The organism is Aureispira sp. CCB-E (assembly GCF_031326345.1).
Taxonomy (GTDB): Bacteria; Bacteroidota; Bacteroidia; order Chitinophagales; family Saprospiraceae; genus Aureispira.
The window spans coordinates 3341091-3398761 of sequence record NZ_CP133671.1 but is presented as its reverse complement, the minus strand read 5'-3'; the positions used below and the strand labels follow the sequence as shown (position 1 = coordinate 3398761).

Here is a 57671-nt window from a genome sequence, read left to right as displayed (position 1 = left end):
TTACATTAGCCTAATTATCAACAAGATACCTTTCAAGTATTCAAACAGTAAATTACTGATAATTAAATTCATACAAAGATATTTTTTTGTCTTTCTATCAAAAAAGCAAAAAAATCCATGAAGTACTATAATTAAAGATACAATAGTTTTAGAAAAATAGAAACAATCATTTAAATATCTCTCTCCTTGCTGTATTTAATGTTTAACGAAAAAAAAATTTTCTGCTAAAAAATAATTTAAATTTGGCTCCCAAGATGGTCTTTTTTGTTAATAGTATTTTCAATGTAAATAAATTGATAATTTTTTGTAAATTTAATCTTTAATCTTAACTTTTTATTTACTTAGTCGCTCTTTGATAATGAAGTACACAATTCTACTTTTCCTATTCTTTTGTCTTTCCCAATATTCTAATGCACAGGTTGTCAATCGCTATCCCAATGTGCAGCGTCCTTCTCAAACAACAGCAACTATTGCTTGGCGCCGTGCCACTCCTTCTACTGGAACACTATATTTAGGAACTACCTCAGGCGTATGGTTTGACTCTCTTTCTACGACAGGACTAGATCAAAAACATTTTTTTGATTTGGCTGGCTTGCAAGCTAATACGACTTATTATTACCAAGTAAAATCAATCGCTCCCAACGATACTTTTATTTCTGCCATCGAGCATTTTGAAACAGCACCTCTACCTTTAGCCGATGAATTTAGTTTTTTGGCCTATGGAGATTGCGGTTATAACAATACCATACAAAATCAAGTCGCAGGATTAATGGAATCAGAAAATGCAGATTTTGCAATAGTGACAGGAGATGTCGATCAAAATGTGGGCGATAATTACGACAATATTTTCTTTGGAGTATACAAAGATATGTTAAAACGAGAATGTCATTTTACATGCATTGGAAATCACGATACGTACGCAGATAATGCAGCAACTTATTTAGATGCTTTTTATCTTTTTAGTAATAATCCTGCGAATACAGAACGTTATTACTCCTTTGAATGGGGGGACGCTAAGTTTGTTTGTTTGGATGCCAACCTCGATTACACAACAGGATCCGCTCAATTCAATTGGATGGTTGATGAATTTAAGTGCAATGACAAAAAGTGGCTCTTTATTTTCTTTCACCAACCGCCATGGACCAATGCTTGAAGTTTAGATTATTATGTTCCTTTTTCTCCTTATTTTTTATACCAAGGAGACGAAGATATGCGTACGGACTTAGTACCCGAATTTGAGAAGTATAACGTCGATTTTGTGGTTAATGGACATTCTCATTGTTATCAAAGAGGAGAAATGAATGGCGTACAATATCTAGTAACGGGTGGTGCTGGTGCAAGTACACTAGATGCTAATACGAATAATAATGCTCCTAATTTAAGTGTAGAGATCTACGAAAACCATTATGTTCGGTTCGATATTAATGGCGATACGGCTAAATATGTCATGATTAATGATAATGGACAACGCAGAGATTCAGTTATTGTTATAAAACCTTATGTACATTACAACCAAGCTATTAGCAGTACTAATGTAAGCTGTTTTGGTGCCAATGATGGGCAAGCCGTTTTAAATGTTACAGGTCCTAAACCACCCTATACCTATCTTTGGAGTAATGGGCAAACTAGTGCCAATATCAACAATTTATCTTCTGGAACCTATCAAGTTGTCATTACAGACTTTGTAGGTTGTGAGCATTTGGATAGTGTTACCATTACAGAACCTGCTCCCACTACGACACAAATTACTTCTACTTCAGGACAATATGTTCTTTGTGACAATACGCCTTTAACCTTAACCGCAACAGGGAATTTTGCTACTTATTCTTGGTCGAACGCTGCCACAACAGCAAGTACTCAAATTAGCTCTCCAAACACATATAGTGTTACAGCTTACGATGCATTGGGTTGTGCTTCCATTCCTGATACGGTTATAATTACAGCAAACAGTAGTCCAACTATTAGTAATTTTCAACAAAACGTTTCTGGCTTGGATGTCAATTTTACAACCTCTAGTATTGGCGATTCTTATGCTTGGAACTTTGGAGACAACAATACTTCTACTCAACAAAATCCTTCCCATACTTACGCAAGTGCTGGTACGTATACCGTAGAGCTAATAGTCAGCAATGTTTGTGGAAGCGATACGATTAGTCAGTTGGTAACAGTTGGCGCCACTAATATTCAAAACACTCAAGCAATACAGGGACTCAACATTTCAGTAACCCCCAATCCTTTTGAAGAAGCAACAACATTGACGTTTAATAACGTTGAGCAAGAAAGTTTTGATTTAATCATTACCAACTTGCAAGGAAAAATCATTCATACTTATACCAATATAGCGTCCAATCAAATTACAATCAAGAGAGGTTCTCTTACTGCGGGAACTTACTGGTACCATCTAAAAAATGATAATATTCATGCTACTGGTCAACTGATTATTCGATAAGACACACATTACCAATACATAGAAAGCTCATCTGGGATATTCCCAGATGAGCTTTCTTGCTATCGGATGTTCTGAATAGAACGTCCCAATTTTTGTCTGTTTTATAGAAATGATGACTTTAGTTACCGATGGAGTTGATATAATCGTTTATCTCTCGCTTCGACTTGCCTAGCTTTTGCTGCAAATGCCCAAGCATTTCATCTTCCTTTCTCTCTCGATACATCAAATCATCTTCGGTTAACTCAGCATATTTTTGCTTCATTTTACCTTTGATTTCATTTCAGTTTCCTCTGATTTTATCACTCATTGCAATCATTTCTTTTTTATTTTTCGGGTGAACGAATTAATATAGTTTTTTTCATGCTGTACAAATCCATTTGAAATTGCACAACCTGTGTACAGGTTTTATTAGGAGTTTAAAAGAAATAAATTTAGTTTCCAATGGAATTAATCCAACGTTTTATTTCTTGCTTTGACTTTCCTAGCTTCTGCTGTAATCGTCCAAGCATTTCATCCTCTTTTCCCTTCTCATACATTAAATCGTTATCGGTTAATTGAGCATACCTTTGCTTCATTTTACCTTTAACTTGTTTCCAATTTCCCTTTACTTTATCGCTAAGCGCACTCATTTTCTTTCAATTTTTGAAAGTGAACAAATATTTTTTTCTTGTTGCACAGGTTCTTTTGAAGCTGTACAACCTAAATGCTTGTTCTTGTAGGGATTTTGAAAGTGACTATACTAATTACCAATTGAGTCGATGTAGTTTTTGATTTGTTCTTTAGATTTTCCCAGCTTTTGCTGTAGGCGACCTAACATTTCATCCTCTTTCCCTTCTTGGTACTTTAAATCATCTTCGGTTAACTCAGCATATTCTTGCTTTAACTTACCTTTGATTTCGTTCCAGTTTCCTTTAATCTTATCGCTAATCGCGCTCATTTCTTTTTAATTTTTTAAGGTGAATAAATATATTTTTCCTTTTTCCAACACCTAATGTGTTGTATGATACATAGAGAGTACCTTAGGATATACGTCTGGTATAATTAGCTACCAATTGAGTCAATCCAATTTTTAACTTCCTCTTTAGTCTTTCCTAATTTTGTCTGTAGGCGACCAAGCATTTCATCTTCTTTTCCCTCTTGGTACTTCAGATCATCGTCAGTCAATTGAGCATATTCCTGCTTCAACTTACCTTTGATTTCATTCCAGTTTCCTTTAACTTTATCGCTAAATGCACTCATAATTTGTATGTTTTAATTATTAATAGATTGATTATTGTGATAATATGCGTGTATTTGTTGGTTATTATTCATGGGTAATCAACACAGGAATCATTAACTACATCACTAAATAAAAGCGTGCATTCTGATTCTTCAATGTGTGCAGGACATTAAAATTGACTCCTACCGATTGATTAGCTGTATTGAAAAGTTAGTTTATTCCTCCTACTTAAGCCTAATAAATAAACTAGAAGTTGTAGAAGTATAAAAATATAGATTCTAAGGCTTAGACTGCTCGAACATGATATGAACTACGAACAGGTTTGGGGAATATTACTACTAACTATATGTGCTTGTATTGGGTCTTTGAAACGGGTGTTTTACAAAAACAGAATGGTTTAATTCTAGGAACGATTCACTCTGCTCATCAGCAGCAATGTATGCAAATTTTGATTTTTATCATTTGTTGTTTAACGTCTATATTATTATAACAAATATAATCAAAAAATGTTCATTTTAATTTCAACTTTCTTTTATTACGCCTTTCTTAATAGACTGAATAACAATGAAACGACTAATAATACAAGGAAAATGTAAAAAATAATTTTAGCAATACCTGTAGCCGCACCAGCAATTCCTCCAAATCCAAAAAGAGCAGCAATAAAAGCGATGATCAGTAACGTTATGATAATTCTAAGCATGATTTACGTTGTTTTTTATTAAATAATAAGTTTTCGAGATAAATAGCAAGGGGCAACAAGACCATTTATACCAATAAATAGTACTCTTACTCGATAGTTAGCTGCGCTGTTACTACGTGGTCGTTAAAATAGTTGCAAACTAAACTTACTCAAAAATAAGGGTGATTATTAATATTTGTATTGAAGGTCTCTTTTTTCAGAGTCAACTGATCTAGGGTAATCAGCTCATTTTCAAAACTTTTAAGTAAGTTAAAAATGTATGTTTCGTTGTCACTTGATACATAATTATAACATCCCACAGCACAGATTGTTCAAATAAAATCAAAAAAAAAATTGTTTTTACAAAAAAAACTAGCTGCACCCTACTATCTATCAGCACATTAGAACTGATACCTTTTTTTATCTTACTAACAAGACTTTTGCTCTTCTTCGAAATAAGACCAATAAGTACCACAGATAAGGAACCTCTTACTCATGAATATAGCTCCCCCCTCCTTAAGAGTTTCAAAAGATGAAGCTCAATGCAACTTTTTTTTATTCAAATTTGTATATTGGTTAGACAAGCAACAAAAGCTATTACGAATACAATTCCAAGTATCTATTATTTCGTAAGTGTCTATTAAATTAGTAATCATTAATCAACCTATTGATGGAGAATAAATTCATTAAAGCCGCAAAATTTGTACGAAAAATGAGTAATAAGAATAATAATGAGGATTTGAATCAGAGAGCAGAATCTGCTGTAAGAAATCATGTAATTTGGTCTATGGGAGCTGGTTTTATTCCAATTCCAATTGCTGATTTTGTTGCTGTTGCAGCTGTTCAGTTGGATATGATTCGCACCATTAGCAATATATATGGTGTTGATTTCAAGGAAACAGAAGGCAAGGCTTTAGTGACTTCTCTTACTGGTTCGGGGCTTTCTAGATTAGGTGCCAATGCTTTGCTCAAATTGGTTCCTGGCTTTGGTTCTGTCTTAGGAGGCGTATCTATGTCAATTGTTTCTGGTGCTTCAACTTATGCCTTAGGTCAGGTATTCAAAACACATTTTTCGGTCGGAGGAACATTCCTAGACTTTGATACAGATCGCTTTCAACGTTATTATGATGAGCAATTTGAAAAGGGGAAAACAGTTGCTGAGGACATTCAGAGGGAAAAAGAAGAAAAAGGAGCTGTTAAAGAAGATACCGTAGAGTACACCAACACTACTCCCCAAAAGGAGGCTTCGGAAGAAAATGCTAATTCTGAAATCGTTCGTAAATTAAAAGAACTCGCAGAATTAAAAGATATGGGGGTCATTGATGATGAAGAGTTTGCACAAATGAAAGCTCGGTTGATTGAGAATTATAAATAATTTTTAGTAGTCAATAGTTCGTTAAAACCACGCAGTAGCAGCGCAGCTAATCAACGAACTACTAAATAATGTAATATTATTAAACCGCTTCGCATAGGATTGCTAACTTAGAATATATATGGTTATCAACCCTATACGAAGCGGTTTTGTTTTTTAACTCCCAAGTACGTTTGCTTTAATTTGAGCTAAAAGTGTTTACTTTATTGTTTCAAAAAAGCTTTTCCATCTTTAATGCTTTCTAACATATCTATATGTACTTGTTCGATTTTTTGCTCTTCATCTTTTAGATAAGTCATAATGTCTGTCTCAGACATTTTTTTGTACTCCTCCTCGTTTAATTCCGTACTTTTAAATTCGTGCATCCAATTCATCATTCCATCGTCTGCTTTTTTGAGTGCCGTCAACAAGTTGAGTATCGTATCTTTTTTAAGGCTATCAATTTCTGCTGTTTTCATTCTTAACCTTAGTTGACTCCTTGTTGCTTCTATATCTGTCATTAAGAGCATTGCCGTGTCGTGCTTCTCTCCAACTACTTGATAGAGTGTTGCAGCATCTTCATTTAATTTCCAAGTTTCTTTTTCTATCTTTTTGGAAGGCTCAGGATTAGAACAAGAAACCAATAAAAAGCTGATTATCAGCAAAATTAAATACTTCATTTGTTACTTATTTTTTCTATTATAAAACATTTTATAGGTGAACATTGACTTTCTAAGAACTTAAAACCAATGTTTTTGTTACTTTTGTGGTGCAAAGATAAAGAATTCAGAATAGACATTTTATTCTATTCTATATTCTCCATAAAATTTATTAATAACTGTATAAGCACCTGTTAAAATCCAACAGATTATTCAATAACAAAAGAAGCATTCTATGGAATTAGCGCCTAAAAAAGTATCCGAGTCGAAAACGATTATGACGGAGATGATCATGCCCAATGATACCAACCCTATCAATAATTTAATGGGGGGAAATTTATTAAAATGGATGGATGTTGTTGCAGGAATTTGTGCAGGCAAGCATTGCGAAAGTTATGTTGTTACGGTTTCTGTAGACAATGTATCTTTTGATAAGCCGATTCCTCTTGGAGATGTCATTACACTAGAATGTGTGGTGACTAGAGCTTTTACAACGTCTGTAGAAGTATATGTAGAAGTTTTTTCTTCTGATATTAAAGGCAAAAATACCCGTCGATGCAACGATGCCTATTTTACATTTGTAGCTGTTGACGACAAAGAGAAACGTCCTGTAAAAGTTCCGCCATTATTACCTTTAACCGCCGAGGAGAAAAAACGTTACGATGAAGCATTGCAACGTCGCCAAATGCGATTGGTTTTCTCTGGAAGATTAGGGAAGGAAGAAACCCTGAAATTAAAATCAGAATTATTAAAAGATTAAATCATTATAAAATAAAATCAAACGATGAAAAATATTCTTCTTATCGCCTTATTACTATGCACTACGACTCTATTTACACAAGCTCAAGATGCTACTTATACCGTTGATGGCGCCCATTCTTCTTTGGTATTTGCTGTTGGGTATAAATTCAGCGATTTTCATGGTAGTTTTGGCGATATAGCTGGAAAAGTTGCGTTAAAAGATGAGAAAGATTTCAGCACGGCAGCAGTTGACTTTACAGTACAAATCGCCTCTATCAATACCAATTCTGAAACCAGAGATGGGCATTTGCAGGGAGAGCGTTATTTTAATGCTGAAAAAGCAGCAACCGCTACTTTCAAAAGCAATTACATCAAGCCAACAGGACACAATACTTATGAAATGACTGGCGATTTATCTATTGCTGGTACTACTCTTTCTCAAACGGTGACTGTAGTGATAAAAGGGCAAGGAGAAGTAGAGGGAAAAGATGGCAAAAAATCAAGTATTATGGGAGCTGAAGCTACCTTTGATTTTAATAGAAGTAATTTTGGTATCAAAGGTGGATTGCCAACAATTGCTGACAATGTAAAAGTTACCGTGGCTCTTACCTTGGTTAAAGAATAAGTTGCCTAGTACAATAGTGTTAGCGTTGTGATTCCCTCTAGTCATGAGTTCACTGCTACTAGTACTGTATAAAAGATTTAAAACAAAATGGCAGTTCTGATCCATGGGTCAAAACTGCCATTTTTTTAATTACTACTTACGAAAACGCATCTAAAGCATATCGCCCACTTCGTATCAAACTTTCCATCCAAGCCTCAGCTTCTTTAAGAACAACGTTATTTTTCTCCATATACATATCTATCAACACACGTTTGACAGCAGGTGCCATATAATTGCCATCTCCACAAACATAAATTATAGCCCCCTGTTCTAAAACAGCCCATATCTTTTCTCTTTCTTTCCATACCCTATCTTGCACGTATTTCACTTCTTCTACTATTTGATAGGTAAACGCGGGAAATACTTCTAAATTGGCTGCCTTGCCCCAGTTCTTCAACTCATTTTGATACAAAAAGTCTACCTCAGAGTGATCACAACCAAAAAACAAGAGCATTTTCCCACTATTTTCCAACGCTGCTCGTTCTTCAATAAATCCTCTAAAGGGTGCAATTCCTGATCCTGCCCCTATCATCACAATAGGAGTTGTAACATCTTTCGGCAAATGAAACGCTTCTTTGGATGGAACAACTTCTAACCAAATGCTATCTCCTTCCTTTCTTGAAGCCAAATAATTAGAAGCAACACCTTCGTAATTCCCTTGCCCAGACCACGCAGGAGCATCAACCACAGCTATCGTCAAGGTACAAGTACCTTTATTCGTAATAGGCGAAGAGGAAATGGAATACTGCCGTGTTTGCATAGGAGGCAATTGGCTTAGAAATTCTTCAAAAGTTATGGAACAAGACCCCATTCGTAATAAAACATCAATAAGACTCATTCTTTTTTCATACACTTCCCTGTTGTAAACTTCCTTTTGACACCATTGTTCTAATTGAATTCGTTCTGGTGGACAAGGTGTTTTTTTTGCTAATATTTCTAATTGGCGACGCTGTACAGGCTGCCCAAGTTCGACGTATTCTCTAAGAATTTCTCCAACCGAGATCGGATAATTTAAAGGCAATAGAGAAGTTCCCGAATCATCTTTTAAGATTAATTGAGTATCTTCTGTTAAAGAAAAATAGCGCAGTACTTTTTCTACGTTATTTGTTGTATTCGTAGGCAATAGCGTCAAATAATCTCCTGCACGATAGTTCATACCTGTAGGCAACGTAATTTCTATATGCTTCTTGGAACGCCCCAATGCATGAGCTACATCAACCAACTCTTTATTAACAACTATAGTCCCCTTTTGTAATTGAGTTTGTTTGAGTTGTTGCAATTTTAGTGGTTTATTGATCACTTGAATAGCCAATTGGCTTGTCTTCTCAACTGTTCCCTCGGTTGTTTCCAACTCTGTTTCTAGTTTTTGCCAAAGTTGGTGTTCCCAAGTCTCCCAAGCTCCTACAAAATCGCCTTTGGCATCTGCCTCTCCTCTCTCAAAAAATCGACTTGCCCCTAATGCTTCCAATTGATTATCAATAAAGATAGGAACGGCTTGATATGTATTGAACCAATCCCTATTCCCACAACCAAAAACACAGTATTGCAATCCATCTAAATCCTTATTTTTTGCTGTTTTTAACCATTGTACAAAATTCTTAGCATTATTAGTAGGTTGTCCCTCGTAAGATGCTGTCACAATAATCAATTTACTATCTTTAGGCAATGCACTTACATAATTATCCAATTCATCAACCTTCGCTTTAACACCTCTCTGGACAGCATCTTTAGCCAATTGCAGTGCAAAACTTCTAGAACTTCCACTATTAGAACCAAACAATACCAATAACTGAGGGTGTTCAACATCACTCAACGCATCTTCTTGTTGGGCAAATGCCTGTGTAGCGACCTCTACTTTTTCATCTTCTATAACAACCTGATTGCGCTTGGCTTTTAGATAAAACCCTTCTGGTTTTAAGGTCAAGGTTTCTTTGATTGTTAATTTATAATTTGGATCTGACAATTGAATATCAAATCGTTGTACAATCATTGCCAAAACCAAAATTGCTTCTTGCATAGCAAAAGGTCTTCCGATACAAGCTCTCGCTCCATTCCCAAATGGTTTCCAACAATTTGGAGGCAATTTACTAAAGTTTTCTTCTGAAAAACGATTGGGATCAAATTCATCTGCATTATTTCCCCAAACTACCTTATCTCGATGTAATCGAGGAATTAAAGCCAAAATCGTTTCTCCTTTACTGACACTATACTCCCCTGCAATAACAGTATCTTCCAAGGGTTCTACGGCAAAAGCAGGAGCGGTAGGCATCAATCGCAAAGTTTCTTTAAGAATTTGACTAATGTACGTCAATTCATTAATGTGTTCAATTCGAGGTTTTTTGTTGCCCAATACCATGCTCACTTCATCTTGAGCCTTTTTCAAAATATCTGGATGCGTACAAAGATAATAAAGTGCAAAAGATAACAAACCACTTGTGGTTTCATGCCCCGCAATTAAAAACGTAAGCATCTGATAACGAATATTTTCATCACTCAAGCCTTCTCCAGTAATAGGATCCTTGCCACTCAGCATTTTATTCAAAAGATCATCAGGGGCTTGTTCAATACCATTCTCCTTTCTTTTCTCTATGATTGCGTCAGCAACTCTATTCATATATTCGATGTTGCTTTCGTATTTTTTACGTGCCCAAAACATCACATTATCTTGAAGTGGCAATCGTCGCCCTTTGTCCCCTGCTTCTACCAGCCCCTCCACCATTGCATGTACAAAGGGGTGCATCTCATCTCTATAAAAACTATTGAATCGGTAATTAAATGCACACAACGCAATGGTGTCCAATGTTAATCTAGTCATATCATCGGGCACATCAAATGGCGTATCTTCTCCCATTCGTTCCCATTTCAAAATCAGTTGCTCCGCAATATCTAGCATTTGAGGGAACATACTGCGAATCGACATTGGGCCAAAAGCAGGTGTCAAAATACGGTGGGCTTTAATCCAATTGGGTTCATCTCCATAAGCAGTAAACAAACCATCTTTGGCAAAATCACGAATTACTTCAAGAGGAGGAAGTAATGATTTTTGAAAACGTGTCTCATCACACATTTCATCAATAATTCGATGAGAACAGGCTATTAGAAGTGATTTACTTGGCAAACTCAGGCGATAAATTTCACCATGTTTGGCAGCTAATTTTTCTAAATTGGCCACCATGCCTTCTTTTAAATTTAACTCTAGCAGATTGCCGATTAAAGGAAGCGGTCTATCTTGAGGGATAACATTCATTGGTATGATTTTTTGTTTTATCTTTATTCGTTAATAAAATAAATACAACAGCCAATCTGTCTGTTGGTGTTTGTATCTATTTTGGATTGATAAAACAAAGCTAATGCATACAGAAATAAATTTCCTTGAACAAGTTCAATAAACAAATATAAAAAATACAAATTATTTATGACTTAGTCGACGACGAATTTTGGATAGACCTTCGGGAGTAACATTCAAATAAGACGCTATTAAGTACAGTGGAACTCGTTGAAACAAATCAGGATATGTTTCTGCTAATTTTTGATAATGCGCTGCATTAGAGAGGGTTCCCATATCTTTTCTTTCATTCATTACTCGAATAAACGCATCTTGCATCAAAAGACGCATCAAACGTTCCCAGCGCATATCTTTGTCTAACAATTCTTCCAAATCCCTTTTTTCTAATATATAGATGACAGAGGTTTCTAAGGCCTTTAAATAAAAACCGGTGTCTGTCTCTGTTACATACGACTCTAAATCTGTAAACAAATCTCCTTCAAAAGCAAAATGAACCACACGCTCTTTTCCCTGTTGATCGACTTTGTAATAATAAACACCGCCCTCTTCCACAAAGACTACAAATGAAAAAATTTGGTTGGCTTGAAACAAGCATTCTCCTCCAAGTATTGTTTTTTTGATCAAAACTTTTCCTAGATCTACCTTCATTTGGTCATCTAGATGAACATATTCGTTGAGAATTTCCAATAAGCGCTCTGTCATAGTTTATTAACAATAAAGGGTTGGTGGGTATCAATTTACAATCTTGAGAGCAAGTCTAAACACATGCATGAGCTAACACTATGCTCTATCGCACATTTCAAAAGCGGAAATATTATCGATTAGTAAGTTACCTTTATAATAATCTAATGAAGGCTGCTTATAATAACATTCTATGATAATATATTTATAATCTTCTTCTGTTGAAAACAAGAATTCGTACGTTTTCCATTCATAATGGTCAATAACGGGTGACGTTGCGATTAATTGTGCGCGATCACAAGCCGAATTTCCAACCCATACTCTCAAGCAGGTTGGCTTGGAATATCCTGCATATGCTGGTGAGGAAGACAAATCTACCTTAAATTTGTAACAACGCTCTTTTTTGAATGGCTTAGGCATTTTTTGCCCCAAAGCTTCCCAAGTATTATCATCTCTAGTAATCAAGCCTAAAAATGTATTTCCATCTGTTGGTTTCTGATAGACTCCCCAAGGACCTGGCAAAATATCAGGCGAAGAATCTAAGCCACAAGCTTGCCAATTATCGGGTGTTTGTGCATCGTGTGGCACTCCTTCAAAAGAAGTATTGTCCAGTACAACTGGTTTAAATTGTGCCGATAATGAAAGGCAATTCAATGCTAAAACAAGCCCTAAAATTTGTCTAAAAATAGTCATATACCTATGTTTATCTTTCTCCAATAGTTCGTGGGTAAATCCTACAACCTCAGCTTCTATACATTATATAGAACACTATACCCTACTGCAACTGTACCTATTATAAAACAGTATATCGAAAAATAGACCAATTTTCCGTTTTTGACCAAATTTATCATCCATTGGCAAGCCAACAAGCCAACAAAAAAGGCTCCTAAGAATCCAACGCCCATCGGAAGCAAGGTATCTGTCCCTAAAGCAAACTCTCCTCCCAATAAATCTTTAGCCACTTTGGCAATAATTAAAGGCATGACCATCAAAAAAGAAAATCGAGCAGCGCGCTCTTTATCTATTTTTAACAAAACACAGGTTGAAATAGTCGCTCCAGAACGCGAAATACCAGGAGCCAAAGCAATTGCTTGTGCTACGCCTACCAAAATCGCTTCTTTAAAACCTACTTTTCCATCTGTTTGAGTAGCTTTATCAGCTAAGAATAGTAAAGCTCCTGTCAAAAATAGCATCAAGCCTACCAAAAGTGCCGAACCACTAAAAGCGGCATCAATTTGATCTTCGTACAACAACCCTACAATAGCCGCAGGAATCATTGATACCACTATTTTGGCAGCAAACCAAAATTCTTCATTGATTTTGAACTGAAATAAACCTTTTAATATTTCGGCAATTTCTTTGCGCAAAATAACCCAAGTGCTGAATACGGTTGCTAAGTGCAATACCACATTGAATGTAGTTCCAAATTCTGAAGGGTTAATCCCTAATAGAATTTTCCCCAACTCTAAATGTCCACTACTACTTACAGGCAAATATTCCGTCAATCCTTGTACAATGCCTAAAATCAAAGCCTCAAACCACTCCATAATTAATTATCTATATTAGTATTTTTTTAGTCGTTCTTGATTAGCTGCGCTGCTACTCCGTGGTACTTTATGAGCGCTTTGCTTTTAGTTAGCTGCGCTGCTACTGCGTGGTACTTCGTGAGGTTGCTATCGCTGAGTTAACTGTTACTCCCTCTTGTCGTGAGCTCGCACAGCTCAGCTCGCTGTTGCTACGTAGTTTCAACGGATTACAGTAAATAAATTAAGCCTCAATATTTTGAGGGGTTTCACTTGAAGATTTAAAAATGGCAACAATAACAACGCCCAAACCACTTAAAATAACTAGTGGAGCAACTGTAATTCGAACAAAGCTATATATTTCATCAGCGTTCCACTCATCTGGCTGGTTGTGTCCTCCAGACATCAAAAAGAAACCAACGATAACCATAATTAACCCTACACCTATAATAGTATAATTGGTTTTTGAAAAAAGCAGCTCTTTCTCTACTTTTTCTCTCCTACTCTCTCTTCTTTTTCTTGCAATAGCAGCATCCTTTTTGTCCATGTTTGGTCCTTCCAAAGTCGTTTCTTTTTGTTTATCTCCTTTTCCCATGATCTTTATTTAAATATTTTTTATTTTGAGTTTTTTCTTGTAATAATTTGTTAATATTCCGTTACTTTTTAATGTTTCTATGCACCTAAACCAAGCATATCAAGCTCATGTGATTAAAGGGAGCTAATTAAGCTTTTTGTGTAGGCTTTGCTGGTAGCACAAAAGCCACGAGCAAGTAATAAAGGTCCTCAAAGTAAAACATAAAAAAGCACCTTACATTAATTAAATTTCCAACGGAGTAATGAATTTATCTGAGCCACACAACAATGGCATAGTTCCCTAATTAATGAATCATTATTCCTATATATTCCATGCCTCTACAGGCGTTTTGAGATACTTGTGCACACTGTGTCTTGTACATATCCAAGATAGCAAAACGCCAACAAGAATGATAATAATAGATAAGATAGTTGTCCAAAAATCTAAGTCATACTGTTCAAAAGTTCCCAAACCATTTTCTAACATAATCCTTGTTAACCATAAAAAAGCGACTGCAATAATACCACTCAAAATACCATTTTTCAAACTTTGACGCATATATGGTCCTGCCATTTTTTCAAAAGTAGCTCCAACCATCTGCATGGTTTTTATTAAATCCTTGTTAGCCAAGAAGGTTAATTTTAATGTATTCTTGATTAAAGTAACCACGACAAAGATAAAAAAAAGCATTAAGACCAATAGTATTATTTCTAAACGATATACTTTGCCCGATAGACTCTCGGCAGGTGCTTTGGTATAAAAAACATGTTCTACGAAGTCATTATCTTGTATATTTTTAACAATTTCTCCATAATCTTCAAAATGCCCATCGTTTAGATAAAACCGAATCATATTGGGTAATAAATTCTCACCAAAAAGCAATACATCTTCTTTGGTCATTTTGTCATCGTCTTGAAACAGTTCCAAAGCCTGTTCTTTTGAGATGTATTCTACGGTCTTTTCTTTGACAAAAGTACTCGCCTCCAACTCTTTCTGAAAAGCAAATACTTGCGCTTCGCTTGCTTCGTCTTTTAATTCTATATAAAACGGTATGTTCTCTTTAGAATAATTAAGAAATTGATTGGTGTAAATCGCTAATAACCCCCAAACACCCAATAAATATAACATAATAATTAAACTAATAATTGTTGCTATATAATTGACAAATGTTTTTTGGGCACCAGCTATGGGGATTCTTGTTTTAGGCATAAATTAAATGGTATATTTTAACAGTAGTAGTTCTCTAATCGACTTATTCTTAGTTTGGTATTACTTTTCTAACTTAGGTAATTGTTCAAAAAAAGTATCGGAAAATAGTCTTACTTTTTTATGCCCAGTTACTTATCAACTTATTTTTTACTGTTATTAGATCTAATAGTTAATTCTACTACTGTAGATCGACATTTACATGCTAAAAAAGGCAACTGTAACGAACACGTATTTCAATGATTATTCCATTCTATATTATATCCTACCTAACAAGGTAATAGAAAGAAGGCTATAAATTATCATTTAGGAACTTGCTTAACAATTCTTTAGCGAAAGTACAGAGAAATCATAAGAATTAAATGCAAATTTAGCGGATTTCTAACAGAAATTTCTAAACACATATTTTGTATTTGTGTTATAGAGTAAAATATAAAAAATGTGGTCAATTGTTTATAGAAAATAACAAAAACAATCCTCACTTTTTATGCATGCTACCTTAGATTAGGTATTTGATTTTAGTCGTTTGTTCCGCTGTTGCTGCGTGATCTCAACGAACTGTTTTGATTTACTCAACCAAAATAAAAGAATGTTTGTACGTTATCCAAAGTTTATCATTTCCTTATTTGTTATTTTAAGTATCACGGGAACCTACCTTGCCACCCAACGCGTCCAATTTGAATTTGATTTTGAACAATTTTTTCCAGCAGGAGACGAAGATTTAAAGTTCTTTTTAGAATTCAAAGAACGTTTTGAACCTGATGATAATTTTCTTTTAGTAGGCATTCATCGCGAAGAAGGGGTCTTTGAGCAAGATTTTCTAGAGCGAGTCTTAGATTTTTCTTTAAAAGTCCGTCACATCGAATTTGAAGCGCCCAACCATCTAGATAGCATTGACCATAAAATATATCGACCTAGTATCAACGATCAAGGTGACTCTATTGTTATGATGCGCCCTATTTTAAGTGCTCAATCGTTGTTGCAAGTAGAATATCCTATCAAAAATCCATTTACAGGTTTCAGCACCATTCCCGCTATACACTTAGAAGATACTAGTCGCTACGAAAAGGATAGACAAAAAATATTAGCTGATGAACGCCTAGTCGATAATTTTATTTCTGAAGATGCTAAGACATTGGTTGTGGTTCTCAAAACAGTAGATAATATTGAACAACAAGCAGCTAGTTTGATGATAAGTCAAGTGAAAGCACTGCTTCAAGAATATCAATTTAACGATCATCATCTCTTAGGCAGATCCTTCTTTCAAACAGAGATTGTCAAACTACAAATTAAAGAATTCATTCTTTCTACCATCGTTTCTTTCTTTTTAGTGTTTGTGGTCATGCTCTTTCTTTTTCGACGACTTTGGGGAATTGTTGTTGCCTTAGTTTCGATTGTTGTTGGACTTCTTATGTTTGTTGGAATGTTAGGAGTATTTGCACGAACTTTAGATACGATGGCTTTGCTTTATCCCATTATTATGATTATTGTGGCAACATCCGATGTGATCCATGTCATGTCCAAATACATTGATGAATTACAAAAAGGGCAATCAAAATTTGATGCCATCCAGACGACTATTCGAGAAATAGGTATGTCTATTTTCTTAACCTCAACAACAACAGCCGTTGGTTTCTTATCCTTAGTCACAAGCCGACTGATTCCCATTCAACAGTTTGGAATCAATGCCGCTATAGGAGTTATGATTGCCTACATTTCTGTCGTTATTTTTACAACCACCATTTTAGCCCTTTTTCAAAAAGAACAAATTATCAAACTAAATGAGAAACCGAGCATTTGGGTGACTTGGATGGAATGGGTCTATCAAATTACACAAACACACACCCGTCCTATTTTGGCAGGTTTTGTTGTATTAGTTGTTGTTTGCTTGATTGGGGTAAGTAAAATCACCACCAACACACAATTTATCAAAATCCTTCCTAAAGGTGCGGAGGTAACAAAAGATTTTTTATTCTTCGAACGAGAATTTAGTGGTTTTAGACCCTTTGAAATCGCTGTTAGTATACAGGGAGATTATGATGCCAATGACTTTGAAGTTATTCAAGAAATTGACAAGATAGAGCAACATTTCAAACAATATCCTGCCGTCAAATCCATGAGCTCTATCACAGGCTTGTACAAAACTATTCATCAAGCTTATCATAGCAATAAAGCAACAGCGTTTAAACTTCCCGAAACAGAACAAGAGTTTAAAAAGTATCAGAAGTTAGCCAAACGAATGTCGAAGAATAGCAACTTTGGGATTCTGGTCAGCAAGGATAAAAAACACACGCGTATTTCTGCCAAGGTTTTAGATATTGGAGCCGACAACATTAATAAGATACGGGCAGAAAGCAAACAATGGATTAGTCAACATATTGATTCGACTATCATTCAAACACGCTCGACAGGAACAGGAATCATCATCGATAAGAATTCTTCGTACATTCGAGACTCTTTATTACAAGGGCTTTTATTCGCCATTTTAGTTATTAGTTGTCTAGTTGCTTTTATTTATAAAAACATAAAAATGTTGCTTATAACACTGATTCCAAACCTACTTCCTTTGCTTATCGCAGCAGCAATTCTTGGTTTTGCGGATATTCCATTAGAAGCAGGGGTCGCAATTGTATTTGCTATTATTTTTGGAATTGCCATTGATGATACCATCCACCTATTAAGCAAATTCAAACTTACCAAAGACAAAGGCTACGACACCGAAGCGGCCATTCGGATCACATTATTAGAAACGGGGAAAGCCATTTGCCTAACAACTGTTATTTTATTTTTCGGCTTTTTAAGCTTACTTATGTCTGTTAATCCACCAGCCATCACGATTGGGATTTTGATTAGTTCTACCCTAATTTCTGCCCTAGTTTGCGATTTATTGATCATTCCAATTATGCTTCGAAAGTGGATGGGCTAATCATGTTTTAAATGCCAATGCTTCATTTTTAGTGTTGAGATTGTTTTTTTCTGAACGATTACTTAACACTAAAAATGAAGCATACTAACACCCCAAAACGTTGTAATCAAAAAAGGCACAACAACCTATTTTAAATATGATTTATCTAATCATCTAACATACCTAGCTCTGCTTTCACTACATACACTGCTTCATTTTGCAAGGCAATTTCTATATCTACCCCTTCTTCTTTTGCTTTTTTCTGAATGTATTCAAACCATTCTTTGTTATTCCTCGCTTCTTCTATTTTACGAGTCACCAAAATATCAAAATCATCTGGTTGCGCTACAGTAGGCGCCATAGCTTTTGCATTTTCCTTGTCACCAAAGTAATAATCATACAATTTATCATCAAAACCAAAACCAAAACGCCACAAGTTGACAGAAGCCATCAAAATACAAATTACCTCTGCCTTTTCAATTTCTTTTCCAAAATCTAAGTTGGCCACTTGGCGATTACTAGGATGAGCATCTCGATTATAATACCAAAACTGACCATCCTTCCAAACCTTTTGTAAGCCTCCCCAATTGACAAAACGCCAATAAAAACTATCTCCTATTGTTAGAGAACGAGGCTTATATTTTCCTTCTTCATTAATGACAATCGTAGGATAAGGCAATTCGTAAGATGGAATATTAGTAATAATATTCAATGCTTGTTCTAAATCGTCGTCTTCCTCTCTAGGCTCCTTAGCCATTTCCATATTTGTCCATCCAAAATCAGGCAAATCCTTTCCTAGTGCATGTTCTACATGAGAGATGATCGAATCGGCAAACAAGGCTGCCCCATAGAAACTAAAGTGAATTCCTGTCTGTGGAAATAGCGGATAAGCTGTTTTGCCTTTCATTTCTAAAAACCAAGCATTGGCATCTACCAAATTGATGTTTCGCTTTCGCATTCCTCTTATATAATAATCATAATTTGTCTTTAAACCCTCACGAGGAATTTGATCTTCATCTGGTAAATATTCATGAAAATAATCTGCTTTGTTGGGACCAATAACAACCATTAAGTGTTTTCCCAACTTTTTTAGCGTATCTTGTAGTTGAACCAAACGATTCAAACGAGTGTTGATTTCAAATTCTTTGACTTCAAACTTTCCATTGTGTTCCAAGATATAGTCGTAATCAAACAAATAATTTTCTTTTCCAATAACAACAGCGTGTACCTTAGACTTATTATACAAAGAATAGGCAACTTGATGGTCCAAACGCAATGCCCAATTTCTAAATCCAAAATGTGTTTTTAAATATTTTTCTTTACCATCTTGATAAGAACCATCTACCCAAGCAGCCTTACTAAACGTTACATCACCAGGAATAGGCTCGTAGCCCCCTAGTTTACCGACCTTAACGAAACTAAACAGCACTTGTAGTATAGGCAAAAAAAGCATTGCTACAATAAGATAAAATAGACGTTTTTGCATCGTATTGCTTGTTTTTCTACTCATAATAATTGTTATTGTTTTTGCAATTTTTGTTTGATAACATAAGCCACATTGTCGTACAACATTTTTTCAAAAGGCACCCCAGCATTCGTAGCACGTTCTTCCAATAATGCCATCCATTTTTTATCTTTTCGAGCGGTTATCATTCGCTCTTGAATCAATATTTCCAACAATGCTTTGTCTTCTAGCACCTTTTTAGGAAAAAAATGCTTGTACAAATCCAAATCAAAACCAAAGCCCAAACGCCAAAGATTAAAGGCAGAATTGATAATAAAAATGACTTCCTTATCCTTTATTTCTTCTTCCAAATTAAGGCTACTAACGGCTTGTCTTGTTGGGTGGACTTCTCGGTTATAATACCAAAAATCGCCATTATCAAACACCTTAATCAACCCCTTCCAATGCACAAACGTCCAGTAAAAGCTATCTCCTATTGTCAACGATTTTGGTTTGTATTTATTGGTGTCATCGATGTGAATGCTTGGATAAGGCAAATCGTAATACGGCAGTTTGAATAGTAAATTTAAAGCTCGTTCTGCATCATTATCCGCATCTCTTGCTTCTCCGCTCAATTTCATATCTGACCATGAAAAATCAGGTAAATCTTTATCTAAAACACGCTCCACATATCCAATCAAAGTATCTGTAAACAAAATAGAACCATAATCCGTCAAATGAATTCCTGTTTGCGGAAACAAAGGATATTGAGCGGTTGGTTTTAAATCCAAAAACCACTGATTCATATCAATATGGTTGATACCATGTGTTTTAAAACCTTTGACATAATAATCATAATTTGTTTTTATCCCTACTCTATTCGTTTGATTTTCATTGGGCAAATATTCAGCAAAATAATCTGCTTTATTGGGTGTAACAATAATAAATAAATGTTTTCCCAACTCGCTCAAAGTATCTTGCAATTCTTTAAATCGCTGTAACTTTGCTTCAATCACATCTTCTCCAACAAAATCATTGCCCATATATGCTTCCACATAATCGACACCATACAAGTAGTTATTTTTACCTACAACGATATTGTCGGCTTCCGATCGTCTGTATAGACTATACTTGGCTTGATTGTTTATTCGTATTGCCCAATTTCTAAAACCAAAAAAACGCTCTCTATACTGTTCTTTTGCGACTTGGTAAGTTCCTGTCAACCAAGTACTAGCTGTTAGCGCACTATCTTGAGGCACATGAGGGTCATACCCATCCAGTTTACCTACTTTTACCCAATGATATTCTTCTTGTATCATTGGCACAAACAACAATACAAGAATGCTACAGAATAATACCTTCGATATGTCTTGCTTAAATTTCATACGATTGACAATACAAACCTTCGTTTCCTGTAAAATCATTTTTTTTATTTTACAGAGTAGTCAGGGGTATCAAAGAACAAATAGAATTAAAAACGGTAATAAATAAAAGGATTAAAACTGCTGGCAGCAATAGACGATACGGATAAAACAAATAAGCTAATTGCAACAACATACATAACCAGCGTTTGCCAAGTGTTGTATTCTCCCAAAAACACCAAATCGTGTACTCTTTTGATTGGGCGCAATAAGGTCGAAAAAGCAAAGGCAATAGCAATAAATAGGATGACAAAAAACTCTGTGCTGTAAGGAGATTCTACCACCGAAAAGTCAAAGCCAAATAGTTTTCGATAGAAGCGTCCAATGGCTCGAATATCTTCTATAAAAAACAAAACCCACCCCATCATGACCACAAAAAAGCAATAAAACAGGCTGATGACATTTCCTATTTTGCCCATTTTCTTAAACAGAGATAATAAGAACACTCGTTCTACAATCAAAAATATACCATGAAAAGCTCCCCACAACACAAAATTCCACGAAGCGCCATGCCATAATCCAGACATTAAAAATACAAACCAAAGGTTAAAATAAATCCTAGCCTTAGAATCTACTCTTGATCCACCCAATGGAATGTATAGGTATTCTCTCATAAAAGCTCCTAAGGTAATGTGCCAACGCCTCCAAAATTCGGTAATGCTTCTAGACGTATATGGATTGTCAAAATTTTCTGGGAAGGTAAATCCTAGCATTCTTCCAATTCCTATTGCCATATCTGAGTATCCAGAAAAATCAAAGTATATCTGAAAAGTATATGCAAGAATACACCACCAAGCGATAGGAGTATTAATCAAATTCCAATCAATTGCTAGCACTGCTTCTGGATTAGAACCAATGACTGATGCGACAGCTTCTCCTAGTACGTTTGCAATCAACACCTTCTTGCCCAAGCCAATACAAAATCTATAAAATCCCAACAAACGATCGTTGTAAGATTCTTCTCTATCCTCAATCTGATCTGCAATGCTGTTAAAACGCACAATAGGTCCTGCAATTAGTTGAGGGAACATCATGATATACAACATATAATCCCAGACCCGTTCCAATGGCTTGTGTACTTTCCGATAAACATCTACAGAATAGGTCAATGTCTGAAAAGTATAAAATGAAATTCCAATAGGCAATGCTATTTTTGTCCATTGTATTTCGGTTCCTCCAGTAGTTGAGATTAAGGCATTGACATTTTCTACAAAAAAATTGGCGTATTTAAAAAAGGCCAGAAGTCCTAAATTGAGGGTAATAGATAAGCCTAAAAGGATTTTTTTTCTTCGCTGTGCCTCTGTTTGATGCATGAAACGCACCAAATAAAAATCTATGAAAGTCGAAGCCAATAACAGGAAAACAAATTTAGGTGCCCCCCAACTATAGAAAAAAATACTAAATGCAAGAATAACCCAGTTCTTGTTCTTTTTACTACTCAAAAAGTAAAAAAATAGGAAAGTAGGCAAAAAATAAAGCAAAAAACTAATGCTGCTAAATACCATTTTGTGCTAGCCTTAATAAAAGATGAATGATTACTTATACCCATACTTCGTAAAAAATCATATCATTTTGATTATCATCAGAACACCTTTTAAAAGACAAAAACGACACCATTGATAATCAGAACAATACAAACATGATTTTTTATTTTTTCGAGAACTAAGCAAACGGCTAAACAAAGGCTACCTCACAACCAAAGGGAGCAACAAAGGTAACTAAGCTTGCCGATTAAGCTTGTGCTTAATAGCACAAAGAAGTTGTTCACTAGCGTAGCGAGCTAACTAAGCAAAGCAATCTCATAAAATAATCCACGAAGTACTATATATATTAACAATTCCAAATTGGAAATCAATAGTTCGTTAAAACCACATCGTAGCAGTGGCACTAACTAAGCTTGCAATTTTACGAGCGTAGCGAGCTAAAAAAGTGAGAAAGCAACATCTACGCAGTAGCAGCACAGCTAACTACTATTTGTTAATACGAAGGTCGAAAGATAGGGTTATTTAGCTGCAAATAGCATAAAAAAAGCCAAAAAAAAACTCCTTATAGGAGTTTTTTAAATTTATTTCTTAGACTTAGACTTCGATTTTGTCACTTTCTTGACTTTCACCTTCATATTATTCTTTTTGAGAATTTCTTGTGCCAAGTTCAAAAAGTTGATGGCTCCTTTAGAAGCAGCATCGTACATGGCGACAGGCATTCCTTCTCCAGGAGCTTCTGCAATTCTAGAATTACGATGAATAATAGTCGTAAACACTCTACTATCAAAATACTTACGAGCTTCTAAAACTACTTCCTTAGCCAATCTCAAACGAGCATCATACATAGACAGCAAGATTCCTTCTATATCCAACTCTGGGTTTAACTGCGTTTTTACTTGGCGAATTGTATTCATCAATTTTCCCAAACCTTCCAAAGCAAAATATTCACATTGCACAGGAATTAAAACAGAATCAGCAGAAGTTAAGGCATTGACAGTCACTAAGCCCAAGGAAGGCAAGCAATCAATGACAATAAAATCATACGAGTCTTTTACCTCTTTGATAATTTCCTTCAAAACAAACTCCCTGCGAAAACGATTGATCAATTCGATCTCTGCACCGACCAAGTTAATATGAGCAGGAATTAAATCCAAGCCAGGTGTTTCTGTTGAGATAATAGCATCTGAAACAGGAATATCATTAATCAAACAATCGTACAGATTGTAGTCAACTTCTTCCATAGCAACCCCAATCCCTGTAGTAGCATTGGCTTGAGGATCTGCATCAATCAGCAAGATTTTGTATTCCAAAATTGCCAAACTAGCAGACAAATTGATTGCCGTAGTAGTTTTTCCAACCCCTCCTTTTTGATTTGCGACAGCAATTACTTTTCCCATCTTTTTTTATGATAATTGTTTTTGGCATTCAAACATTGAGAATCTTCTCAATACGTTTATAGGTGATAATACTTAAGTGCAAATGTACAAAATTTTAAACTAAAAATGACGGCTCATTGCAATGAATGTATCAAACTTATGTTTTTTATTTAACTAAAATAACAGGAATCCCTTTGTAAGCCTACATTCTTATTCGCAGTGTCGCTCTAATTCTCCTTCTTTGCTTTATTAGCTTCGTTTCTCCAATATCACTCAAAAAAACATCTAGTTTACTTAAATAGGAATTTGAGGTTCCCAGTCTGACCAACTCCCACTAATTGTTGAATTTTGTCTGTTCTTTTCCAAATAAGTCAAAAAAGTTACTCTATTTATAAATTTAGCGCCCATTGTAGCCAAATGCTTGGTTTCTGATTGGCAATCAATCAAATCAAATCCTTTTTTTTCTATGGTTTTTGCCAAACAAATTAAAGCAGTTTTTGAGGCATTAGATGTTTTTGCAAACATAGATTCCCCAAAAAAACAATTTCCTAGTGCCAAGCCATACAAACCACCTACCAACTTATCTCCTTCCCAAGTTTCTACAGAATGTGCAAATCCTAAATGATGCAAATGAATATAGGCTTCTTTCATTTCTTCTGTTAGCCAAGTTCCATTTTGTCCAGTTCTAGGAATAGAGCCACAAGCCTCTATCACTTCATCAAAAGCCGTATCAAAGCTAACGTGGAATTTTTCTTTTCGAAATACCTGTCGCATACTTTTCGACACTTTGATTTCAGAAGGGAATAGCACAAAACGAGGATTTGGTGACCACCACAAAATGGGTTCCCCTTCGTTGTACCAAGGAAATATTCCATTCTCATATGCCAATAACAGTCGCTTAGGAGATAAATCACCTCCTACTGCTAACAATCCCTCTGGTGAAGCATATTTGGGGTGTGGAAATGCCAATTCTTCTGTTAACCAATACATTATTTAAAAGCTATATGATGATTCAACTTTTTGCTTTCTAGCAATTCTACTTAGCAAGAAACAAACGTACGGAAGTTATATTTTTTTTACTAAATATTTTGCAAGCACTTTGTACAACTCTGCAGGTTTAAACGGTTTGACAACAATATCGTTCATACCTGCTTCATAAATGCGCTCTTTGTTGTCCATTAATGCCGATGCCGTAAGTGCAATAATAGGAATCTGATTGTAATGACCATCTTTTTTAGCTCTAATAATTTCGGTAGCGACATAGCCATCCATATTAGGCATATGAATATCCATTAAAACTAAATCAAATTGCTGTTTATCAACCTTTTTAACTGCTTCTAGACCATCTTCTGCATGAAAAAAATCAACGCCCCATTTTTCTAAGAATTTTTGAACGACCAATACATTAACTGTATTATCTTCCACAACCAGAACTTTTGCTCCTTTTAATTCTTTTCCTAAGCGTTCTTTAGGCGCACCTAGAACACGCTCTTTGGCAAGCGAAGCCCCCTTTCCAAAACCAAGTTCAAATGAAAAAATAGAACCTTTTCCTACCGTACTTTCTAATTCTATATCTGAATTTTGCAGTTGTAATAATCGCTTTGTAATGGCTAAGCCCAAACCAGTCCCTCCATATTTTCGAGTAGTATCTGAGGCTGCCTGCGTAAACATATTAAAGATATATTTCTTCTCTTCTTCCGAAATTCCAATTCCTGTATCTGCAATTGCAAACCTTAACAAGATATTTTGATCGGTTTGCTCAACAACACTCAATGTCAACTTAACTTGCCCTTTTTCTGTAAACTTAATGGCATTGCTTATCAAATTGTTCAAAATTTGTGTTAATCGATTGGGATCGCCTACCAGCATTTGAGATAAATTCACCTCTGCATCTAAGAAGAAGTTGATATTTTTCTTGCGAGCATTTGCAGACATTCCATAATGGATAGAATCCAACAACCCCAACAAATCAAACTCAATCGCCTCAAACTCTACCTTCCCTGACTCTATTTTATTAAAATCTAATACATCGTTAAGAATGGCTAAAAGGTTGTTCGCAGAAAATTTTAAAATATTTAAGTTTTCGACCTGTCTTTGAGCAGGATCATCTTCCAACAAATAATTTGTCAAATTGACAACTGCGTTCATTGGAGTTCTAATCTCATGCGACATAATCGACAAAAACTCCGCCTTAGCATGTGATGATTTTTCAGCTTCCTCCTTCGCCTTGAGTAAATCTTGTTCACGTTCTAGCAACTTCTGAGTACGAGTGGCAATTTCACGTTCGAGATATTTCTTATTCTTTTGGCTGTTTCGGACAGAGATTCGTGCTCCCCCCAATACAATAAAAATAAACAGAATGGCTATTCCTACAAAAAAAGGAATGGTCTTATAAAAAGGCGCTTTGACTCTAATTGGAATGTAAATTTCATTGTTTGACCATTCGCCATTGGTGCCCTGTCCTTTTATAATTAAGGCATAATTTCCATAAGGCAATCTATTGATTCGCACTTCATTTTCTGAAGTATACTGCCAGCCTTGTCCAGAGTCTTCAATTTTGTACATATACCGATTTTGGCTCGGCTTTTCATAATCTAAAAGGGCAAAACTCAGTTTAAAAAAATGATCATTGGGTGAGAGAACAATTTCCTTTGTCCTCAATAACTCAGCCGTTCGATTCTCCATTTCTTTCGCTTGCCCACTCAAACACTCATAACTTAAGATATACATTGGCGTATAGCTTTCCCCCTCTTCTTGAAAATGATTGGGATAAAACGCAACAATACCGTTCACTCCTCCAAAATAAAATCGTCCTGAAGAGGACTGGTGCCATGCCATTTTGTTAAACTCCTCTGTGGTAATTCCGTCCCTAGGTAGATAAACAGCACTCCAATATGTTTTTTTATTAAAGCGCATCAACCCATAATTACTACTCATCCACAAAAAACCATTATCATCCTCTAGAATGGCATAAATTACATTATCTGAAAGCCCTGTCGCAACGGTAAAATGATCTAAATAACCATCTTCGGGATGAAACTTAATCAAACCTCCTTCATGTGTTCCTAACCACAAAATATTCTCAGTTCTATCCTTGTGAATCGTTAGTATGTAATCGTGTGGAATATAGTATGCTTTACTTTCTTCTGGTCCATAATGATAGGTAAATCGACCTAATTTGTAATCAAATTTATACAACCCTGATGTTGTTCCTGCCCACAAGGTATTGTTTGCTGTATCCTCCATCAACGCATAGACCATACTGGTATTGAGTTGTTCGCAAAACCCATAAGCATTATACTTAATAAATGCTTGATAAGTAGTATCAAGGTAATAAAGTCCTCCGTTAGTTCCCATCCACATTCTACCATAACTATCTTGGTAGAGCTTTAGGTTCATTTCTTCATAAAAGTCTTCTTTAACAGGAATGGCGTGTTTGGTAGGATAAGTTTTGATAACACCTGTTTTAGGGTCCAAACATTGTACATCGTTGGTTTGACCGCAAAACCACAAATTTCCTTCTTGGTCCTTTATAGCATCTAGTTCCGGCCATCGATTCTCACCTACTTTTATTGGTTTAATAGAATCTTCTAAATGAATGACATCTCCTGTCTGCAAATTAATTTTTTGACGCCCAGAATAGGTATTCACATACAAAAAACCTCCCTCCTCTATGATACCACGAATGCTATACCCTTTGCTTGTAGGAACAAATTCATCTTGGTTGAGATACGTGTGAAACTTATTGGGCTCTACAGTAAATAGGTACACGCCATCCGTTGTCGCAATCCAAGAGTTATTATCATTATCAAAAAAAATGCTAAAAATACTGTGGTTTCGCTCCCTCAACAAGAGGTTGGTAAAATCGTAAACTAACTCTCCTTTTGCCGTGTATATTTTTGAAATTGTTTCATCATAAAACCAAATCAAACCATTTGGTGCTTGTCGTATATAGACACTACTATAAATTCCCTCCTTTTTAAACGTCAGTGAAGCAGGATTGTAATCGACAGGCTTAGATACCTTTTTGGAAAAATAAAATAAACTATCCTGTTGAAGGTATTTGGCATATCCCAAAATCTGATCTCCATCACAACGAACATCTAAAATATCCTTGAATGGCAACAAATCTTCTTCTTGAAGATTCCCGTCTTTATCATACTCTAAAATATATCCCATCCCAATTACCCAAATAGCATGTTTGCAAAACAAAATATTGCTCAATGTATGATTGGCATGAGGCAAATCAAATAGTTTTTTGCATGCACCATTTCCTTTGTACTCAAAAACTTGTCTTGATTTGGTGACGATAAATAGAACATTGGGAGCGGCTTGATAAATATCAAAGATATCGTATTCTTTTATAGGAAAAGAAGCACCAAATTTATCGGTTAGGCTTTCTACTTTTAGGGTATTAATATTGATAATACTAACTTGCTCAAATGGTCGGGACTCTGTATCTAAAAAGGTAACCCAAAGACAACTGTCTTTATCTTCGTAAATTTGATCAATAACATTGTTGGCTAGACCTTCTTTTTCTTTGGTTAACAATCGAAAAGAATATCCATCATATCGATTCAACCCATAATTGGTCGCTAACCAAATAAATCCTTTAGAATCTTGAAATGTATTGCGGACAAAACGATTAGAAAGACCATCTTCTATAGATAGTCTCCGTATTTTGGCAGAGAATGATTGTCCTACTAAAGCACTATTGCATAACAACAGCACAATGGCGAATATAATACTGTACTTCGTCATTTATTTGGTTCGTCTATGGGGATATTAATCGGTAATTTGGGAATACAATTATTTTAGTAGACTCTAATAGATTATTATTACTTTGGTCTTTTTCTTAATTTCTTGTTCTAAAATACTGAAAGCTACCCAAAATAACGGATTTGAATGCAATAAAAAAAAAAAAGTAGGTTCTTTATGATATAATGGAACCATATACCACTAAAAATGGGTTCTTTGATTATCATTTTTAAACTTATTGTTATGAAAATCAAACTTCAATCGTGCAGTTTAACCAAATGGCAGAAGACGTATTGTGAAACACTAGTTCAACATGCCAACAATCCTCTTATAGCTCAATATTTGAGAGATAGTTTTCCTAATCCATATACGTTAAAAGATGCCGTATCTTGGGTTGAATTCAATCAACAAATAAAAGGACCAGCTCAAAATTTGGCCATTTTAGTAGAAGACAACTGCATTGGTGCAATAGGCTTGCGTCCTGAAACAGATATCCATCGTTGTAATATAGAACTTGGATATTGGATTGGAGAAGCATACTGGGGACAAGGTATTGTTACAGAAGCTGTCCGTTATATGATTTCTTATGCCTTTGAGCATTTTGAAGTACAAAGAATCTATGCGGGTGTTTTTGAAGGGAATATTGGTTCTCAAAGAGTTCTTGAAAAAGTGGGCTTTCGCCTCGAATCTATTGTCCCTAAAGGAGTGATCAAAAATGGTGTTTTATTAGATGAACACATCTATTCTTTCTTAAAACAATAGTTAGCTGCGTGGTGTCAACGAACTATTGTGTTTTGCCAACCTATTTGAAAAAATTTCCTTTACCGAGTCTCCTATAGGTTATCTCTTCCTGTATGTTATCAGTAAAAAAATCACCAATACAACAGGTAGAATCATTAATATAATTTGCCACCAAGCCCAATGTTTTTTAAGTTCAATGGGATTGTAATCCCCCAATTGAATAAAACTTGCCCAAAAGAAAGGATGAGCCGTTAGGTTTTTCGCTTTATTCAGGTAAGTAATTTTGGCATTTTGCATGGCCTCATCTTTTCCGTATCCCATTGCTAATTCGTTATAAAAAGCACTGACCAAAATAGATGTTGCTTTATCATTGATAGGCCACAACGTCATCACTAAAGAAGGCACTCCAGAGTACATAAACCCCCGCCCTAAACTCACAACACCTTCTCCACGTTCATACTTGCCAAAGCCTGTTTCACAAGCAGAAAGCACTACCAAATCTGTATTTATTTCCAATAAATTCAATTCATAAGCATGCAATAAATCATCCTCCTTTTTATTCCCCGAATGGGTAAACACCAAACTAGAGTACTCTGGCTGCTTTGAATCTACGATTCCATGCATTGCCAAATGAATGACACTATAAGGAGCTTTCTTGCTATATTCCTTAAACATAGCTTCATTGGAATTTGTTCCATACAAAAACTTGCCTGCAAAGGTCTTAGACAGGTACTCGACTTCTCTTTTTGCTCCTGGCAAATCCTCGACACTTGTTCGAATGCGATAGTCTCTTGCACTAAATCCTTTTGCATTAATAAATTTATCTTTATCATAAGAAGAAGCCATTGCCAACATCTTACCATTTGTTTTTACAGGAGCCCTGCTAAACAATTTTAAGGTCGAAGAATAATGATAATTGATGGTTTGTTTCTTAATCAAATAAGGCAATGTTTTAAAATTTACAGTCTGATAATCTGGCTTTTCTGTCAACAAAACATCAAAAGGAACATAGTTTAACATACCATCAGGTATTATCACCAAGCGTTCTATTCCTTCTTTTTTTAGAGCAGGTTCCAAAAATTTTTGATAAATCAACCGACCATTTTTGGTTAACAACAAATAAGAAGATTCTATATCTTTGGTCAACATTTTAACATCCGTCAGAGCTGTGCGTAGACCTCGTATTGCGGACATAAATTGATTGTCCATTGGAACTTTCGTTACCCAAACAGTATCCGAATAAACACTAAAAATATAGATATGATTGGCACCGACAAAAAACTCAATCAAAGCAGTTTGGCTATCTAAATCTTTTTGTACTTGCTCTAAGTTAGCTATTTGTGTATTGTACTTTAGTTCGTGATATTTAGGATAATTATTTTCCAAAGTATCTTGAAGTTTCTCCGAAGCTCTTTTAAGCTTTAATAATTCTTTTTGATGCCAACTAATCATTGACTCGTCTCTAGCCGATTTAGCTTCAAACAACAACTTTTCATAACGTACCCGTTCTCTAGCGAGTCGTCGTTCCTCGTTGAGCAACTTTTTGGGAACATTCCCAAAGTTTCTAGCTTCCTCTGCTTTTAAGGCATCAAGCAATAGCATTGCTTTACTTTTTTCAACCAATTGAAACGCTTCCTCCAAATACCTTCTATCTTGGGTTCTTTGATACAAGTCAAGCGACACGCCTATTGACAATTCGTAAGTAGGAATCATGGTTTGTACCATAAATAATTTAGAACCTTCTTCCTTAAAGTTGTTGCGCATTTTTTCTAATAACAACACCGCTGCCTCTGTTTTATTATTGGCTAATTCCAAGGCATCTTTTTCTTGTAGCAATCGAGCTTCTGCATCTAGTATTTTCAATAAGACAGCCTTATCTGGAATAGCATCTGCACTATCTTTATTCATCAAAAAAGAGATCAACTCTTGCTTAGCAGGTACTTTTATTGCCTGTTTGGCTAGATTATAATACATCTGTGCTTGGGCGCTATGATTCTTTTTTTGCTCTGTTTGCCCTAAATTAAAGTACACTTTCGCAATTAACGGATGCTCTGTTCCATAGGTCTCATGCCGAATTTTCAAGGCTTTTTGGTAATACTCCAAAGATGTATTGTAATTCCCTATTGCTCTGTAATATAACCCACAAACACTAAACGTTTCGTCTTTTTTATCTGCTTGCCTTTTGTGAATATCAAGATTTTTTTGAATAGCCTCATACGCTTCTTTGTAACTTCCTAACTCCGTTGCGGCATAAGCAATGCCATTGTACATATTGATATAGGATTGATCCAACTGGTAAGGTGGAACTCCTTTGGATTTTGCAAGAGACTGAATGCCTGAATTATAAAGAGACAAAGCTTCCTCTAACTTTCCTTGGCGGGCAAAAAATTCTCCTAAATTTAAATTTGTGGTCGCTGCATCAAAATAGTTTCCTAATTTTTTAAATAAATACAACGAATTATTACAATAATCCTCAGCTTTATAAATATCTCCCAATTCAATGTAAAACAACCCAATATTGTTATAAAATCGCGCTAAAAACAAGGTATCATCCTGAGTTTTCATATCCTTCTGTACGACCTCGACAGCATTCATGGTTTTATCCAAGGCTTCTTCATAATCCCCTGTTTTGTAATACAAAGCGCCATACAAACCCATTATTTCTTGCAACAACCTATTTTCAACCTTGATATAAGTTTTGTAGGCACTAAAAGAATTGTCTAAAAAGCGCTCCATACTTTCGTAATCTTGTTGTCGAAAAGCAATTTTTGCTAATTGTGTATTGTCCCGAATGTAGTATTTCCAAGCTCCTTTTTGCTCATGAACCTGTTTTGCTTTTTGAGCAAAAAAAGCAGCAGAATCAATATCATTACTCACCACACACATTTCTGATTTCAACAAATACAAGCGCCCCTTGTAAACAAATTCTTCTTTTGTTGCTGGAAACTCTACGGTTTTTATGGTTTTATAAAAAAAAGCATTAAATCCTAGATAATCACGTACCCTAATATAAGTTCTTAATATATTGCGATTCATCAAGAAAGCCTTTCCCTGACAACCAACTTGCTCGTATAACTTTCCCGATTTTTGAAAGAAAGCAATGGCTTCCTTGTACTTTCCCTTTTGCGATGCTTGCGTAGCTTTGATAAAATAAGTTCTTGCTCCCAACGAATCGGTATTCTTACAAAAATCCTGCTGCCCCTGCATTTTGAAGCATCCCAAACAACAAAGAAAAAGTAGTGTAAATATTTTGTGAATCATATATCTTTTTATCTAGTAGAAACTGCTCGTTTATGGCAGCAAGATACATAATTTTAAACGAGTTATAGGTACATTGTTTTCTCGAAATCTTGAAATAAGATGTGTATTGCAAAATTTTTTCTTCAAAAACAAGCCATTTAAAGTCCCTTCTAGCACACGCTTTATCTAGGATTTAATCTGAAATTAATGCACTTTTTAGTACTTTGCAACAAAAGAAATTAAGTATTCAGTATTAGATATTATCACAATGCAAAATTGCACCATTATTATCAAATAAAAATTATTTATGAAACATTTTATTCTTCCATTGGCTTTGGTCATAACTGGAAATACAGCATTTGCACAGTACAAAATTACTCCTAAATACGATGTGGTATGTACAGAAGTAAAAAACCAAGAACGAACAGGAACTTGTTGGAGCTTTGCTACTTCTTCATTCTTAGAATCAGAAGTTAAACGAACTAAAAAAATGGACATTGACTTATCTGAAATGTTCAGTGTTCGTGCTACCTATATGGACAAAGCACAGAACTATATACTCCGCCAAGGAAAAGCAAATTATAGTGAAGGTTCTTTGTCTCATGATGTTATCAATGCGGTAGAACGTGTTGGCTTAGTTCCTGAAGCTGCCTTCTCTGGCAAATCTGAAGGAGTTGAAGTGCACAACCATGGAGAAATGATTAGCGCAACTAAAGGAATGCTAGACGGTTTACAACAACGCAAAACATTGAGCCCTAGATGGAAAGCTGCTATGAATGCCATTTTGGATATTTATATGGGAGATGCCCCAGAACAATTTAAGTACGATGGCAAGGAGTATACCCCAAAAAGCTTTGCTCAATTCTTAGGCATCAAGGGAAGCGACTACATTAGCTTAACTTCTTATACTCACCATCCTTTTTACCAATCCTTTGTTTTAGAAATTCCTGATAATTATTCGAATGGCTCTTATCAAAATGTTCCTATGGAAGAGTTGGAACAAATTGTAGATAATGCGATTCAAAATGGGTTTTCGGTAGCATGGGATGGAGATGTTAGCGAAGCTACGTTTAGCCACAAAGAAGGCTTAGCTATTTTGCCTCAAGATCCCAATAGAGAAAACTTATGGGATAAACCAGATGCTGAAATAAAAGTAACACAAGAATTGCGTCAAAGTACGTTTGAAAGCAAGTCGACAACAGACGATCACTTAATGCATTTGGTAGGCATTGCTTATGATACAAAAGGTACCAAGTATTACAAAATTAAGAACTCTTGGGGGACATCGAATACGTTTAAAGGCTATTTGTATATGTCTCAAGCCTATTTCCAACTGAAAACAGTAGGTATTTTAGTACACAAGGAAGCCATTCCTAAAACGATTAGCAAAAAATTTCAATAAGTTTAACAACTTTTCTTCTGTTGCCTTGTTAGGTGTCTGATTATTTTTAATAATGCTGCGTTACTACTGCGTAGTTGTGGATTTTTTAAGCGTTTAATACAAAAACAATGACGGTACAAGAATATAGAGATCTATTTGCCCAAATTTTGATGGGAGAAATAACAGCAGCTCCTTATGATAAAGAAAGTTATATCAATTATGTAAAATTGAATAACTCTAGAATGAAACGTTGGACCAAGCAAGGCACCATTGAACCCAAACTTGCTGAGGCGATTATGGAGATTAACCAACCTCAAAAATGGGTTTTAATCACAGAACCTTGGTGTGGTGATGCTGCTAATTCAATTCCTTACATAGAAAAAATGGCTGCCCTTAATCCTAATATCAATATTGAAGTGCAGTTGCGAGATTCTGATAGTGAAATAGATAACTACTTGACCAATGGAGGAAAATCGATTCCTAAATTGATCGCTAGAGATGCTGAGGGGAATGATCTGTTTACTTGGGGACCTCGTCCTGCCGAAGCACAAGCTTTGGTACAGAAACAAAAAACATCTGATGCTTCTACGGATGAAAAATACGGAGAAATCTTGCATTGGTACAAAGAAGATAAAGGGCAGTCTATCCAAACAGAGCTTTTAGGCTTACTGTCCCAATCAACCGTACATTAAGATGTATTTATCGAAGCCATCATTATAATAAAAATGTGCTGCTGTATCTATTTACAATAGTTCGTTGCTTTTTTATCTTTTTGGTAACTAAGCTTGCGATCTCACGAGCGAACCGAGCATAGCGAGCTCACGACCGTAGGGAGTAACAAACCGAGCTAAAAAAGTAAAAAATCAACGAACTACTATATTTAACAGCAGCACATTTTATTTGTAATAAGCAGCAAACCGAAAGAATGTTTCTACTCACTAAATAGGCAATTTTGCTACTCTCTAGAATTATAATCCGAAAGTTCTTGCTCGTCTGCAAAGTAGTAAATTCTAATTTGAGCTGTATCGTTCAAGAAATTAATTTTTCCAATCTCAAAACGATTAATATTTAAGCCTGTCCGTTTTTCCAAATCTTTTTTTAGTTCGGCTTCCATAGAAGGCTTGATGAGGTTTATTTTTTCATAGACAATTGTCTTTCTCGTTTCATGCTTTAATAACCACAAATATTCTAGAGCAAACGTTATAAAAGTTATGGTTCCATTAATAATGGCAATTTCAACCATTGACACCTTTTTGGATGCCAGCGAATTGATTACACTCAATCCAATGACCACAAAGAGATAAGTCATTTCTTTAATTTCTATGGTATTGGTACGGTAGCGAATGATTCCAAAAATAGCAAATAGCCCTAAGCCCATTCCCGTATCGATGTCCAATTTTTTGAGACTAAAACACAAGAAAAAAGTAATAAAACCTATCAAATAATAGGTAAATAAATAGTCTTTTCGTTTGGTGATTGGATAATACAAAAATCGAATAATTATTGTAAGAAAGACTACATTAATGAGCATTCTCAACAATAATTTGTACACATCATCATCAAACCAGGTAACTTCAAGCATAGTTATTTAATCTTAGGAGTTTCTTTTTAAATCGATTATATTTAATATTTTCTTGCCCATACAGGTGTATAATGCCCATACAATATTTACTAATTCGATAAGGACGCATTTCTTTTTCTCTAACTACTTTATAAAAAGGAGAATCTCTAGTAATCCGTTCTTGTTTCAATTCAGCAATGACAATATTTTTAAGTTCTTTTTGTTTGTTTCCAAATTCAAAATTTAGATTAATATCTAAAGTAAGCCGTTCTACAGCATGTTTAGCAACCAACGTAATTCGATTGTAAGTATTCATCATTACGGGTTGCAAATCAGCTTTAGGAACCATTAATTCTTTCAAGAAATTGCGATGAGGTTCGGGCATTTCTTGTGCCATGTCTTCTACTTTTATCCTTTTTTTGTTGGTCCTTCCTTTGTATTTGTGTTTGACTTCTAAAAAAGATAAATTGGAATCAACATAAGTTCGGTATCGCACTTTATAACGGCTAGTTCTTTCTCTATGATGCTCGTTGTAAAAGAAAAATTCAGCATTATCAAAATACAGGCTTCTATAAGCAGGAAGCATATTTCCATCTATTTTTACAACTTGATAATCATCCATCAACTCCTCTAGGATTTCCATGAGTTGATCCAAACCAAACAAAAACTTCGTCTCCACCCTATTCATAAGCTTTACTCGGTCCATTTCCTTCAAAGAAATTGGTTCAAATTTACGAAGTAATTGCACTAAGTCATTTTTTATCATAAAATATATTTCACTAGGGTGTAATGAATGTTGGTTGCTTCCACTTTTATGTCGTTCAAAAAAAATAATCCCCTATAATAAGGAGATTTTTTTTCAAAAAAAATAATTCAGTATTGAGAGTCTAAATTTTAGTTTTTATTTGGTCTATTGTGTAATTATATGGTGGGTTAAATTTTGAATCGTCACCAACAAATACATAAGTAGTCGGCAGTGTATTGCCAATGACTATTTTTTAAAATGAACGTCCATTTGAGGAAAAGGAATAGAAATGTCCTCTTTATCGAACGCTTTTTTAACATATTCTTGCATAAAAAACATGGTATCCCAATAATCTACACCTTGTGTCCATACCCAAACGCCCAAATCGACAGAACTATCATTTAATTTTTCAACAATCACTTTGTGTTCTTGCCCCTCTATATTTACCAAAAATGGGCAACCTTTGATCACTCCCCAAACTACTTCACGTGCTTTGTCTATGTCATCATCATAACTAATTCCAAATGTCAAATTTAATCGAATAATTCCAGCACCTGTAATATTTTCAACAACATCTCCTGTTAAAATAGAATTGGGAATGACAATCAATCGCTGGTGTATTGTTTTAAGGATGGTATTAAAAATTTGAATCTCCTGTACAATCCCAATATTATCCCCTATGCTAATCATATCTCCTGTCCTAAAAGGCTTAAAAAATAAGATTAATATACCACTAGCAAAATTACTCAACGACCCTTGCAAAGCCAAACCTACCGCAAAACTCGCAGCAGCTAACATCGCAACAAAAGAAGTGGTCTTAATTCCTAGCAAGTCTACGGCACTTAATGCGACAATCACTTTGAGCAACAAACCCAACAAGGTTATAATAAACGGTCGCAAATCTTCATCAAAAGAATTGGAACGCATCATTTTATCTAACAAAATCATGGCTTTGTTGATGATTTTGAAACCAAAATAAAATACAATTAGCCCTAGCATAAACCTAGGCGCATATTCTAACACCATCCCTCCAAACTTATTCCACAGTTCTTGTGCGTTGATATCAAACATAGTTGTTATTCTTTATAATATTTTTTTGTTCTAAAGTTAACATTTTTTATTCTTCCTTAATAAGCCCCTCTTCCTCTTCCTTTATAATAATCCCGTTGACCAAATCGTAAAAAATAGGCTCAAGCATCTTAAAATCTTTCTTTCGCTTGCCTCCTTTCACCCCCCATTTCGAACGCACATAAAAATAATAGACAATGCTATCTATCAATAAATACCGCTCCCAATAATTTTTGTACGTATAAGTCTTTCGCTTCAATTTAATACCTAAAAAATTTATCGTAGACCTCCAAACATCTAAATCACAACCTCGTCGGTCTAAATAATAGTATTTTGATTTTTCTATATCAGAAAAAGGAATACTACGACCAGACAACATATCATTTCTATTGGTATACCTTACACTTATTTTTTTAGCAACTAACTCATATTTCTCCAACTTACTCAAACTCGTGTCGCCTTCTAGTTTTTTAGCATAAGCCATTACATCTACTGATCTATTACCATAAAGAGGAATTACCCACATAAAAATAGTTTCATTGTTTTCCAAGCGAAGCTCATTGTAGATTAGCATGGTAGTAGAAATGTCTATTTTTTTACCAATAGGCCCATATGATTCTCGTTGGTGTATCTCAAAGTCTTTGGAACATTTGATAGACACCTTATCCGTTAGCCTTAATACCGTATCCATCAGAATAGGCTGCCCAACAACAAGCGATAAATTTACCCCCAACAAGGCAACTAATAGCAGTATTTTCATTTTTTATTGCTTTAGAATGGTTATCACCAAAGAACTAAAATACTCTTTCAATACTTTGTAGCTTATTTTTTGAGGATTTTCAATTTCAACTTCTTGACGAATAAAACCTTTGCCAAGATCCAATGTCAATACATTATTTAGCTTTGTCCGCAGATTCCCCAGCGTTTGATTAAAAGATGCTTGAAGTGCTTTATTTTGTTCTAAAATAGTTTCAACGGTCTCCTTAACCTCTTTAGAAATTTTCCCCTTTAGAGGAATAATCGATTCTAATCGAGCTATTTCGTCTACTATCTTTTGATCAAAAATCTGCCTAATTTGCTTGGTCTTCCCATGGGGATTGAACAAAATAGCTTGCTTTTCATTGGCATCAAGCAGCGAATAAGCATGTTTGAAATTCATGTATATTTTCTCTCCTATCTTCACCACATGTTGATCGGTTAGAACAGCATCTCCCTTATAAGAAGTTGGAGAAGAAACATTTATTTTATATCCTTTCTCTTTGGCAGAGAGAATGATTTGTCGAAGGTGTTTTTCAGAAACCTTGCTAAAGTCCAAGGGATTTTTAAATTCATTTTCCGTAGGCGTATCGCTAAGCTTTCCCGCACCATCCAAATAAATCTCCGTAGGTTGTTTTACTTTGTTGCCTAGCAAAACCTTCATTGCTGCTTCTGCATGCCCCCCAGTTACTCTCTCGTCCGTAAATTCTCCCTTCGCCATTAATTTAGCATAAGCTTTTTCTAAGATGGCCACCCAAATGTCGTTGACAGGGCTAGCGCCTATGTATTCATCTTTTTTTTCTATATTTCCTACCAAGTTAGGATACTCTCTATGAAGAACCATCAATTTTTTATCCACCTCAATCTGTACAGGAATGCCATTCTGATATAATGTAACGATATACAATCCATCTTTTTCTTCAATCATTTCTTTAATAAGTGAAGATTCGTCCTCTGTTAGATTAGCAAGGGCAGACAATAGATAACAGTCTCCCACTTGTCCTTGTTTTATATCTTCTAGCTCAATTCCATTTTGCTCATCATATAGGAGTAAATCTGGGTCTTTAAATTCGAATGTGGCTTTTCCTCCTATGACTTTTAGCTTATCCTTTTCATCATCTGATAGACCATAAGTTACTTGCTCTTTCGCTGAAAATTCATCTTCATTCTGTTGATACTCTAAAAAACCATCATCCGAATTCTCTAATCCTTTTTTCTTGTCTGTGTAGTAAGTGTCTTTATCTAAATTAGAGATTGTTTGTTGTAGGTTGTCGAAGTTTTCTTTAATCGCAGCATACTTTTTACGCTCTCTATCAGTCTGTCGCTCTATTGCATCTAATGCATTCCAACTATCTTGTGACACCTTTGTTAAAGAATTTATTTCTTGGCGGACATTTTCCAATTCTATTTTCCATTCATCATAACTTAACATCAGATCAGGGTAAGTAGAAAAACGCTCTCCAATCCTAATTATTTCGCTCCACACATACTCCAGCTTATTGCTCACTTCATGAGCCAAACTCAAAAATGGACTTGCTTTTATTTCTTTTTTGCTTATTTGAGCTTCTTGGACAAGTGATAAGTTATTTTCCAAAATTTGTATTCTATCATCAATATGCTCAATTACCACTTGCGTTTCCTTAATAATTTTATGATAATTGGCATCAAATATTGAAGTCTTATTGTTGCCCTCATAATTAAACTCTAAGCCCTCATACCGTTGCAATGCCTTTTTTAATTCCAAATTGATCGTATTCAATTGGAATTTTCTAGTACTAATGAGCACATTTTTTTCTCCTAAATCCTCCATGCTTAGCTCTTCCAACTCTGTGGGCAACTCCACAAGAACCGTATTAGCTAAGTCCTCTTGAATACTCAAAGGGTCAAAACTTGTTTTCCATGAAGCCTCTTTATTGGGAATTATTTTAATAGAAGGAAACGCTTCTTTCAACTGCTTTTGGAAAGCCTCTTTAGCAAATAAAGGACTAAAATTATTTTTAGTTTTCTCTGCATTGCTAGGAGTATCAAGTTTAATAGCAGTATATTCTAGCTTTTGTATACGGAAAGAGTTATTAGCATAAGTTATGGTGACAAATTTTTCTTCTTGTTCAAATTTTAATTCAAACGTAAGCTTTCCTTGTAGATTTCCTCCTTCAAAAGAAAACTGTTCTTTTTTAAGCGTAGTTTTTCGAGTAGTTTTTCGCTCTTGATTCGCATACTCAATATCCACTTCTTGGCTAAGCCAATCACAGCTCTCTTTAGCTTCTACCTCTAACACCACTTGGCATTTTGGCATATAAAGCACATCGGATAAAGGATGTCTTAATTTTGCACCAATGATGCAACCTTCAAGAGCATCATTTTCTTTTAGCCTTTTTTGAATTGTTTTAAACAAAGGTTTTAATTGGACGAAATAGTTATGATATTTTTTTGAAACTTTCCCTTTTGCATCTTCAGCAATCAAAAGTCTTTGATAAGTTCTTATTGACTCTAAGAGTTCGTTTAATTCGTCTTTCAATTCTAGATTCATGTGATTTTTGTTTTAGCTTTCTCTAATTTTGCACTTTTGTTATCTACAAGAGTTGTATCAATCCTGTAGTCACACTGTCATACCTCTCTAAATCAAACAGATTCCACAGATTCCTCAGTTTTTTCAGCAGCTTCCAATTCCTCCTCCTTTTGTTTGCCTAGAAAATCTTTGACAAATTTTCGACCGACAATTAACAAAAATGCCAAGCCTGCTCCTAGTATCCCTCCTACAATCATATGCAAAGATGGATTGGGCACTGCTTTTGCCAATGGGTATAAAGGCGGGTCAACAATAGACATTGACGGTGTTTGTTTTTGAGATTCATAAGACACCCAAGCCGCTTCTTTATTAGCCAAAGCTGCAAAATACGACTGTGTTGCTTTTTTCAAATCTGTCGATAAAAACTGTGTTTTAATCAACGTATTATTACGACCATCTGCTTCGGCGGTATTGGTATTCGCATGGTTGATATAAGCGGCTTCGGCACTATTTAATTTTTCTCGGAGTTGCTCTGTTCGTTTTTCTGCCATTTCATAGAAGTGCTCTTTTTGTTCCAAAGCATCTTCACTATAGTAACGATCTAATTCCTTATACAAAGCCATGATTAGTTCATAAGAAAAATCTTCGGAAGTAGAGACTACCTTTAAGATCATAATACCACCTTTAGAAGGTTCTATAATCAAGTGATTTCGTACGATTAGATTGTGTACATACATTAGCAAATAATTTGCTCTTCGATTATAAGGATCAATGGTATCTGCTTGAAAATACATATCCTCCTTATCGGCAACTTTATCTGCATCTTTTTTATAATAGAACTTCCTTAAGTAATGATTGATCAAGTAGTCCTCCTTCGTGTCCTCCTCATTTCTAAGAGAGCTTTTGTGAAATAAGACCCTTGAGATGATCTTTCGAGTAACGATAATCTCTTGCAGACGCTTGAAATTAACATTGTTTTCTGCGGCTCCTGCGCCTCCAAATATACTAGCAATATTTTGCTGATTTTGTGTTGCAACTTTATTAACTGTAAACGAACACGTTGCGGTATAGGTCGTTGGAGTGCTCAGTTTTCGATCACGCATATACTTTCCCAGCAAAACAGCAAAAATTGCAATTAACCAAGAATATTTTAGCACTTCTATCGCATATTCTTTTGCAATTTGTAGTATGTCTGCCATACTAAGTTGCTCCTTTTCTTCAGGAACAACAACGATATGATTTGGATCTTGACTATTCATGCTCTCTATTTATCTTATAGCTCGAATGATGGCATAAATTGATAACGCAGAGAAACCGACTGCTAATGTATCTGTAATAATTTTATACCAGTTGATTGGTTCTCTATCTTTTTTCAATTTCTTCTCTTTTGCCCCCACATACACCATCGCTCCTTTTTCTACTTTAGGATACACTTTAAAGAATAAGAAGTGCCTTGTTTTTTTAACCATTCCATTGGCATAGCGAACATACACCAATCGTTTGCGTCCTCCCTGTTTTCGGTCTACCCCAGCACCATACTCTCTGATATAAAAATTGGCTCGTTTCCCTACATGGTAAGGAATGTTAATTTTTCTTGGATTGAGCGTTTCCTTTTTGAAAATATCCAACAAAATTTCCTTCTTTTCTATTTCTGTTTCGGCTTTTTCTAGTTCTAAATCTAACTCCCTAGAAGCTATTTCGGCATATTCTTTAACTGCTGGATGATTAATTTTCCCTGCAATAGAAACCAAATCTTTTAACTTAGGTAATATGATAACATCCCCTGCTCTTAAGACATAGTTAAATCGCGAATCTTCTCCCTCTTTTTGCAAAATATCTAAATCGAGCAAAACCAAGCCTTCTTCTTTCCGCATTAATTTGGCACCTTTTAAGAAAGCAATATTTGTCCAGCCGCCAGCACGTTTAACCAAATCCCAAACTCGCTCCTCCTCATTTTCCATCGTATAAACTCCTGGCCATCTGATTTCTCCTCTTATTTCTACATTTTTAGGTGCCTCAAAATCCTTAGACGTACGCACAAAAACTTGGTCATAAGGGCTTAATAAAAACTCTTTTGCCCCATCTACCTTTAAACTATCTTCAAAGCTACTAATTCTGAATGTTTTAAAGACAACATACGTGCTATTTCCTATTGAATCCAAGGTTAATCTAGAAATTTCAATATGACTATTAGACGCCTCTCTTTTAAGTCCATTTGCCATATACAGTACATCCGAAAGCATCAAATTATTACTATATTCAAAAGTCCCTGTTTTACGCACAGCACCATATACTTTGACGTTGTATTTATCAATAAATTCTGATTTGTATTTCACCTCAATTTCATCAAATGGATACAACATCATATTCTCTGGAGAATTGGGATTATCCAACAATTCATGGACATTAATTGGGATGTAATTCAAGGACAAATCCTCTTGCAAGCGCTTAATATAAATGCGTTCCATTACCGCAGAGCGAATTATCCCCGATTTCATCAAAGCATCGTATACAGTCGTATTGGGTTCCAATTGATATGTACCTGGTAGCTTTACGGCTCCCTTTACAGTAATATAATTGGCATAAGCCTGCTTGATTGGATTCACATTAATTCTGTCTCCATCTTTAAGCTCAAAATTAAGCTCTCTTCGCATTAATTCGGCTAAATTGACATCAATTAGCTTTTCCTCATCATTTTCGTATCGGATAATTTGTATATTTCTACGATAGGCATCTGGGCGCAACCCACCTGCATACTTAATCAGCTCTATCAAATTTTCCTCTCCTACCAACTCGTAGAAAAAAGGGCGCTCAATTGCACCTTCTATTTCAACCACACGTTCGGCCAATGGAACATAAATGTAGTCATTATTATGCAAGAAAAACTCATCGGCTATATTGGGGTTGTTCATAAACTTATAAACATCCAACGTTCGTGTTTTCATTCTAGAAGAAACTACCTTAATAAGGCGCACACTACCAATTTGAGATGGTCCTCCAGCAGCAACCAAAGCATTAAAAGCTGTATTAACGGCAGGAATGGTATAAGACCCTGGATTAAACACCTCTCCTGTAATATTGATTGTCAAACTTCTAGAATAGTTTAACTCAATAGATACTTGAGAATTTTTAATATTCATATGTTTTTCGAGACGCTTAATAATCGCTTGTCGAGCATCTGCGAAACGCATTTCTTTGATGTACAGTCTAGGAATATCTATACCACGATTAGGGTTTGTCAAATTAATATACCCTTCTTCGTCTAGTGTAACACTCGCACTATAAGAAGACGCCCCCCAAACAGTAATGGCTAATTCATCTCCAATACCCAATAGGTAACTATCGATTGCTTTAATATCTCTAGAGCGAGTAAACAGTGAAATACTCTGATCTCTAAAAAACTGTTGTCCCCAAATTTTTGCTTCAGGCAATTGAGATTGACGCAAATCAAACTTAATCTTAGTATCTTCGTCTTCTTTATCTTCTCCCCCTTCTTCGATTACATCAGTATCTCCTGTCTTTTCCTTTGTTCCATCCTTATCCCCACCATCAGTATTGGTTGTTTTTGTAGTTTTGCCTTTATTCTTATTAATCGCATCTTGAACCCCTGGATCTAAAATAGGTCCATCGGGTCCAATAGGCACTACAGGCACAGGACTGGGTGGTTCTTGTGCTAAACAAACCTGAACCATCAAAATGGCAAAACAGGTTAGCAATAATTTGATTGGATGAAATTTCATAGTAATACTTTATTTTATGTCCTTAGTACGCTGTCAAGTAAATTTAGTCTTCGTATTGAGTTTCATAGTATTTTTGGTAAGCGCCTGATGTCACATTGTTTAACCATGCCTCATTCTCCAAATACCATTTAACCGAAGTTCGCAATCCTTCTTGAAAAGTTACCGAAGGTTTCCACCCCAAATCACGAGCAATCTTGCTAGCATCAATAGCATAACGACGATCGTGACCTTGACGATCTTTTACAAATGTAATGAGTTCTCTAGACTTCCCTTGAGGATTGCCCAACGCTTCGTCCATCACATCACACAGCAAATGCACCAAGTCTATATTTTTCCACTCATTGTGTCCACCAATATTATATGTTTCTCCCAATACGCCTTTCTGATAGATGGTATCAATTGCCGTGGCATGATCATTCACCCAAAGCCAATCTCTAGTGTACTTCCCATCTCCATAAATAGGCAGTGGTTTCCCTTCTTTTATATTATTAATACATAAAGGAATTAGTTTTTCGGGAAACTGATGTGAACCATAGTTATTAGAACAATTAGAAATAACAACTGGCAAATTATAGGTATGATAATAAGCACGAACCAAATGATCTGAACTTGCTTTTGAAGCAGAATACGGAGAACGAGGGTCATAAGCCGTTTCTTCTGTAAATAGCCCTGTTGTACCTAACGTTCCATATACTTCATCTGTTGAAACATGGTAAAAACGTTTGCCTTCCATATTTCCCTCCCAGGTTTGGCGAGCGGCGTACAATAAGTTTACAGTTCCTAATATATTCGTTTCCACAAATGCTATCGGATTCGTAATGGATCGATCAACATGAGATTCTGCTGCCAAATGAATGACACCATCAAATTGATATTGCTCAAATAAACTTTGTACAAATTGGCGGTCGACAATATCTCCCTTAACAAACGTATAGTTTGGCTTCTGATCAATATCTGAAAGGTTTTCCAAATTCCCTGCATAAGTTAATTTATCTAAATTAACAATATGTGTATCAGGATATTTCTCTACAAATAAACGAACTACATGAGATCCTATAAAACCAGCCCCACCAGTAATTAATATTGTTTGTTTCATTTTAGTTATACTATCTATTCTCATTGTCAAACAATGAGTTTTTTGCATTTTTATAATTGAAATTCTTAAGCAATCGTTCAAAAAATAATAAATACCACGACGTAGCAGCGCAGCTAACTAAAAGCAAAGCGCTCACGAAGTAAACTGTATTTCTTTTGCTCACTTGCTTAAGCAGTAGTTACAGGAACAACTTTCTTAAAATATTCATATGTTTTGCGAATCCCTTCTGCACGCTCGACCTTAGGTTCCCAATCCAATACTTCTTTGGCTTTGGTAATATCTGGGCGACGGCGTTTGGGGTCATTAACAGGCAATGGATGATAGGACAAACTTCCATTTCCGACCAACTCCAATACCTCTTCTGCAAATTCTCCAATCGTAATTTCGTCGGGATTTCCAATATTGATTGGCATAGAACAATCGCTTAACAACAGGCGATAGATTCCCTCTACCAAGTCGTCCACATAACAGAAAGAACGCGTTTGAGAACCATCTCCAAAAATGGTTAACTCTTTGCCTTGAATTGCTTGTGAGAAGAAGGCGGGCAATACTCGACCATCATCTACTCGCATACGAGGGCCATAGGTATTAAAAATACGAACGATGCGTGTTTCTAAACCATGGTAGGTGTTATAAGCCATTGTAATCGCTTCTTGAAAACGCTTCGCTTCATCATATACCCCTCTTGGACCAATTGGATTGACATTTCCCCAATAATCTTCGGTTTGAGGATGCACCAATGGATCACCATAGACCTCTGATGTAGAAGCAACTAAAATTCGGGCATTTTTTGCCTTTGCCAACCCTAACAAATTGTGCGTTCCTAAAGAGCCAACTTTCAAGGTTTGAATAGGAATACGCAAATAATCTATTGGGCTAGCAGGTGAGGCAAAATGAAGGATATAATCCAAATCGCCAGGGACATGCACAAATGTACTTACATCGTGATGGTAAAACTCAAATTGCTTCAATTTGAACAAGTGTGCAATATTGTCCATGTTTCCTGTAATCAAATTATCCATTCCAATTACATGGCAACCTTCGGCAATAAATCGGTCACACAAATGAGAGCCCAAAAAACCAGCAGCTCCTGTTATCAATACTCGTTTCATAATTATATTTGCTTGTTCTTATTTATCTTCTTTTTTGCTTTTGGGGAACCAATGGATTACCCCTGTTTCACTGGGACATTCACATCCGAACGTCCAATACTCATATAAGTCAAGCCAGAATCTGCTGCAATATCCAACGCATATAAGTTACGTCCATCAAAAATAATATTGTCTGATAATTGCTGTTTTAATTCACCAAAATCAGGCGTTCTAAACTCGTTCCATTCGGTCATAATTGCCAAGCAATCGGCTCCTTTTGTTGCATCATATTTTGAGTTAACAAACGTTATCTTGTCCCCATAGATTGCCTTCACATTTTCCATCGCCTCAGGGTCAAATGCTTGAACCGTTGCTCCTGCTGCCAACAACTGGTCAATTGCTTCCAATGCGGGTGCTTCTCGAATATCATCTGTATTGGGTTTAAAAGCCAATCCCCACATAGCTACAACTTTGCCCGATAGATTTCCATCGTAATACTCATTCATTTTTTCTACCAAGCGTAATTTTTGCTTTTTATTGACGTCCATAACAGATTTTAGAATCTGAAAATCATAGCCATAGTCGTCTGCTGTTTTAGCTAGTGCTTTTACATCTTTTGGAAAACAACTTCCTCCATAACCAATCCCTGCAAACAAGAAGCGCTTTCCAATGCGCCCATCGGCGCCCATTCCTCTCCTTACATTGTCAACATCAGCACCGACCAACTCGCATAAGTTAGCAATCTCATTCATAAATGAAATACGAGTTGCCAAATAAGAATTAGCGGCATATTTAGTTACCTCCGCAGAACGCTCGTCCATAAAGAAGATAGGATTTCCTTGACGCACAAATGGCAAATACAAACGTTCCATAGTCTGACGAGCTGCCGCTGAAGATGTTCCAATAACAACTCTATCTGGTTTCAAAAAGTCGTCTACAGCAACGCCTTCTCTTAAAAACTCTGGATTAGAGACAACATCAAACAAACTCTTGTCCAATTTCTCAGCTAAAATAGCAGCTACTTTTTCTGCTGTCCCTACTGGTACCGTACTCTTATCGACAATGACAGTATATTTGGTAATAATCGTACTCAACTCTTTTGCGACACCTAATACATAAGATAAATCTGCCGAACCATCTGCCCCTGGAGGCGTTGGCAAAGCTAAGAAAACAATTTCTGCCCCTTTTACAGCCGCTGCTAAATCTGTCGTAAACGACAAACGACCATTGTTCGTATTGCGTTCAAACAAAACTGACAAGCCTGGTTCAAAAATAGGAATAACACCTGATTTCATCTTGGCTACTTTTGCCTCATCTATATCTACACAAACAACATGATTCCCTGTTTCTGCAAAACAGGTTCCCGTAACTAATCCCACGTATCCTGTTCCTATAATAGCTATATTCATTCTTTTTTTTTTTATTAGATTTACGCAAAGTAAGAATTTTGCATCCTGTTTTTTACCCGATTTGGACACTTGGGCAAAGATACATTTTTAATGTTTAGAATAAAAAAATACCGTCTATAGAATTGAAGCTCTTCTAGTAAGTGTCTCTTCTCACATAAACAGCTACTTAACATTAAAAAGAACTTTGAATTACAAAGTAAAATATTTTATTGCATAAACGCAAACCTCGAAAGATTTATTGTTTGTTAAAATTAATTTGACAGCGCCAAATAACTATCTTAGATGTTTATAATACAATGGTTCTTTAAAATCATGTTGTAAAATGCTACTAATAACTATTGTAATAATTTCACCTACTAAATTTATTTTTTGCAAAGCGAAATCCATTAATTTCTAATAATGGTCGTTATTACTTGCAAATTATGACCAAACACACTATTTGCTTATGTCTATGTGGGAAATTGAAGCACTCATCGAAGAAGCAGTGCGCTTGATTGACAAATCTCAAAAAGAAAAGAAATACAAACGTTCTATCATTTGGAATTTATACGAAATTCAAGAGCAATTTGATTGTAGTTTCACCAACTTTAGGGTTATCCAACTTTTGCTTAAAAATGGCTATACCAAAACTATACAAATCGAAGAACATCCTAGTTTTTCAAAACATACTGCCTATTTTGATGCTTTAAAAACAAAAGAATTTGAATTCATTCACGTCAATGTCGATAAGGTTTGGAGTAGTGACAATCCTGTAGCTGCTTATTGGGATCAGAAAAGCAAGTCCATTTACTATGATTTTGGTTCGCCACTTTGGGATCAATTAGAAGAAGACAGCCCTCAAGAGTTCGACTTATATGATTTGAGTCTTGAAATTATTCTAGAGGCTCATGAACAAAAAGATAAAAACAGGGTTTACGATTGGACAGCTTTTTTAATTAACTATGGTTTAAATTTTTTTAAGCCAAACCATTCAATTGATTTTCTAAAAGAAACGTACTTTAGAGCTATCAAAGCTATTTTTCAGCAATACGATTTTTCTAGTTATAAGGCTATGCATCCTTCTCTAGAAATCATGGAAGCTCCTTTGGAATGGCTGGGGGAAGAAGAAAATGATTTTTTACAATGGTTTAATTCACAAACAATAGTTTAATCAATAGTTCGTTGAAAAACTTCATTAGCTTGATAATCAACAAGTTGCACTTTTATTGTGTTTTGTGTTAAAATTTTGATTATCAACTGCACAGCACTCACGAAGTAAACTAATATAAATGTACTTTTTTATCTTTTTGGTAAAAAGAAAAAAATCAACGAACTACTATTTAATATAAACAATGGAAAATTTAGAGTTAGCAACATTTGGCGCAGGTTGTTTTTGGTGTACAGAAGCAATGTTTCAGGATTTAAAAGGAGTACACAAAGCCGTCTCTGGGTACTCAGGTGGACATGTAAAAAACCCTACTTACAAAGCTGTTTGTACGGGTGCAACGGGACATGCAGAAGTCATTCAAATACACTTTGATCCAAGTGTTATTAGTTATGAAACACTTCTTGAAGCACTTTGGTATGCTCACGACCCTACACAACTTAATCGGCAAGGAAACGATATTGGTACACAATACCGTTCTGCCATTTATTATCATAATGAAGCTCAAAAAGAAGCGGCAATAGCTTCCAAAAATGCTGCTGCGCCTAGGTTTAGTCAACCTATTGTAACAGAAATCACAGCCTTCGACACCTTCTACCCTGCTGAAGATTATCATACAGATTATTTTAACCTACATGGCGAAAACCCTTACTGTAGTGCTGTTGTTGGTCCTAAAGTAAAAAAATTTCGAGCAAAATTTGCGGATCAATTAAAAGCTTAAATCATTATCACAATAATCAATAGTTCGCTGAAACCACGCAGTAGCAGCGCAGTTGATAATTAACAAGTTATAGTTTTATTGCGTTTTGCATTAAAAATTTGATTTCTATTGCAACGAATTACTTGGTTATAACAAACAATCACCATTTAACAAACAACGTACACCTCAATAATGTTATGTTAGAAAAGATAAAAGCATTAGAAAAGATAGCTTTACAACTAGAGCCTACTCCACCTGAACGCAAGGCCGTACGCAATGCTGTTATTGATTATTCCGAACGCTTTTTGAACCAATTGGAGACATCCAAAGCTTATCAAATTAGCAAAGATAAAGGTCGAGCGATCCTAGATAGTCCTATTCAAGAAGGAGGGCTTGAGATAGAACATATTTTGAATTTAATTGAGCAGCAAGTTGATCGACCTGGTCTAAATCCTGCCTCTGGTGGTCACTTAGCTTATATTCCTGGTGGCGGAATTTATCCCTCTTCACTAGGCGATTTTTTAGCAGACATTAGCAATCGTTACGCTGGCGTATTTTATGCAAGTCCTGGTGCTGTTCGGATGGAAAATTTGCTCTTGCGTTGGATGTGTGATCTTTTTGGTCTACCTCCAGAAGCAGGTGGTAATTTAACTTCTGGTGGTTCTATTGCTAATCTAACTGCAATTGTTGCTGCTAGAGATTTTAAACAGCTTAAATCCAAAGATTTTGAAAAGGTTGTCATTTACTCAACCGCCCAAGTACACCACTGTACGTTAAAAGCAATTAAAATTAGTGGTTTGTATGAATCCATCCAACGTACAATCCCTATGGACGCCCATTTTAGAATGGATGCGAATGCGTTGAAAGAAGCCATTATTCAAGACAAAAAAGCAGGCTTAATACCATTTATGGTCATGGCATCGGCAGGGACAACAGATACTGGCGCTATCGACCCTTTAGAAACCATTGCAACTATTTGCCAAACGGAAAACTTATGGTTTCATGTAGATGGCGCTTATGGGGGATTTTTCATTCTTTCAGATGAAGTCAAAGACAAATTTAAAGGGATTGAACGAGCTGACTCCATCGTTGTTGATCCTCACAAAGGATTATTTTTGCCTTATGGAAGCGGTGCTTTATTGGTTCGAAATGTAAAATGGCTCTACCAGTCACAACATATGCAAGCCAACTATTTACAAGATGCCTTTGATGACATTGAAGAGGTCTCTCCTGCTGATTTATCGCCAGAACTCACCAAACCATTCCGAGGATTGCGCTTGTGGCTACCGTTAAAATTATTTGGCTTAGCTCCTTTTCGAGCGGCTTTGAGCGAAAAGATTTGGCTCTGTCGATATTTTTATGAAGCGATACAACAAATAGATGGCTTTGAAGTTGGCTCCTATCCTGATTTATCGGTCATGACTTATCGATATGTTCCGACAAAAGGCGATGCCAATGTTTACAATTTGGAATTGACCAATCGAATAAAGGAAGAAGGTTCCGTTTTTGTATCTTCTACTACTATCAACGGATTGGTTTACTTAAGGTTAGCGGTACTCTCTTTTAGAACACACCTCCATACTATTAACCGTTTATTGGAACTATTAGAAAGATTGACAAAGGTATAATAAGATTCCACACAATTGGTCAATTATTACAAATGCCATGCTAAAGCTTCATCAATTGTTGTTCCCTTAAATTCTTTTAACATAGCTAATAATTCTCCTACGACAACTCGGCAGTCATAGGTCTCCGATCGTCCAGCTTCTTTTTCTTTTTGGAGCCAATCTTGTACTTGCTGCAATGCCGAAGAACAAGCATATTGTTCCTCTTGCTGCCATTTCGCTAATTCAAAAATAGCAATAAAGTACTCGGTTAACAATTGCCCTCTTTTTTTGACAGATCCTGTTCTTGCTTGAATTTTCAATCCATCTTGAGAATGTTTAGCCGCAACTTCAAAATAGACCTTCCGTGCGGCTTGATTACTCAAGGAAAAAGCTAGTTCTAAACAAGTTTGCGCTAAATTGTGTTGCGCAATGGGCAATTGATCGGCATCACCAATAGCTGTTTTGATTGTAACTCCCTCTTCTCCATAATAAGCCCCCTCTTTGAGCTTTTTCATTTGCCGCAAAGCAATCCCCTTATTTACCAACAAATTACTCAAACCCGATTGGCTGATACCAGGGATTTGCAAGGCTTTATCATAATTTAAAATAGCGCCATCTGGATTTCCTTCCCACTCTTCATAATTGGCTAATATATTGTGCAAACGAATTGTCTGATCGTTGTTTCGGATGGTATCAAATTTACTATATAATAAAGCTTTGGCTTCTTCTATAACGTTTCGACCTTCTGCTCTCCGTGCCTCCAAGCGACCGCTAACGATTGCCCAAGCAATATTCAACTTTAAATCAATCAAAGAATGGTCTTCTAAGCGAATTTTCTTCTCTTGCCAATCTTTCCGAATACTCAACATACTCAACACAGCCGTTTCAAAATTCCCTTGACGTTCTTGAATACGCGCTTTGCCCACTTTGCCTCTAAATGGAAAAATTCGTTCGATATAATCCAAAGCCAAATACGCATTATCATACATAGCAGCACGCTCAAATATCGTTGCCAAATTTAACAACAAATCTACCCCAATAATCCGATAGACATCTTCATTCATATCCTTTGACTCCTTATCACTTCCAATAACCAAGTTCCAATACTGTTTCAGAATTTTATATTGTTCTGAAGTATAGATCACCTGAACAAAGAAACGTATTGCTGTCAATCTATCTTCGTTGTAAATACTTTCTTTTTCTTGAATGCTACTCAACCTCAAAGCGGCAACAGGATCGTCTAAAGATACTTGCAAATCTTCTATTTCTCTCTGTAAATACGAGGTCATAAATTTCATATCCTCCTCCATTTCTTCCCTTTCTAGTTCAATAATGGACGGAGCCAACGTCCATACATCGCTAGTATAACGCAACGAAGGAGCCAAAATACCATAATCGTTGATACAACGACTAGCAAATAAATCTAGAGAAATCAATTTGCTCAAATCTTCTTCCGAAAACAAGCGTTCTTTGAATCGATTGACTAAAGTTTTGACCAAAGGCAAGGAAACAACATTGGTTAAAACACCATCGTTCAAGTTTCCTTCTAAGTTGCGCCAATGAGCTGGCAAATTGGCCGTCGATGCAAAGGCATAAACCGCCAATAAGCTTTTTTCCCACGTTTCCAAATAATCATAAGCAATTGGATGGATGGTTTCTTTTATTTTTTCCAAAGGGATTTCGTCCCATTCTAAGATAGTATCTACTCGTTTTTGAAAATAATTCTCCACCAAACGCTGCTCATCAATTCGAATATGCAAAACTACCGCTAACTGTGCATCCAACAAAGCAGGAATAAGACTCTTTCCAACCCAGTCGTGCTCCTCGTTCGCTAAGTCTGGATTCCAAATTTCTACGGTAGAAACATACTCTTTTTCTCTTAAGAATGTCAATAACAACCCAAATCGTTTTCGTAAAACCTCTCGATTAGAAAAGCGTTCGTTTAGTGCCTGAATGAATCCTTCTTGCTCTCCTGTAAACAAAACAGGAAAGAAGTAGATGATAAGAATAGCAACAACAGCATAGACTACTGCCGACTCGTTCATAGGCAACCCAAATACTGTTGGATCATTGCCCCCTAAAAACACCCAATTGATCACCAAATCTCCCCATACAGTAATAAACCCAATAAAGGCTACTGTCAAAGCAATTGGAATCAAAAGCAATAGTGAAGGTATTCGTTTTTTTAGCTGCAACACAACATAATAAAACCAGTTGCGCTGCCGAATTAATTCAAAAAGAGCATCTTGGACATCTAAAAACTTATCGTCGGGATAAAGATGTATCGAAACTTTTTGAGACTCCTCTTCCAATTCAAAACCAGTTGCATTAGTTTTTTTAACAGGAGCTTGCCACAAGCGACCACCATCTATCCGAACATTTAAATCGCGGTTGTATACAGAGAAATCCTTTTCCTTCATGATTGCAAGATTAAATCAAAACATTCAATAGTTGATTACTTTTGATATTGTGTCCGCACGGTATCCAAATCCTCTAACGCTTCTAGATGTTCTTTATAATAATCGATCATCAATGTTTTTCCATCAGCCAAATAAGTAGTCGCATCGTACATTTTTCCAAATGCCTCACTTATTCTATAAGCTCCCACACGAGCATAGACAATATCTCTCCACAAAGGCAATAATTTATCAGTATCGCGTATTAGCCAACGAGCATCCAACGGCGATTCATACACATGGCACATTCCCAAAGCTTCGCCCGTTTCAAAATCATAATGAGGCACAACAGAGCGTTTGTAGTAACGTTCTCTAGCATCTAAGTTTTCTAAATCGCTGGCATTGGCTTCAAAACTCAATCCATTAAATTCAAAACCTTCTGCTGGCTCTATATTCGCCGCTCCTATTTCAGTATAATTCTCTCTCAAACGATTGTCTGCTTCATAATGATCTGGCAAGAGGTTGAATAGTCGGCGATAGTTTTTAACAATAATTGGTGTAAACTTCCTTTCTCCACTAACAGTATCTCCTAAAGATTCTTGCAACAATAAGGTTCCAAAACCTACAATAATTACTTTATTATTTTCCATTTTTATTGATTTAGAGGTAATTCTATCTTTAATAGCTTTTTATTATTTTTCATTCAATACTTTGCATTTTTTTAGTACTCTGTTAATACCACGAAATAGCAACGCAGCTAACTAAAAGCAAAGCGTTCACGCAGTAGCACAACGAAATTGTATTAATTATAACAACACAATTCAAACATACCGCACTGATAATCGAGCTAATATCGCTTTTTTACAAAAAATTGAATCTTAAATATAATCAGAACAAATAATAAGACGAATAAAATTCCAAGAATCATTTTTATAACTTTCCAATTGCTTGTCTTTTTAGGTTGGACAAAAATAGGACTGCTGTTTCCTAATTGAACAAAGGGAGCCCAATATGCTGGGTGGCTTGCTTCACCAGTTACCTTCGCTAGATATTCTTTTTTGGCACTTTGCAAAGCCCTAGCTTTATTCTCTCCTCTTGACAGATATTTGTAAAATAATTCCATTAACACAGCTGTTGATAAATCATTTATTCGCCAAAGAGAAACTACTAAAGATGGTGTTCCAGCATACATAAACGAACGGGCTAAACTCATCATGCCTTCTCCTTGTTCTAATTTCCCTACGCCCGTTTCACAAGCAGAAAGTACGACTAAGTTCGTTTGCAAATCGAGCTGAGATATCTCATAGGCTTGTAAAAAGTCATCTTCCAAAGTATCCTGAGTTTCTGCAAAAGCAAGAGCAGACAAAAGCGGTTTTTCTTTATCCATAATACTATGCATCGCCAAATGAACAACAGCAAAGTTATTCTGTATATCTTTTTTAAAATTAGATTCACTAGCTTTACCCTTAACTCTAAATGTTCCTTCAAATTTATTTTTCAGCATTTCTACTTCGAGTAATGCTTCAGGTATGTCTGTCAATTGGGTTCTTATATCTAATAGGTATTTAGATCTTGTTTTATCTGCCAAATTAGAATCACCCGCATCCGCATAAGAAGCAGCATATGCCAAGACATTGTTGTTATGAAGCTGGTTGGATGCTTTCTTATTCTCGTCTAGCAATGTCACAGAATAACTATAATTTAATTGATAGTCTTGCAAAAGGTAAGGCAATTGTTCGTAAGATATTATGGTATTTGTATCTGGCAATTCAGTTAAAAATGTTTCGAAAGGAAGCACTCCTAAAATACCATCTGGAACAATTGTCAAATGATCAATGTGAGCATCCTGATCATCTAGAACAGGTTTTAGTAAGTTTTGATAAAACCAGTATCCTGTATGCGCAAAAAGTCGCACCGTCTCTTGATTGTTTGTATTTTCTTCTTCCGTATCAATGAGCATTTTTCTGAAACGGTCTACTTTAGTTTTTATCTCCTTTTTATCAACATCGAGCTGATAAACCTTAATACTTTTAGTTCTAATCAGAAAAATATAGGTCTTTTTAGGAGCCACCAAATATTCAATTAGTGCTTGGTTGTCCTGAAGTAATCCTTGTGTTTGTTTCAGTGTTAACGTATTCAACAAAAATTCCTTTTCATAATACTTAGGATAGGTAAGTTTGATTTCACTTCTAAACTGAACGACCTCTTTATTCATTTGACTAAGCACACCTCTCAAACTATCTTTATCAAGCAATTCAGCACTTGATTCGCCTAAGCTTTTTTTTATTTCAATTATTTTTTTTTGTAGTTTTTTTTCTTTTTGTAACAATGTAATAGGAATTTTTCCAAACTTGTTGTTTCCTTCAGATTTCAATGCCTCTGCCAACAACATGGATTTATTTTCTTCTGCCAACAAAAAAGCATTCCACAAGCACTCTTCACAATCCAACTCTAGAGCCGCAGCGATTCCTTTGGGCGCATACAAGGCATTTTTTCGTACTAAATTTAACTTATCTTCTTCAAAAGCAAAGGTGTATCTATGTTTGTTGTTGATGGCATTCCATGCCAAATATGTTTTATACAAACACCTCAACCAATGCCTATTCTTAGTTTTATCATAAAGTTTAATTAGTAAATGCTCCAACAACTCTAAATTTCGACTTAAAATATTCAACGACAAAACATCTGTCTTAGGCAATTTATCTAGTAACATCTCCAAACTACTAGTATCCACAGAATAATTACTATTAATAGCAAAACACGCTTTAGCATAACCTAGACCTCCTAAGTAATCCTCTTTGTAATACTCCATGATACCTAAATTAACCATTGCGAACATTGTATGCTCGTTTCTAACCCCTAATTTCTCCTTTAACAAATCAAAGGCTTCTTTCAAAAAAGGCTTGGCTTTTTGAGTAGCATCATTTTTAGAATACAATCGCCCTATTTCAATCAACAACCTACTGCGCAGTAAATAATTATTTTTAGAATATTTATTATTAACACTAAGAGCCTCTAGTAGGTATTCTTCTGCTTTTTTAATTTCTCCTTGCGATTCGTATACAAGTGCTAAATTACTTAGTTCAAGACAATAGTCTTTATCTTTTACCCCCAGACTATTTTTAGTGATCGCTAAAGATTCTAACATATATTCTTTGGCTTTTTCTGAATTTCCCTTATTCAGGTTAATTGCTGCCAAGTTATTTAATACGCTTCCATAATTTTTTCCTTTGTTATCATATTTTTTTAAAATATTTCTAGCCTCAAAAAACTGCACTTCAGCTTCATTAAAACGCCCTAATTCATAATATATTCCTCCTAAAAAAAGCAGTCCCCGAACATAACCTAAATAATGAGTTGACTTATCTTGTTCACTGAAGAGCTCCAATAATTGATACGAATAATTTTCTGCTATTTCATAATTTGATAATTTTCTTTCTGCATCAATTAAAAAACAGGTGGCACTTCTTCTATATAATGTATCATTTGCATTTTTTGCCTGCAACAAAAACTCGTTGGCATAATTCTTTAGCTGTAAAAACTGTCCTTTTCGACTCAACGTCACACAAATAGAATCAAATTCAGATAAAGTATATTTCTTTATCCACTGCCCATTAATATTCATTGCAGTAAGAAAAAACAAACTCAAGCAAATGTAACGCATAAAGTAATTTTAAATAATAAATAGTAGGAATCAATTGGTGTAACAAAATAGCATACTCCATTTTTTGTCATCCCTAAATACATTCTACCTTTTGAGACTTAAAAACTGAAAAATTACTATTCCCCTCTTATACAATACAACTCGATAATTAATAATGTTTTATAGGCAAAAATAAAATCCTACTGATACAATAATTGTTTATATAATATTATTATTACTTTATTATACTACGATAATTGGTTGAAACGACTCCCTCATAGCCCTAACAAACGATTGCCTATAGGTACGTCCATAAACTAGTAGCCAACATTACTGTCTCCAATATTCAAAATTATTAATAAAAATTTTGGCAATGTTTCTAGCATCATCAATCCCTCTATGATGTGTCCCTTCTAAAGGAATC

The 57671-nt window shown here is 35.5% G+C and carries 45 protein-coding genes (1 of these 45 only partly in view); 12 read left to right on the top strand and 33 right to left on the bottom strand.

What is annotated here, in order from left to right:
* Positions 1–358 precede the first annotated feature (358 nt).
* On the top strand, positions 359–1153 hold the full coding sequence (locus QP953_RS13155; RefSeq protein ID WP_309555380.1) for a metallophosphoesterase family protein: 795 nt from the start codon (positions 359–361) through the stop codon (positions 1151–1153).
* A gap of 57 nt (positions 1154–1210) precedes the next feature.
* The gene (locus tag QP953_RS13150) at positions 1211–2449 is read left to right on the top strand and encodes a PKD domain-containing protein (RefSeq protein ID WP_309555379.1); all 1239 of its coding nucleotides are present in this window, start codon (positions 1211–1213) and stop codon (positions 2447–2449) included.
* 118 nt (positions 2450–2567) lie between these two features.
* Here the strand turns inward: QP953_RS13150 and QP953_RS13145 are convergent, their stop codons facing one another.
* The 5 genes from QP953_RS13145 to QP953_RS13125 all read right to left on the bottom strand — a co-directional run bounded on the left by QP953_RS13145 (position 2568) and on the right by QP953_RS13125 (position 4368).
* Positions 2568–2711: a CsbD family protein gene (locus QP953_RS13145; RefSeq protein WP_156039823.1), complete on the bottom strand. Its 144-nt coding sequence runs from the start codon at positions 2709–2711 to the stop codon at positions 2568–2570.
* Positions 2712–2880: 169 nt separating this feature from the next.
* Positions 2881–3078 carry a CsbD family protein gene (locus QP953_RS13140; RefSeq protein ID WP_052598272.1) on the bottom strand — a complete coding sequence of 66 codons (198 nt, stop codon included), beginning with the start codon at positions 3076–3078 and terminating at the stop codon, positions 2881–2883.
* A gap of 110 nt (positions 3079–3188) precedes the next feature.
* On the bottom strand, positions 3189–3386 hold the full coding sequence (locus QP953_RS13135) for a CsbD family protein (RefSeq protein ID WP_052598271.1): 198 nt from the start codon (positions 3384–3386) through the stop codon (positions 3189–3191).
* 104 nt (positions 3387–3490) lie between these two features.
* On the bottom strand, positions 3491–3688 hold the full coding sequence (locus QP953_RS13130; RefSeq protein ID WP_052598270.1) for a CsbD family protein: 198 nt from the start codon (positions 3686–3688) through the stop codon (positions 3491–3493).
* 515 nt (positions 3689–4203) lie between these two features.
* Positions 4204–4368 carry a DUF1328 family protein gene (locus QP953_RS13125; protein ID WP_072011005.1) on the bottom strand — a complete coding sequence of 55 codons (165 nt, stop codon included), beginning with the start codon at positions 4366–4368 and terminating at the stop codon, positions 4204–4206.
* A gap of 691 nt (positions 4369–5059) precedes the next feature.
* Here QP953_RS13125 and QP953_RS13120 point away from each other — a divergent pair.
* On the top strand, positions 5060–5722 hold the full coding sequence (locus QP953_RS13120) for a DUF697 domain-containing protein (protein ID WP_052598353.1): 663 nt from the start codon (positions 5060–5062) through the stop codon (positions 5720–5722).
* Between the two features lie 200 nt (positions 5723–5922).
* Here QP953_RS13120 and QP953_RS13115 read toward each other — a convergent pair whose 3' ends face one another.
* The gene (locus QP953_RS13115; protein ID WP_052598269.1) at positions 5923–6378 is read right to left on the bottom strand and encodes a hypothetical protein; all 456 of its coding nucleotides are present in this window, start codon (positions 6376–6378) and stop codon (positions 5923–5925) included.
* 214 nt (positions 6379–6592) lie between these two features.
* On the opposite strand from QP953_RS13115, the gene QP953_RS13110 reads away from it, so the two are divergent.
* Complete coding sequence (locus QP953_RS13110; RefSeq protein ID WP_052598268.1) at positions 6593–7117, top strand: acyl-CoA thioesterase; 525 nt, start codon at positions 6593–6595, stop codon at positions 7115–7117.
* A gap of 24 nt (positions 7118–7141) precedes the next feature.
* Positions 7142–7723 (top strand): YceI family protein, encoded by a 582-nt coding sequence (locus tag QP953_RS13105; RefSeq protein ID WP_052598267.1) that lies wholly within the window; start codon positions 7142–7144, stop codon positions 7721–7723.
* Between the two features lie 136 nt (positions 7724–7859).
* Here the strand turns inward: QP953_RS13105 and QP953_RS13100 are convergent, their stop codons facing one another.
* The 6 genes from QP953_RS13100 to QP953_RS13075 all read right to left on the bottom strand — a co-directional run bounded on the left by QP953_RS13100 (position 7860) and on the right by QP953_RS13075 (position 15035).
* The gene (locus QP953_RS13100) at positions 7860–11009 is read right to left on the bottom strand and encodes a cytochrome P450 (protein WP_309555378.1); all 3150 of its coding nucleotides are present in this window, start codon (positions 11007–11009) and stop codon (positions 7860–7862) included.
* 162 nt (positions 11010–11171) lie between these two features.
* On the bottom strand, positions 11172–11750 hold the full coding sequence (locus tag QP953_RS13095) for a Crp/Fnr family transcriptional regulator (protein ID WP_052595250.1): 579 nt from the start codon (positions 11748–11750) through the stop codon (positions 11172–11174).
* A gap of 78 nt (positions 11751–11828) precedes the next feature.
* On the bottom strand, positions 11829–12422 hold the full coding sequence (locus QP953_RS13090) for a hypothetical protein (RefSeq protein WP_156039709.1): 594 nt from the start codon (positions 12420–12422) through the stop codon (positions 11829–11831).
* A gap of 56 nt (positions 12423–12478) precedes the next feature.
* On the bottom strand, positions 12479–13276 hold the full coding sequence (locus tag QP953_RS13085; protein WP_309555376.1) for an undecaprenyl-diphosphate phosphatase: 798 nt from the start codon (positions 13274–13276) through the stop codon (positions 12479–12481).
* Between the two features lie 220 nt (positions 13277–13496).
* Positions 13497–13847 (bottom strand): DUF3098 domain-containing protein, encoded by a 351-nt coding sequence (locus QP953_RS13080; RefSeq protein WP_052595255.1) that lies wholly within the window; start codon positions 13845–13847, stop codon positions 13497–13499.
* A gap of 300 nt (positions 13848–14147) precedes the next feature.
* A complete protein-coding gene (locus QP953_RS13075; protein ID WP_052595257.1) occupies positions 14148–15035 on the bottom strand; it encodes an ABC transporter permease in 888 nt (295 codons plus the stop codon).
* Positions 15036–15621: 586 nt separating this feature from the next.
* Between QP953_RS13075 and QP953_RS13070 the strand changes: the two genes are divergently transcribed.
* On the top strand, positions 15622–17958 hold the full coding sequence (locus QP953_RS13070) for an MMPL family transporter (RefSeq protein WP_309555375.1): 2337 nt from the start codon (positions 15622–15624) through the stop codon (positions 17956–17958).
* 145 nt (positions 17959–18103) lie between these two features.
* On the opposite strand, the gene QP953_RS13065 is transcribed toward QP953_RS13070, so the two are convergent.
* The 6 genes from QP953_RS13065 to QP953_RS13040 form a co-directional block, all read right to left on the bottom strand.
* Positions 18104–19447 carry an alginate O-acetyltransferase AlgX-related protein gene (locus tag QP953_RS13065; RefSeq protein ID WP_052595263.1) on the bottom strand — a complete coding sequence of 448 codons (1344 nt, stop codon included), beginning with the start codon at positions 19445–19447 and terminating at the stop codon, positions 18104–18106.
* Between the two features lie 8 nt (positions 19448–19455).
* Positions 19456–20805, bottom strand: a complete 1350-nt coding sequence (locus QP953_RS13060) for an alginate O-acetyltransferase AlgX-related protein (protein ID WP_309555374.1) — start codon at positions 20803–20805, stop codon at positions 19456–19458.
* 47 nt (positions 20806–20852) lie between these two features.
* A complete protein-coding gene (locus QP953_RS13055; RefSeq protein WP_309555373.1) occupies positions 20853–22115 on the bottom strand; it encodes an MBOAT family O-acyltransferase in 1263 nt (420 codons plus the stop codon).
* A 752-nt stretch (positions 22116–22867) separates the two neighbouring features.
* Positions 22868–23683 (bottom strand): ParA family protein, encoded by an 816-nt coding sequence (locus QP953_RS13050; protein WP_052595270.1) that lies wholly within the window; start codon positions 23681–23683, stop codon positions 22868–22870.
* A 273-nt stretch (positions 23684–23956) separates the two neighbouring features.
* Positions 23957–24652: a leucyl/phenylalanyl-tRNA--protein transferase gene (gene aat, locus QP953_RS13045; protein ID WP_052595272.1), complete on the bottom strand. Its 696-nt coding sequence runs from the start codon at positions 24650–24652 to the stop codon at positions 23957–23959.
* A gap of 75 nt (positions 24653–24727) precedes the next feature.
* On the bottom strand, positions 24728–28423 hold the full coding sequence (locus QP953_RS13040; RefSeq protein WP_309555372.1) for a response regulator: 3696 nt from the start codon (positions 28421–28423) through the stop codon (positions 24728–24730).
* A 240-nt stretch (positions 28424–28663) separates the two neighbouring features.
* Here QP953_RS13040 and QP953_RS13035 point away from each other — a divergent pair, with 240 nt between their 5' ends.
* Positions 28664–29182: a GNAT family N-acetyltransferase gene (locus tag QP953_RS13035; RefSeq protein ID WP_063833069.1), complete on the top strand. Its 519-nt coding sequence runs from the start codon at positions 28664–28666 to the stop codon at positions 29180–29182.
* A 78-nt stretch (positions 29183–29260) separates the two neighbouring features.
* Here the strand turns inward: QP953_RS13035 and QP953_RS13030 are convergent, their stop codons facing one another.
* Entirely contained in the window at positions 29261–32422 is a 3162-nt protein-coding gene (locus tag QP953_RS13030) for a CHAT domain-containing tetratricopeptide repeat protein (protein WP_309555371.1), read from the bottom strand.
* A gap of 286 nt (positions 32423–32708) precedes the next feature.
* Between QP953_RS13030 and QP953_RS13025 the strand changes: the two genes are divergently transcribed.
* Positions 32709–33803, top strand: coding sequence for a C1 family peptidase (locus QP953_RS13025; protein WP_052595280.1), 1095 nt, complete (start codon positions 32709–32711; stop codon positions 33801–33803).
* 107 nt (positions 33804–33910) lie between these two features.
* The gene (locus QP953_RS13020; RefSeq protein WP_052595282.1) at positions 33911–34474 is read left to right on the top strand and encodes a thioredoxin family protein; all 564 of its coding nucleotides are present in this window, start codon (positions 33911–33913) and stop codon (positions 34472–34474) included.
* Positions 34475–34737: 263 nt separating this feature from the next.
* On the opposite strand, the gene QP953_RS13015 is transcribed toward QP953_RS13020, so the two are convergent.
* The 10 genes from QP953_RS13015 to QP953_RS12970 form a co-directional block, all read right to left on the bottom strand.
* Positions 34738–35364 (bottom strand): DUF4956 domain-containing protein, encoded by a 627-nt coding sequence (locus QP953_RS13015; protein WP_052595284.1) that lies wholly within the window; start codon positions 35362–35364, stop codon positions 34738–34740.
* On the bottom strand, positions 35357–36109 hold the full coding sequence (locus tag QP953_RS13010) for a polyphosphate polymerase domain-containing protein (protein WP_052595285.1): 753 nt from the start codon (positions 36107–36109) through the stop codon (positions 35357–35359). The genes QP953_RS13015 and QP953_RS13010 overlap by 8 nt, the downstream gene beginning before the upstream one ends.
* Before the next feature lie 225 nt (positions 36110–36334).
* Complete coding sequence (locus tag QP953_RS13005) at positions 36335–37159, bottom strand: mechanosensitive ion channel family protein (protein WP_063833064.1); 825 nt, start codon at positions 37157–37159, stop codon at positions 36335–36337.
* A 46-nt stretch (positions 37160–37205) separates the two neighbouring features.
* Positions 37206–37916 (bottom strand): hypothetical protein, encoded by a 711-nt coding sequence (locus QP953_RS13000; RefSeq protein WP_309555369.1) that lies wholly within the window; start codon positions 37914–37916, stop codon positions 37206–37208.
* 3 nt (positions 37917–37919) lie between these two features.
* The gene (locus QP953_RS12995; RefSeq protein ID WP_309555368.1) at positions 37920–40442 is read right to left on the bottom strand and encodes a C2 family cysteine protease; all 2523 of its coding nucleotides are present in this window, start codon (positions 40440–40442) and stop codon (positions 37920–37922) included.
* A 92-nt stretch (positions 40443–40534) separates the two neighbouring features.
* Positions 40535–41680 (bottom strand): hypothetical protein, encoded by a 1146-nt coding sequence (locus QP953_RS12990; RefSeq protein ID WP_052595293.1) that lies wholly within the window; start codon positions 41678–41680, stop codon positions 40535–40537.
* A gap of 9 nt (positions 41681–41689) precedes the next feature.
* Positions 41690–44161, bottom strand: a complete 2472-nt coding sequence (locus tag QP953_RS12985) for an SLBB domain-containing protein (RefSeq protein WP_309555366.1) — start codon at positions 44159–44161, stop codon at positions 41690–41692.
* 43 nt (positions 44162–44204) lie between these two features.
* A complete protein-coding gene (rfbB, locus tag QP953_RS12980; RefSeq protein ID WP_081909511.1) occupies positions 44205–45257 on the bottom strand; it encodes a dTDP-glucose 4,6-dehydratase in 1053 nt (350 codons plus the stop codon).
* Positions 45258–45424: 167 nt separating this feature from the next.
* Positions 45425–46369 carry a UDP-glucuronic acid decarboxylase family protein gene (locus QP953_RS12975; protein ID WP_052595298.1) on the bottom strand — a complete coding sequence of 315 codons (945 nt, stop codon included), beginning with the start codon at positions 46367–46369 and terminating at the stop codon, positions 45425–45427.
* A gap of 56 nt (positions 46370–46425) precedes the next feature.
* A complete protein-coding gene (locus QP953_RS12970; protein WP_052595300.1) occupies positions 46426–47757 on the bottom strand; it encodes a UDP-glucose/GDP-mannose dehydrogenase family protein in 1332 nt (443 codons plus the stop codon).
* 445 nt (positions 47758–48202) lie between these two features.
* On the opposite strand from QP953_RS12970, the gene QP953_RS12965 reads away from it, so the two are divergent.
* From QP953_RS12965 to QP953_RS12955, 3 genes are all read left to right on the top strand, one after another.
* Positions 48203–48907: a hypothetical protein gene (locus QP953_RS12965; RefSeq protein WP_309555365.1), complete on the top strand. Its 705-nt coding sequence runs from the start codon at positions 48203–48205 to the stop codon at positions 48905–48907.
* A 181-nt stretch (positions 48908–49088) separates the two neighbouring features.
* Positions 49089–49622: a peptide-methionine (S)-S-oxide reductase MsrA gene (gene msrA, locus QP953_RS12960; protein ID WP_052595304.1), complete on the top strand. Its 534-nt coding sequence runs from the start codon at positions 49089–49091 to the stop codon at positions 49620–49622.
* A 176-nt stretch (positions 49623–49798) separates the two neighbouring features.
* Positions 49799–51229, top strand: coding sequence for a pyridoxal-dependent decarboxylase (locus QP953_RS12955; protein WP_309555364.1), 1431 nt, complete (start codon positions 49799–49801; stop codon positions 51227–51229).
* Between the two features lie 26 nt (positions 51230–51255).
* On the opposite strand, the gene QP953_RS12950 is transcribed toward QP953_RS12955, so the two are convergent.
* From QP953_RS12950 to QP953_RS12935, 4 genes are all read right to left on the bottom strand, one after another.
* Positions 51256–53628 carry a hypothetical protein gene (locus tag QP953_RS12950; protein WP_309555363.1) on the bottom strand — a complete coding sequence of 791 codons (2373 nt, stop codon included), beginning with the start codon at positions 53626–53628 and terminating at the stop codon, positions 51256–51258.
* A gap of 35 nt (positions 53629–53663) precedes the next feature.
* Positions 53664–54254, bottom strand: a complete 591-nt coding sequence (locus tag QP953_RS12945) for a gamma-glutamylcyclotransferase family protein (RefSeq protein WP_309555362.1) — start codon at positions 54252–54254, stop codon at positions 53664–53666.
* A 197-nt stretch (positions 54255–54451) separates the two neighbouring features.
* Positions 54452–57268 carry a CHAT domain-containing tetratricopeptide repeat protein gene (locus QP953_RS12940; RefSeq protein ID WP_309555361.1) on the bottom strand — a complete coding sequence of 939 codons (2817 nt, stop codon included), beginning with the start codon at positions 57266–57268 and terminating at the stop codon, positions 54452–54454.
* A gap of 309 nt (positions 57269–57577) precedes the next feature.
* Positions 57578–57671, bottom strand: partial view of a 3'-5' exonuclease gene (locus QP953_RS12935; RefSeq protein WP_309555359.1) — the final stretch only. 461 nt of this gene lie beyond the right edge of the window; the window shows 94 of its 555 coding nt (coding positions 462–555); its start codon lies beyond the right edge, outside the window — the gene reads right to left on this strand; the stop codon is at positions 57578–57580.

Coding starts and splice junctions, on each gene's coding strand:
- QP953_RS13155 (WP_309555380.1), top strand. CDS start 359: ATGAAGTACACAATTCTACTTTTCCTATTCTTTTGTCTTTCCCAATAT.
- QP953_RS13150 (WP_309555379.1), top strand. CDS start 1,211: ATGCGTACGGACTTAGTACCCGAATTTGAGAAGTATAACGTCGATTTT.
- QP953_RS13145 (WP_156039823.1), bottom strand. CDS start 2,711: ATGAAGCAAAAATATGCTGAGTTAACCGAAGATGATTTGATGTATCGA.
- QP953_RS13140 (WP_052598272.1), bottom strand. CDS start 3,078: ATGAGTGCGCTTAGCGATAAAGTAAAGGGAAATTGGAAACAAGTTAAA.
- QP953_RS13135 (WP_052598271.1), bottom strand. CDS start 3,386: ATGAGCGCGATTAGCGATAAGATTAAAGGAAACTGGAACGAAATCAAA.
- QP953_RS13130 (WP_052598270.1), bottom strand. CDS start 3,688: ATGAGTGCATTTAGCGATAAAGTTAAAGGAAACTGGAATGAAATCAAA.
- QP953_RS13125 (WP_072011005.1), bottom strand. CDS start 4,368: ATGCTTAGAATTATCATAACGTTACTGATCATCGCTTTTATTGCTGCT.
- QP953_RS13120 (WP_052598353.1), top strand. CDS start 5,060: ATGAGTAATAAGAATAATAATGAGGATTTGAATCAGAGAGCAGAATCT.
- QP953_RS13115 (WP_052598269.1), bottom strand. CDS start 6,378: ATGAAGTATTTAATTTTGCTGATAATCAGCTTTTTATTGGTTTCTTGT.
- QP953_RS13110 (WP_052598268.1), top strand. CDS start 6,593: ATGGAATTAGCGCCTAAAAAAGTATCCGAGTCGAAAACGATTATGACG.
- QP953_RS13105 (WP_052598267.1), top strand. CDS start 7,142: ATGAAAAATATTCTTCTTATCGCCTTATTACTATGCACTACGACTCTA.
- QP953_RS13100 (WP_309555378.1), bottom strand. CDS start 11,009: ATGAATGTTATCCCTCAAGATAGACCGCTTCCTTTAATCGGCAATCTG.
- QP953_RS13095 (WP_052595250.1), bottom strand. CDS start 11,750: ATGACAGAGCGCTTATTGGAAATTCTCAACGAATATGTTCATCTAGAT.
- QP953_RS13090 (WP_156039709.1), bottom strand. CDS start 12,422: ATGACTATTTTTAGACAAATTTTAGGGCTTGTTTTAGCATTGAATTGC.
- QP953_RS13085 (WP_309555376.1), bottom strand. CDS start 13,276: ATGGAGTGGTTTGAGGCTTTGATTTTAGGCATTGTACAAGGATTGACG.
- QP953_RS13080 (WP_052595255.1), bottom strand. CDS start 13,847: ATGGGAAAAGGAGATAAACAAAAAGAAACGACTTTGGAAGGACCAAAC.
- QP953_RS13075 (WP_052595257.1), bottom strand. CDS start 15,035: ATGCCTAAAACAAGAATCCCCATAGCTGGTGCCCAAAAAACATTTGTC.
- QP953_RS13070 (WP_309555375.1), top strand. CDS start 15,622: ATGTTTGTACGTTATCCAAAGTTTATCATTTCCTTATTTGTTATTTTA.
- QP953_RS13065 (WP_052595263.1), bottom strand. CDS start 19,447: ATGAGTAGAAAAACAAGCAATACGATGCAAAAACGTCTATTTTATCTT.
- QP953_RS13060 (WP_309555374.1), bottom strand. CDS start 20,805: ATGATTTTACAGGAAACGAAGGTTTGTATTGTCAATCGTATGAAATTT.
- QP953_RS13055 (WP_309555373.1), bottom strand. CDS start 22,115: ATGCATCAAACAGAGGCACAGCGAAGAAAAAAAATCCTTTTAGGCTTA.
- QP953_RS13050 (WP_052595270.1), bottom strand. CDS start 23,683: ATGGGAAAAGTAATTGCTGTCGCAAATCAAAAAGGAGGGGTTGGAAAA.
- aat (WP_052595272.1), bottom strand. CDS start 24,652: ATGTATTGGTTAACAGAAGAATTGGCATTTCCACACCCCAAATATGCT.
- QP953_RS13040 (WP_309555372.1), bottom strand. CDS start 28,423: ATGACGAAGTACAGTATTATATTCGCCATTGTGCTGTTGTTATGCAAT.
- QP953_RS13035 (WP_063833069.1), top strand. CDS start 28,664: ATGAAAATCAAACTTCAATCGTGCAGTTTAACCAAATGGCAGAAGACG.
- QP953_RS13030 (WP_309555371.1), bottom strand. CDS start 32,422: ATGATTCACAAAATATTTACACTACTTTTTCTTTGTTGTTTGGGATGC.
- QP953_RS13025 (WP_052595280.1), top strand. CDS start 32,709: ATGAAACATTTTATTCTTCCATTGGCTTTGGTCATAACTGGAAATACA.
- QP953_RS13020 (WP_052595282.1), top strand. CDS start 33,911: ATGACGGTACAAGAATATAGAGATCTATTTGCCCAAATTTTGATGGGA.
- QP953_RS13015 (WP_052595284.1), bottom strand. CDS start 35,364: ATGCTTGAAGTTACCTGGTTTGATGATGATGTGTACAAATTATTGTTG.
- QP953_RS13010 (WP_052595285.1), bottom strand. CDS start 36,109: ATGATAAAAAATGACTTAGTGCAATTACTTCGTAAATTTGAACCAATT.
- QP953_RS13005 (WP_063833064.1), bottom strand. CDS start 37,159: ATGTTTGATATCAACGCACAAGAACTGTGGAATAAGTTTGGAGGGATG.
- QP953_RS13000 (WP_309555369.1), bottom strand. CDS start 37,916: ATGAAAATACTGCTATTAGTTGCCTTGTTGGGGGTAAATTTATCGCTT.
- QP953_RS12995 (WP_309555368.1), bottom strand. CDS start 40,442: ATGAATCTAGAATTGAAAGACGAATTAAACGAACTCTTAGAGTCAATA.
- QP953_RS12990 (WP_052595293.1), bottom strand. CDS start 41,680: ATGAATAGTCAAGATCCAAATCATATCGTTGTTGTTCCTGAAGAAAAG.
- QP953_RS12985 (WP_309555366.1), bottom strand. CDS start 44,161: ATGAAATTTCATCCAATCAAATTATTGCTAACCTGTTTTGCCATTTTG.
- rfbB (WP_081909511.1), bottom strand. CDS start 45,257: ATGAAACAAACAATATTAATTACTGGTGGGGCTGGTTTTATAGGATCT.
- QP953_RS12975 (WP_052595298.1), bottom strand. CDS start 46,369: ATGAAACGAGTATTGATAACAGGAGCTGCTGGTTTTTTGGGCTCTCAT.
- QP953_RS12970 (WP_052595300.1), bottom strand. CDS start 47,757: ATGAATATAGCTATTATAGGAACAGGATACGTGGGATTAGTTACGGGA.
- QP953_RS12965 (WP_309555365.1), top strand. CDS start 48,203: ATGTCTATGTGGGAAATTGAAGCACTCATCGAAGAAGCAGTGCGCTTG.
- msrA (WP_052595304.1), top strand. CDS start 49,089: ATGGAAAATTTAGAGTTAGCAACATTTGGCGCAGGTTGTTTTTGGTGT.
- QP953_RS12955 (WP_309555364.1), top strand. CDS start 49,799: ATGTTAGAAAAGATAAAAGCATTAGAAAAGATAGCTTTACAACTAGAG.
- QP953_RS12950 (WP_309555363.1), bottom strand. CDS start 53,628: ATGAAGGAAAAGGATTTCTCTGTATACAACCGCGATTTAAATGTTCGG.
- QP953_RS12945 (WP_309555362.1), bottom strand. CDS start 54,254: ATGGAAAATAATAAAGTAATTATTGTAGGTTTTGGAACCTTATTGTTG.
- QP953_RS12940 (WP_309555361.1), bottom strand. CDS start 57,268: ATGCGTTACATTTGCTTGAGTTTGTTTTTTCTTACTGCAATGAATATT.